Source organism: Xanthobacter autotrophicus, assembly GCF_005871085.1.
GTDB classification, from domain to species: domain Bacteria; phylum Pseudomonadota; class Alphaproteobacteria; order Rhizobiales; family Xanthobacteraceae; genus Xanthobacter; species Xanthobacter autotrophicus.
This window is the reverse complement of sequence record NZ_VAUP01000002.1, coordinates 56328-112269: the sequence shown is the minus strand read 5'-3', so window position 1 is coordinate 112269 and position 55942 is coordinate 56328. Positions and strand designations below refer to the sequence as shown.

Sequence of the window (55942 nt, the reverse complement as noted above, 5' to 3'; positions counted from 1 at the left end):
GCCCGTCTCGGGGCGGGCGGGCTGTTGTCCGACATTGCCGTCCGGCCCCATCCCAGGGCGGAGGGCGATGCGGGGCAGGGCTTCGCCGCCGTCATCCTCGCCGCCGGGCGCAGCGCGCGCATGGGGCAGGGCATCAACAAGCTGATGGAGGAAGTGGGCGGCGTGCCGGTGATCCGCCGGGTGGTCGAGGCGGCGCTGGCCTCGCGGGCGCGGCCGGTCATCGTCGTGACCGGGCATGAGCGCGGGCGTATTGCTGCCGCGCTCGACGGCCTCGACGTGAGCTTCGCGCACAATCCCGATCACGCGAGCGGCATGGCCTCGTCGCTGCGGGCCGGCATCTCCGCCGTGCCTGAGACGGCGGCGGGGGCGCTGGTGGTGCTCGGCGACATGCCGCTCCTTGGCGCGGATGTTATCGACCGGCTGATCTCCGCCCATGCGCCCGACGAGGGGCGGCTCATCTGCGTTCCGGTGGAGGACGGGCAGCGGGGCCATCCCGTGCTGTGGTCGCGGCGCTATTTCGCCGATCTCGGCGCGCTGGAGGGCGACGTGGGCGCGCGGCACATCCTCGCCGCCAACCAGGATGCGGTGGCGGAAGTGGCCATCACCGGCGCCGGCGCCTTTCTCGATGTGGATACGCCGCAGCTCCTCGCCCAGGCGCGGGCGGCCTTGCGCGACGAGCAGGTGGTCAGAACGGAGCCGGTATGAGGTGGGTGGCGCCGATGTCCAGGCGCTCGCACATCCATTGCGCCAGCCGCAGGCGGTGGCAGCCCTCCACGTGCCGCTCGTAGCACAGCAGGCAGATGCGCCGGCCCTTGGCGAGGGACGTCAGTTCCTCAAGCGCGGCCTGCGCCGGAGCGGTGGCGAGGTGGGCGTCGTAGATGCGCATGAGGGCGTCATGGTCGCCGCCGCGCGCGGCGAGCCGGCCCTCCTTGGGGGTGCCCAGCGCCCGCAGATGCACATAGGCGACGCCATGCTCGGCGATGCCCGCCGCCAACGCCGTCTTGGAAAAGCCCGGCCGTCGGGAGGCCGCCACCGCCCGCACGTCCACCAGAAGCTCGACCTTGGCCTCGTCCAGCGCGGCCTGGAAGGCGGATGGCGTGCTCTGCTCGTAGCCGATGGAGAAGAGGTGTGTCGTGCTCATGGGATAATCATGCCTTCAGCCGGGGACGGCGTCACGCGCTCCGCATCCGCCCCGGACATCGTGCCCCTCCGGCGGTAACAACGGGGGACTTTGCCCCGTCGCGCCCACGTGGCCATGGACTTCAATTCAGGACGTGAGAAATTGACACACCGCTGGTGCGGAATGGGAACCACTGATGCGTCAGGAGGTTCTCTCGGCGCCGGCTGCACAGAACGTGTGCCCGAAGCACCGCGACCGCCGTTGGGAGATGATGATGCGTTTGTTCCGCTGCGCCGTTTGCGACCAGCTTCTCTACTTCGAGAACCGCCGCTGCGAGAAGTGCGGCCATGAACTCGGCTATATCCCCGAAGCCAACGAGATCACCCCCCTCGAAGCGGATGGCGACGCCTACCGTTCGGTCGGTCATCAGGAGGCACGTTTCAAGTTCTGCGCCAATGCGGCCCACGATGCTTGCAACTGGCTGCTTCCGGCAGATCAGGAAGAGGAATATTGCCTCGCCTGCCGCCACAATCGCACGGTTCCGGACCTGACGGTTCCGGAAAACCTGCGCAAATGGCGCAAGATGGAAGTGGCGAAGCATCGGCTGGTCTATTCGCTGTTGCGCCTCAACCTTCCGCTGGAAAACAACCAGGACCGCGAGGGTGGCCTGTGCTTCGATTTTCTCGCCGATACGCCGGATGACCAGACGCCGAACGTGATGACCGGGCATGACGAGGGGCTGATCACCATCGCCCTCGTCGAGGCGGACGATGCGGAGCGAGAGCAGCGCAAGAACGTGCTGGGCGAGTTGTACCGCACCGTGCTCGGGCATTTCCGCCATGAGGTGGGCCATTACTACTGGAACCGACTGGTGCGTGATGCCGGTCGGCTCAATGCGTTTCGCGCGGTGTTCGGAGATGAGACCGCCGATTACGGGGAGGCGCTGAAAGCCTATTACGCTTCTACCCCACCGGCCGACTGGCAGATGAATTTTGTCTCGGCCTACGCTACCGCACATCCGTGGGAAGACTTTGCGGAGACCTTCAAGCATTACATCCACATCGTGGATACGCTGGAGATGGCGGCGGCATTCGGTGTCGAGGTGCATCCGGGCCTCGACAACACCGGTGAGCTGGGCGCCCAGGTGGATTTCAATCCCTATCAGGCCTGCCCGGTGCAGCAGATGGTGGATTCCTGGCTACCAATCGCCTTCGCGCTCAACAATCTCAACCGCTGCCTCGGCATGTCGGATGCCTATCCGTTCATCCTCGGTCCCGGCGTGATCGCGAAGCTGGGCTTCATCCATAACCTCGCGCACCGCCAGGTGGCGGCCGACCCGGTGGCCGACCCGGTGACCGACCCGGCCGCGCCTGTTCCGGAGGATATGGAGATCCCGAAGGGGCGTGGCGAGAACCCCGAGGATGCGCCCGAGGGCAAGCCAGAGTCGGCTGCGGCCTGAGCCATCTGATCGCGCAATCGGTAGCCAGGCGGACGGCCGGACAGCGGTCCGCCTGATGAGAAGAAAGGGCGAGCTTGCCGGAGCCCGGTGCGCTCGCCCTTTCAGTTTACGGCACAGGCGGAGCGCGGCCTATTCGGCCGCCTTCGGCCCCTTGCTGGCGGCTTTCGTCGTCTTCTTCGCGGCGGGCTTCTTGGCGGCGGATTTGGCCGCCGGCTTTTTCGCCGCCGGCTTTGCGGTCGTTTTGGCCGGAGCATCCTCTCCGGATGCGGCCGCCTTGGAGGCCGTCTTGCGGGGCGCCTTCGCCTTTGAGGGCGACAGGGCCGCCTTGGCGTCGATGAGCGTCACCGCTTCGGCGAGGGTGAGGGCTTCCGGGTCCACGGACTTGGGCAGGGTGGCGTTGACCTTGCCGTGGTTCACATAAGGCCCGAAGCGCCCCGGCCGCACCGTGATCGGCCCGCCGTGGGTGGGGTGATCGCCCAGGGTGCGCCCCGGCGTCGCCGCCCCGCGACCGCCGCGGCCCTTGGACTGCTTCTCGGCGATCAGTACCACCGCCCGGTTGAGGCCAATGGCGAGAATGTCGTCGCCGTCCTCGATGTTGGCGTAGGTGCGCCCGTGCTGCACATAGGGACCATAGCGCCCGATGCCCGCGAGGATGGGCTCGCCGTCCTCAGGATGCTTGCCCACCTCGCGCGGCAGGGCCAGTAGCTTCAGCGCGGTTTCCAGGTCCACGTCCGCCGGGGCAAGGCCCTTGGGCAGGGAGGAGCGCTTGGGCTTCTCCCCGTCCTTGCCCTCGCCGAGCTGGAGATAGGTGCCGAAGCGCCCGGCGCGGATGGTCACTTCCTCGCCGCTCTCCGGGTCGATGCCCAGCTCGCGCTTGCCATCGCCCTCTGGGGCGCCATCGCCGGTGAGGGGGCGGGTGTGGCGGCACTCGGGATAGTTGGAGCAGCCGATGAAGGCGCCGAACTTGCCCATCTTCAGCGACAACCGTCCGTTGCCGCAGGTGGGGCACAGGCGCGGGTCGGTGCCATCTTCCGTGGGCGGGAAGATGTGGGCGGTGAGCATCTCGTCCAAGGCGTCGAGCACCTGGGAGACACGCAGGTCCTTGGTGGCCTCCACGGCGGTGTGGAAGTCCTGCCAGAAGGCGCGCAGCACGTCCTTCCAGTCGAGTTCGGCGGCGGAGACCTCGTCCAGCTTCTCTTCGAGATCGGCGGTGAAGTCGTATTCCACGTAGCGCTTGAAGAAGCTTTCGAGGAAGGCGGTGACCAGCCGGCCCTTGTCCTCGGGCACCAGGCGTTTCTTCTCAAGCTTCACATATTCGCGGTCGCGAAGCACCGCGAGCACGGCGGCATAGGTGGAGGGGCGGCCGATGCCCAACTCCTCCATGCGCTTCACCAGCGAGGCTTCCGAATAGCGCGGCGGCGGCTCGGTGAAGTGCTGGTCGGTGAGGATGTCGCGCCGGTCGAGCTTCTCGTTGGCGCTCATGGCCGGCAGGCGGCGGCTCTCCTCGTCGTCGTCCTCGTCGTCCTTGCCCTCGCGGTAGAGGGTGAGGAAGCCGTCGAACTTCACCACGGTGCCGGTGGCGGTGAGGTCGAGGGTGCGCGCCCCGGCTTTCGCCTCGATGTCGGCGGTGGTGCGCTCCAGCTCCGCCGATTCCATCTGGCTCGCCACGGTGCGGATCCAGATGAGTTCGTAGAGCTTGGCCTGCTCGGCATCGAGATGGCGCGCCACCTCGCGCGGATGGCGGGAGGGATCGGTGGGGCGGATGGCCTCGTGGGCCTCCTGGGCGTTCTTGGCCTTGGTGGTGTATTTGCGCGGCACGCCGGGCAGATACTTGGGGCCAAACTGCTTGCCGATGGCGCTGCGGGTGGCGGCCACCGCCTCGGGCGCCATGTCCACGCCGTCGGTTCGCATGTAGGTGATGAGACCCACCGTCTCGCCGCCCACGTCCACGCCCTCGTAGAGGCGCTGGGCGATCTGCATGGTGCGGGCGGGGGCGAGGCCCAGCTTCCGGCTCGCCTCCTGCTGCAGGGTGGAGGTGGTGAAGGGCGGCTGCGGATGGCGCCGCATGGGCTTGGCCTCCACCGAGCGCACGCGGAAATCCGCCGCCTCCAGCGCGGCGCGGAAGGCCTTCGCCTCCTCGGCCGTGCCTACGGAGAGGCGGGTGATCTTCTTGCCGTCGGCGCCCGAAAGGCGGGCCTCGAACTCCTCGGCGCGGGGCGTCGCGAGTTTGGCGAGGATGGACCAGTATTCCTTACGGACGAAGGTCTCGATCTCACGCTCACGCTCGCAGACCAAGCGCAGCGCCACCGACTGCACTCGCCCGGCGGACCGTGCGCCCGGCAGCTTGCGCCACAGCACGGGGGAGAGGGTGAAGCCCACCAGATAGTCCAGCGCGCGACGGGCGAGATAGGCGTCCACCAGTGCCACGTCGATGGCCCGGGGCGCCTTCATGGCGTCCAGCACGGCCTGCTTGGTGATGGCGTTGAAGACGACGCGCTCGACCTTCTGGCCCTTGAGCGCCTTCTTCTGCTTCAGCACCTCCAGCACGTGCCAGGAGATGGCTTCGCCCTCGCGATCCGGGTCGGTGGCGAGGATGAGGCCGTCGGCCCCCTTCACCGCGGCTGCGATCTCGTTCAGCCGCTTCTGCGCCTTGGGGTCCACTTCCCACAGCATGCGGAAGTCCGCATCCGGGTCGACGGAGCCGTCCTTGGAGGGCAGGTCGCGCACGTGGCCGTAGGAGGCGATCACCTCGTAGCCGGGACCGAGATATTTGTTGATCGTCTTCGCCTTAGCCGGCGATTCGACGATGACGACCTGCATGACGGACCGTGTCTTTCATAGGGCCGCCGCCCCAGTGCGCGGCCTCAATTGGATTGGCTTCGCCGGCGAAACGACCCGCGTTCGCGCATCGTTTTCCGCCGTGGGACTGCCGGCTTCCACATCGCGATCCTGATCCCCGCCGGCCGGATCGCGACACCGGGAAGCGGCCGCAACATGGGGAGCGGAACGGCGCGTGTCAAATTCTGCCCCCGCCGTGATGCGGTGTCCCCATCCGGAGAGTTTACAACCTAGAGTATGTTTTAATATGAAAATCAATCTATAAGACGTGAAGGACTATCCGTTATGCCGATGGACGGGCCATGACCGACGTGTCCTCCTCTCGCCCTTGGGGCGACCCCGCCTCTACGGCCGCCTATATCGCTACCATCACGACGGAATTGTCCCGTCTTGCGGAAAACCATGGCTTCACGACGCTGGCCTATATTCTCGAAATGGCGCGCCTCGAAGCCAAGAGTCTGGCCGACGATCCGCTCGCCGGGTCGGAAAGAGGGGCCTCGCCTCGTGGTGGCGGGACCTGACGCCCGAGGGGCATGATGTATCGAGAATAGATCTATTTGAGCGCCACGCGCCCCGTGCCCGGCCGGTCCAGCCGGCCGGCGAGATCGAGTTCCAGCAGTACGATCTGCACCTCCGCAGCGCTGCAGCCGGACAGGCGCACGAGATCGTCGATGAGGGTCGGGGCCGGACTGAGCAGGCCGATGATGCGCGCGCGGGCATCTTCCCCCGGCAGGGGTGGCTCCATGGTCGGGCCCTCCGCCTCGATGGCATCGTGTCCCCGCCGTCCGGCCATGGGGGTGAGGACGTCGATGACGTCGGCCGCTTCGGTGACCAGGGTGGCGCCCTGTTTCAGCAGGCGGTTGGTGCCGCCGGCACGCGGGTCGAGGGGGGAGCCGGGAACGGCGAACACCTCGCGTCCCTGTTCTCCGGCGAGCCGTGCGGTGATCAGCGATCCCGAGCGCTCGGCCGCCTCCACCACCACCACGCCCAGCGCCATACCCGACACCAGCCGGTTGCGGCGGGGGAAATCGCGGGCCCGCGGCTCCCAGTTGACCGGCATTTCGGAGACGATGGCGCCGGTCGCGGCCACTTTCTCGATGAGGCCCAGGTTTTCCGGCGGATAGGGGCGGGCAAGGCCACCGGCGAACACGCCCACCGTGCCGCCGTCGAGGCTCGCCTCATGGGCCGAAGCGTCGATGCCACGGGCCAGGCCCGAGACCACCACCCAGCCGGCGCCCGCCAGATCCCGCGCGAGTCGCGCGGCGAAGGAGCGGCCGGCGGCGGAGGCGTTGCGGGCGCCCACAATGGCCACCATGGGCCGTTGCAGCACCTCGCCGCGCCCTCTCACACAGATCAGCGGCGGGGCGTCGTCGAGTTGGCGCAGGGCGATGGGATAGTCCGCCTCGCCGGTGGCCACCAGCCGGGCGCCCAAGCGGGCGAGGGCGGCCATTTCCGCTTCGGCCTCCACCTTGTCGGGCATGCGCGGCGGCAGCAGCCGGCCGCCACGCCGGGCGAGGGTCGGCAGGGCTTCCAGCGCCGCGGCCGCGCCGCCGAACTGGTTGATGAGGGCGCGGAAGGTGCGCGGCCCCACATTCTCGGTGCGGATGAGGCGCAGCCAGTCCAGCCGCTGCTCCGACGAAAGCAGTTCGCCCGGTCCGGGGCCAACCGATGTCTTGCCCCGTGCCATGTGGCGCCCTAGCCCTTCGCGCCGATCTTGCCCTCGTTCCCCTCAAGGAGGCGGCGGATGTTGGCGTGGTGCTTGATCCACAGCAGGATGGCGAGGAGCGCCAGCAGGAGCGCCAGCCGGTCGTTCACGAGGGCTGCGGCGGCCGCGACAGTGGCCACCGAGGCGATAAGGGCGGCAAGCGAGGAATAGCGGGTGAAGTAGGCCGTCGCCAGCCACACCACTGCGAACACCAACGCCACCGGCCAGGCGAGGCCCAGCGTGACACCCAAGAAGGTGGCGACGCCCTTGCCGCCCTGAAACCGCAGCCACACCGGCGCGATATGGCCGAGAAAGGCACCGAAGGCCGCCGCCATGGCGGCCGGCGCCCCGAGGAAATGGCTGGCGATCAGCACCGCCACCGTACCCTTCAGGGCATCGAGCAGCAAGGTCGCGGCGGCGAGGTCCTTGCGGCCGGTGCGCAGCACGTTGGTGGCGCCGATATTGCCGGAGCCGATGGAGCGGATGTCGCGGGTGCCGGCGAGGCGGGTGAGCAGCAGCCCGAACGGGATCGAGCCGAGCAGGTAGCCCAACGCCAGCGCCAGGAAGAGCACCGGGGCGGACGACGGGGCATCAGGCATGAAGACCTCGGAGGCGGACCATGGAGCAAGAGCACTTTCGCGCGCAGTGGAGATCGGTAAGCCTGACGACGGCGTGTCGAAACAGGATGCCGACGCAGCGTCGCGAGTCGCGGTGAGCGACGCTGCGTGAGCCCATCAAACGTATTCGTACACGGTCGCCCCGGCAACGATGGTGCGCAGCACGCGCCCGTCGAGGCGGGCTTCGTCGAACGGCGTGTTGCGGCAGCGCGACTTGAGCATGGAAGGTTCCAGCACATAGGGCATGCCGGGGTCGAACACGATCACGTCCGCCGGCGCGCCGGGGCGCAGCGTGCCGGCATCGAGGCCCAGGATCGCCGCCGGGCGGGTAGAGAGGGCCGCCAGCAGGGTCACCAGATCCACCTGGTCCGAATGCACCAGGCGCAGGGCGGCGGACAGCAGGGTTTCAAGGCCGATGGCGCCAGGCTCCGCCTCGGAGAAGGGCAGGCGCTTGCCTTCCACGTCCTGCGGCAGATGGTCGGAGACCACCACGTCGATGAGGCCGGAGGCGATGGCGCGGATCAGTGCTTGGCGGTCGTCCTCCGCGCGCAGCGGCGGAGCGAGCCGGAAATAGGTGCGGTAGGCGCCGATATCCAGCTCGTTGAAAGACAGGTGGTTGATGGTGGCGGACGCCGTCACCGGCAGGCCAGCTTCCTTGGCGCGCTCCAGTACGGCGAGCGATTCGGCGCAGGTGAGCGCCGCCGCGTGGTAGCGCCCGCGTGCTCCGGCCACGAGGCGCACGTCGCGTTCCAGCACGATGGTTTCGGCAGCCTTGGGATTGCCGGAGAGGCCGAGACGGGCGGCAAACGCGCCCTCGTTCATGGCGCCCTGCGACATGCTCGCATCCTCGGTGTGGTGCACCAGCAGGGCGTCGAAATCGCGGGCGTAGGTCAGGGTCCGGCGCAGCACCTGGGCGCTCGCCACCGAGCGGTGGCCATCGGTGAAGGCGACGGCGCCGGCGGCCTGGAGCAGGCCGATCTCGGTCATCTCCTCGCCCCTGAGGCCCTTGGTGATGGCGGCCATGGGGTGCACCCGCACCACCGCCGTATCCCGCGCCCGGCGCAGGATGAAGTCGACGATGGCCGGGTCGTCCACCACCGGATCGGTGTTGGGCTGGCAGATGATGGTGGTGACGCCGCCGGCCGCAGCCGCGTGGCTGGCGGAGGCCAGCGTCTCGCGATGCTCGGCGCCGGGCTCGCCCACGAAGGCGCACATGTCCACAAGGCCGGGCGCCACCACCGCGCCCTTGCAGTCCACCACCTCGGCTCCGTCCGGCACGCCCGAGGCGGCGATGCCGAAGCCGGCATCCTTGATGACGCCATCGGCGAGATAGACATCGCCGTGGAAATCCGATCCCCGGGACGGGTCGATAACCCGCGCGTTGGCGAGCAAAAGCGGGCGCGGATCGCGGAAGATGAGGCGGCCGTCACGCATTGGGCAGCTTCCGGGCGAGGGTGTCGAGCACGGCCATGCGCACGGCGACGCCCATCTCCACCTGTTCGCGGATGAGGGAGCGGGGCCCGTCGGCCACCGCCGAATCGATTTCCACGCCCCGGTTCATGGGGCCGGGATGCATCACCAGCGCGTCGGGGGCGGCATGGCGCAGCTTGGCCTCGTCGAGGCCGAAATAATGGAAATATTCCTTCACCGAGGGGATGAAGGAGCCGGCCATGCGCTCGCGCTGGAGGCGCAGCATCATCACGATGTCCGCATCCCTGAGGCCCTCTTCCATGGTGCGGAACACCTCGACGCCGAGGCTCTCGATGCCCGCCGGCAGCAGAGTGGAGGGCGCCACCAGCCGCACCTTCGCGCCGAGGGTGTGGAGCAGGATGATGTTGGAGCGCGCCACCCGCGAATGCAGCACGTCGCCGCAGATGGCGACGGTGAGGCCGGCGATACGGCCCTTGTTGCGGCGGATGGTGAGGGCGTCCAGCAGCGCCTGGGTGGGGTGCTCGTGGGCGCCGTCGCCGGCATTCACCACGCAGCAGTCCACCTTGCGCGCCAGGAGCGCCACCGCGCCGGACGCATGATGCCGCACCACCAATATGTCGGGGTGCATGGCATTCAGCGTGATGGCGGTGTCGATCAGCGTCTCGCCCTTCTTCACGGAGGACGAGCCCACCGACATGTTCATCACATCCGCCCCGAGCCGCTTTCCGGCGATCTCGAAGGAAGACTGGGTGCGGGTGGAGGCCTCAAAGAACAGGTTGATCTGGGTGCGGCCGCGAAGCGTGGTGCGCTTCTTCTCGATCTGCCGGTTGAGTTCGACGAACTCCTCGGCAAGGTCGAGCAGACCTGTGATCTCGCTGGCGATGAGGCCTTCGATGCCGAGAAGATCCCGGCCGGAGAGGGTGAAGGCGGAAGCAGCATGCATGGCAAGCGGCAGGCATAGACGCACCCGGCCCGCCCGGCAAGGGAGCTGGACAACGGAAGCAGGGCAAGAGCCGGTCGCGTTTCGGCAGAAGCGGGTCGCCGCCTCACCCCGCCACCGCGCCGGGTCTTCAGGGATCGTTCACCATTCGAGCACAACTCTCCCCGGAAACACCCGCGCGGCGCCACACTTTGGGACGAAGTCGCGCCGAGCCTGAGATGGAACCGGGGGTGCCGGTTCCAGAGTTCATTGTCCTGGGTCCTTCAGGGCCTGCGACGTTTGGGAGTTGCTGTCATGTCTTCTCTCCTCCGGGCGAAGCTCGTGGCGCTGGCCGTGGCGGCTGCGGCCGTCACCGGCGCGGCGACGCCGGGCCAGGCCGCCGCCGTCGGCACGGGCGCGCTGGCGCTCGCGCCGGGCCAGGCCGCCTCCGTCACCGATGTCGGCTACTGGCATCGCGGCCGCTATTACAACGGCCCCTATCGCGGCTATGGCGGTCCCTATCGGGGCGGCTGCTGGAACTGCGGCGGCGGCAATGGCGCCGCGGTGGGCGCGGGCGTCGCCCTCGGTATCTTGGGCGCGGCAGCCATTGCCGGCGCCGCCTCGGCCCCGCCTCCGACCGTTTATTATGAAGAGCCGCCGCCGGTCTATTACGAGCCCGCGCCCCGCGTCTATCTGGAGCCGGCCCCCGAGCCGCGCCCGCGCAGCTGCTGGGTCACCACCGGTCCCGGCGGCTCCGGCTACTGGTCGCCCTGCTGAGGCAGCGCGGCTGGCGGCACGATTTAAAGGGCGGCTTCGGGTCGCCCTTTTGCTTTCCCCTCGCGTCGTGGCGCCGGCTGCTCAGGCCAGCAGTTTCGCCACCGTCACCACCAGCGGCAGCGTGATCGCGGCAGCGACGATCTGCAGGGTGAGGATTTCCGCCAGCAAGGGCGCGTCGCCGCCCATCTGGCGGGCCAGCACGTAGCCGTTGGGCGCGGAGGGAACCGCGGCGGTGATCGCCACCACTATCAGTTCCGTGCCCGAGAGGCCGAAGGCCAGCGCAAGCACAAGCGCGATGGCAGGCTTCACCAGCAGTTTGAGTGCAAGGCTCGCCAGCACGATGGGACGCGGCCGCGCCAGACGGTTCAGCAGCAGTCCGCCGCCCACCACCAGCAGCCCCAAAGCCAGGGATGCGCGCCCCAGCACGTCGCCGAATTCCAGCAGCACACCGGGGACGGGGAAGTGAGTGGCATTCAGCGCCGCCCCGGCCGCGCAGGCCCAGATATAGGGGTTGCGGGCAAGCTGTTCCGCCACATAGGCGAAGGTCGGCGGATGGCGGCCCGAGAAGCTCGCCAGCACCAGCACGCAGATCACGTTCACCACCGGGATCATGGCCACCAGTGCCAGCGCCGCGATGGTGATGCCTTCCGGGCCATAGAGCCCGCCCGCCACCGCCAGCACGATATAGGTGTTCCAGCGCACGGCCCCCTGAAACAGGGAGGTGAAGCCGGGCCCATCGGCCGACAAGGTCGCGATCAGCGGCCGGTGAACCAGCAGAATCAGGCCGGAGAGCACCACCACTGATCCGATGAGCGCCCCGCTGACCGCAAGCACGTTCACCTTGCTGAGGTCGGCCTTCACCGCCGAGACCACCAGCAGGGCCGGGAACAGCACGAAATAGGTGAGTTTTTCCAGCGCTGCCCAATGGGCGGGATCCTTCAGCAGGATCCGCCGCAGCACGGCGCCGAGCGCGATAACGAGGAAGACGGGCGCGAGCGCGCTGAAAATGAGGTCCATGGGCCGACGCATAGCGCGCCTGCCGTTTGGCGGCAGGCAATTAGTCCCTTCGCGTGGCACGCGGCCCGCCCGGGTCCCCACCTTTAGGCGGGCGGTTCGGGGAAATCCACTGTCCCGAAACGGGAAAAACGTGCCGCCGGACCAGAACGCTGGGGAACAGGCGGTGACCGAATCAGTTCAGCGGGCCGGTTTCGGATTCGTTCCCGGCCGGGCGGAGCACGTGGCGGGAGAGGAAGCCCAGCGCCCCTTCCAGGATGAAGGCGGCGGCGTGCTGGTCCACCACGGCGGCGCGGCGGGCGCGGCTCACGTCGGCGGAAATCAGCGCCCGCTCCACCGCTGCGGTGGACAGGCGCTCGTCCCACAAGGCGATGGGCAGCGCCGTGAGGCGTGCGAGATTGCGGGCGAAGGCGCGGCTCGCCTGCGCCCGGGGGCCTTCGGAGGCATCCATGTTCAGCGGCAGGCCGAGCACGAAGCCCACCGCCCGCCGTTCTGCCGCAAGAGCCAGCAGGCGCTGGGCATCGGCGGTGAACTTGGTGCGCTGCACCGTTTCCACCACGGTGGCCACCCGGCGATCGGGATCGCAGGAGGCGACGCCGATGGTCTTGGTGCCGAGATCGAGCCCGAGCAGCGTGCCGCGCGGCGGCAGCAACGGCGCGATGTCGGCCAGCGGCCCGATGGGGGCGGGGGAGGTGGGGTGCGTCATTGCGTATGGCTAGAGCATTTTGGGGCGGGGGTGAATGCGGATCGCGTGCCGCTTCAAGGGGACGGCCGCTTCAGGTCGAAACGTCGAGGCCCAGCTCGGCCGCGATGACGCCGAGCCGGCGGTCCCTGGTCCAAAGGCGGGTATCGGGCGTCAGGCGCACCGAGGCGAGGAGATGGGCATCCACTAAGCCAATGCCGCGACCGTGCAGGCTCGCAGCCTCGATCAGCCCGAGCACCTCCGCATCGTTCGCCACCATGGCGCTCGGCAGGTCCGCAAGGGCGGCCAATATGGTGTTGCGGTCGCGGAAATTTCCCAGCGCCAGTTCGCCGATGACGAAGGGATGGGTGAGAATCTCCCCGGCTTCGAGCCGTTCCGCGAGGCGCGTCTCGCCTGTGCGGAAATGATCGATCCAGATCGACGTATCGACGAGAATCATGCCTCGCCAGAGCGGCGACGGCGCACCGGTTCGAGTTGCGGCTCGCTTCCTCCGAGCCGAGCCAGGCGCCGCGCGCTTTCGCGAGCGATGAGTGCCTGCAGGGCTTCGCGGATCAATGCAGATTTTTCCGTCATGCCTGTCAGCGCCTGGGCCTTTGCGAGCAGATCGTCGTCGATGGCGAGGGTGGTCCGCATGGCAAAGGTGCTCCCGCAGGCTGCTTGAACATCAATCATAGCATCATCTGATGCGAAAATCCGTGCGCCTGCGGCAGTGCGCGCCTCCTCGCCCCAGCCCGCCTCTCGCCGCAAACCCTTCCACCGCGGCATACCCCTTGCTATAGCGGCGGTCAGCTTTTGGGAGCGTATCATGTCCGTCGATCAGGCGACCGTCCGCCGGGTGGCCCATCTTGCGCGCATTTCGGTGCGCGAGGACGAACTCGGCCATCTTCAGAGTGAGCTTAACGCCATCCTCGAATTCGTCGAGCAACTGGCCGATCTCGACGTGTCCGGCGTCGAGCCCCTGACCAGCGTGGTGCCCGTGGAACTGCCCATGCGCGCGGATGTGGTCACCGACGGCCACTGCCCCGAAAAGGTGCTCGCCAATGCCCCCGACGCCGAGGGCGGCTTCTTTACCGTGCCGAAGGTGGTGGAATGACCAAGCTCACACAGCTCACCCTCACCCAGGCGCGCGAAGGCCTCGCCCAGGGCGAGTTCACCTCCGTCGAGCTGACCGAGGCCTATCTGAAGGCCATGGAACAGGCCCGTCCCCTCAACGCCTATGTGCTGGAGACGCCCGAGATCGCCCTTGAGATGGCGAAGGAGAGCGACCGGCGCATCGCCGCGGGCGAGACCGGTCCGCTGGAGGGCATTCCCCTCGGCATCAAGGACATGTTCGCCACGCAGGGCGTGCGCACCACCGCCTGCGCCAAGATCCTCGATAATTTCATTCCCCAGTACGAATCCACCGTCACCTCCCACCTGTGGCGGGACGGGGCGGTGTTGCTGGGCAAGCTGAACAATGACGAGTTCGCCATGGGCTCGTCCAACGAGACCTCGGCGTTCGGCCCGGTGGTCTCGCCGTGGAGGCGGGACGGCGACGAGACCCCGCTGGTGCCCGGTGGCTCGTCCGGCGGCTCGGCGGCGGCGGTGGCGGCCTTCCTGTGCGCGGGGGCGACCGGCACCGACACCGGCGGCTCGATCCGCCAGCCGGCGGCCTTCACTGGCACCGTGGGCATCAAGCCCACCTATGGGCGTTGCTCGCGCTGGGGCATCGTGGCCTTCGCCTCGTCCCTCGACCAGGCTGGCCCGTTCGCCCGCACGGTGAATGACGCGGCGGTGCTGCTGAAGTCCATGGCCGGCTACGACCCCAAGGATTCCACCTGCGTCAACCGGCCGGTGCCGGATTATGAGGAGGCGGTGGGCGCTTCCATCAAGGGCAAGAAGATCGGCATTCCGCGCGAATACCGCATGGATGGCATGGCCGACGAGATCGACGCGCTCTGGCGCGAGGGTGCCCGCTTCCTGAAGGACGCGGGTGCGGAGATCGTCGACATCTCGCTGCCCCACACCCAATACGCCCTGCCGGCCTATTATATCGTGGCGCCGGCGGAGGCCTCCTCCAACCTCGCCCGCTATGACGGCGTGCGCTATGGCGAGCGGGTGCCGGGCCGCGACGTGGTGGAGATGTACGAGAACACCCGCGCCGCCGGCTTCGGCCCGGAGGTGCGCCGCCGCATCATGATCGGCACCTATGTGCTCTCGGCCGGCTATTACGATGCCTATTACCTGCGCGCGCAGAAGGTGCGCAGCCTGATCAAGCGCGACTTCGATCAGGTGTTCGCCCAGGGCGTGGACGCGGTGCTCACCCCGGCGACCCCTTCGCCCGCCTTCGGCATCGGCGAGAAGCTGAAGGCCGATCCGGTGGAGATGTATCTCAACGACGTGTTCACCGTGACGGTGAACATGGCCGGCCTGCCCGGCATCGCCGTCCCCGCCGGCCTTTCGGCGGACGGGCTGCCCCTCGGCCTCCAGCTCATCGGCCGCCCGTTCGAGGAGGAGACCCTGTTCTCCCTCGCCGAGGTGATCGAGGAAGCGGCCGGCCGCTTCCCGGTCGACAAGCAGTGGTGGCGCGGCTGAGGTCAGCCGGGCTTGCGTGACACCCGCACCAAGTGCGGGTGTCTATCCCAGCCGCTTCTTGATGGAGCGGCTCAGGCGGCGGACGGTGCCGTCCCACTCCGCCTTCAGGGTGGTGTGGCCGCCGCGCAGCGCCCGCCAGCGCCCCACAAGGGACTTGGACAGGAACTTGGCAAGTCCGCTCTCCGCCGCCTGCCGGGAGGCAGCGCCACCCGGCTCAAGACGGGTCAGGGAGGCGATGATGGTGTCGACCGCCGAGGCCGCCTTGTCGTAGGGCCGGATGGCGGCGAGGCCATCGTAGCGCCGGGGCGCGCCCAGCCGCTCGAACGGGCGCTGCACTGTATCGTCCGGGCCGGTGGCGCCCATGTAGCAGGCGGTGATGGCGTCCAGGCTGTCGAGCCTGAGGCCGGGATTGGCCCGCAGGAGCGCCATGGCGCCCATTGGGCCGAGCGCCGTGGTGGCGGGATCGTAATCCGGCCGGGTGCGCCAGCGGCAATAGGCCACCAGCGTCTTGGACACGATCTGGTCGTGGCTGCGCACCGGGAAATGGGCGAGGGCGACCGACTGCAACTGATGCACCACCACCTTGCGCCGGAAGCAGAAGGCGGCGTGGTTGCCGTCCTCGATCTTCAGCTCTTCATTCGCGGCGACGCTCGCCGGCAGCATCACCTTGGCGCTGAATCCGGTGAGCTTCTGGGTACGGTCCGAGAAGAAGCTGAAGGGGTCGGAGGTTTCATCCAGCGGGCGGGGCAGGTAGTTCCACATCCTCAGGCCGCCGGCCTGGGAGTCCGGCAGGCTGGCCAGCTCCGCTTCGAGGCTGGCGCGGTCCGGCGTGGTCAGGAATTCGTCGCCGTCCAGCAGGAAGGCGAAATCCCACCGCTCCACGGCATAGGCGCGTTGCAGCAGGCCCTTGGTGCGCGCCGCCTGGAAATAAGCGGCCTCCTGCGGGCCGTCGAACACGCTCACCGCCAGCCCTTCCGCCGCGAGGGCGTCGAGGATGGCGCGGGTGCCGTCGCGGCTGTGGTCGTCCTCGATGAAGAGGTGGTCGACCACCGCGAGATTGTGCCGCACGAACGCCTCGATCACGTCCGCCTCATCGCGGACGATGGCGACGGCGGCGAGCCGCAGGCCCTTCGGCGCGGAGGGGGAGGGCGATGAGACGCCGGATGTCGACACGGTCATGGATGGGAGGCGATGGGGTTCTCGTTCGCGCCTGCTATAGCACCGGCCGCGCGGCGAGGCGAGGCGGCAAAGCACGGCCTCTAAACTTAAGCAAAGAGAATGGGTTACGCGATCAGATTGCGGTGCAGTCTGATCGGCGCGTGCTCCAGCGTTGCGCGCACTCCCCGTTGGGGAGTAGTGAGTTTAAGAGAAACGCACGTCGAAACGCTGATCGCCCGCGCGCCGACGCGGCGGCTAGTCCCGGGACCTTTCATGACCTTACATGTTCGCCCTACCGATACGAAGAAGCTCATTTCCGGCGCCACCGGCGATTGGGAAGTGGTGATCGGCCTGGAGGTGCATGCCCAGGTGGCCTCCAACGCCAAGCTGTTCTCCGGCGCCTCCACCGCCTTCGGCGGCCCGCCCAATGACCATGTGTCGCTGGTGGACGCGGCCATGCCCGGCATGCTGCCGGTCATCAACCAGGAATGCGTGGCCCAGGCGGTGCGCACCGGCCTCGGCCTGAAGGCGCAGATCCACCTGACCTCGGTGTTCGACCGGAAGAACTACTTCTACCCGGACCTTCCGCAGGGCTACCAGATCAGCCAGTACAAGCAGCCCGTGGTGGGCGAGGGCGAGGTTATCGTGGACCTGCCCGACGGGGAGAGCATTCCCGTCGGCATCGAGCGCCTGCACCTGGAGCAGGACGCCGGTAAGTCCATCCACGACCTGTCGCCCACCCAGTCTTTCGTGGACCTCAACCGCTCCGGCGTGGCGCTGATGGAGATCGTCTCCCGCCCCGACCTGCGCTCGGCGGAGGAGGCGAAGGCCTATGTGACCAAGCTGCGCACCATCCTGCGCTATCTCGGCACCTGCGACGGCGATATGGAGAAGGGCAATCTGCGGGCGGACGTGAACGTCTCCGTGCGCCGCCCCGGCGAACCCTTCGGCACCCGCTGCGAGATCAAGAACGTCAATTCCATCCGCTTCATCGGCCAGGCCATCGAGACCGAGGCGCGGCGGCAGATCGAGATCCTGGAGGATGGCGGCTCCATCTCCCAGGAGACTCGCCTGTTCGACCCCACCAAGGGCGAGACGCGCTCCATGCGTTCGAAGGAAGAGGCGCACGACTACCGCTACTTCCCCGATCCGGACCTGCTGCCGCTGGTGCTGAAGCCCGAATGGGTGGAGGACCTCAAGGCCAAGCTGCCCGAGCTGCCGGACGAGAAGAAGGCCCGCTTCATCGCCGATTACGGCCTCAGCCCCTATGATGCCGGCGTGCTGGTGGCTGAGCGTGAGACCGCCGCCTATTTCGAGCAGGTGGTGGACGGCGGCGGCGTCAAGCGCGACGGCAAGGCGGCGGCGAACTTCGTCATCAACGAGCTGTTCGGCCGCCTGAACAAGGAGGGCAAGGATGTCACCTCCTCGCCCGTCAGCCCGCAGCAGATCGGCGCCATCCTCGACCTGATCGCGGAAGGCACCATCTCGTCCAAGATCGCCAAGGACCTGTTCGAGATCATCTTCACCGAGGGTGGCGACCCGCGCGTCGTGGTGGAAGCCCGAGGCCTGAAGCAGGTGACCGACCTCGGCGCCATCGAGAAGGTGGTGGACGAGATCATCGCCAAGAACCCGGACAAGGTGGCGCAGGTGCTGGCCAAGCCCACCATGCTGGGCTGGTTCGTGGGCCAGGCCATGAAGGCTTCCGGCGGCAAGGCCAACCCGCAGGCCCTCAACGATATCCTGAAGGCCAAGCTCGGGATCTGAGAGACCCGGGGCCCAATTCCGAAACCACGCAATGCCCGGCTTCGCGCCGGGCATTGTCGTTCTGGCTGTGCCTCAATCGAGAAATGTGTGACCGGGTGCCCCCTCTCCACCCCCCGCAGGTTGGAGAGGGGAAGAATCCGCCCCGTCCTCACTCCGCCGCGCGAGCCAGAGGCCGCTCGATCTCCCGCACAAGGCTGTCGCTGGAGATATCGGAGATGGCGCGGGCGCCGGTGAGGGTCATGGCCACCCGCATCTCCTTGGCGATGATGTCGAGCAGGTTTTCCACCCCCGCGCCGCCGGCCGCCGCCAGCGCATACACGAAGGCGCGGCCGAGCAGCACGCCATCGGCGCCCTGGGCCAGCATGCGCACCACGTCGAGCCCCGAGCGGATGCCGGAATCGGCCAGAAGCGTCATCTCGCCCTTCACCGCATCGGCGATGGCCGGCATGGCGCGGGCGGAGGAGAGCACGCCGTCGAGCTGGCGCCCACCGTGGTTGGACACGATGATGCCGTCGGCGCCGAAGCGCACGGCGTCGCGGGCGTCCTCCGGATCAAGGATGCCCTTGATGATCATGGGGCCCTTCCAGAACTCGCGGATCCATTCCAGATCCTTCCAGCCGATGGACGGATCGAAATTGTTGCCGAGCCAGCCCACGTAATCCTCAAGGCTGGTCTTCTCCTTGCGATAGGCGGAGACGTTGCCGAGGTCGTGCGGGGTGCCCATCAGGCCCACGTCATAGGCCCAGAAGGGGTGCAGCACGGCTTGCACCATGCGCCGGAACGCGGCGTTGGGCCCGGACATGCCCGAATGGGCGTCGCGATAGCGCGCGCCGGGCACCGGCATGTCCACCGTGAAGACCAGGGTGCGGATTCCCACCGCCCAGGCGCGCTCCAGCGCGTTCTGCATGAAGCCGCGGTCCTTCAGCACGTAGAGCTGGAACCAGATGGGCTTGGCCACCTGGCTCTGCACCTCCTCGATGGAGCAGACCGAGACGGTGGAGAGGGTGAAGGGAATGCCCTTCTTGGTGGCCGCCCGCGCCGCCTGCACTTCGCCGCGCCGGGCATACATGCCGGTGAGGCCTACGGGCGCGAGGCCTACGGGCATGGAGAGGGGCTGGTCGAACAGGGTGGTGGAAAGGTCCACCTCGCCCACGCTCTTCAGCACGCGCTGGCGCAGGGCGAGATCGGAAAGGTCCTCCACGTTCCGGCGCAGGGTGGCTTCGGCATAGGCGCCGCCGTCGATATAGTGGAACAGGAACGGCGGCAGGCGGCGGCGGGCGGCTTCCCGGTAGTCGGAGGACGACGAGATGATCATGATCTTGCTTCCTTCTGTATCGCCGCCCGGGAAAGGGCGCGCACGGAGCGTCGCTCGCGCGCCGCGGCATCTTCGATGAGCCGCAGGCTGTCCTCCACGAAATCGAGATGGCGCAGCGCAGCGTTGCGCGCGTCGTCGGCGCGACCCTCCATGATCGCCTCGAAGATCAGCCGATGCTGGTCTTCCAGCGCGTGCGCCGTGCGCGGCAGGCGGTAGAGCTTTTCGAGGCTGGCGGAAATGGAGTGCTGCAAAAGGTCGAACAACCCTGCCATCACCTGGCGCAGGACCGCATTGTGGGAGGCTTCGGCCACCGCCATGTGGAATGCGGCATCAGCGCGGGCCTGGGTCACCTCGTCCGCGCCCTCGGCCTTGATGAGCCGCTCGAAGGCGGCGGTGAGCCGCGCCCGGTCCTCGTCGCCGGCGCGCAGGGCCGCGCAATAGGCGGTGTCGCCATCCAGCGACTTGCGGATCTCCATCACGTCCTGCCAGTAGCCCGGCTCCATGCGGGCGAGCGACGACAGCGGGGAAAGTGCCTTGTCCAGAGGAGAGCCGGCCAGAGGCGAGGCGGCCGACGGGGCGGGCGCGGCCACGAAGGTGCCGCCGCCCTGGCGCGCGGTGAGGATGCCACGACTGACAAGCTGCTGGATGGCCTCGCGCAGCCGGGAGCGAGACACGCCGAAATCGACGGCGAGCTTGCGTTCCGACGGCAGGCGCGCACCGGCCTCAAGTCCGCCTTCGAGGATCAAGGCCTCGATCTCGTCCGACAGCTTTCGCACCCCGCCCCTCCCGGCCAATAACCTGGTACCTACGGAGCCATTTTCTGGCGCCATTGCCGGGGTAAATGGTCTGACCAATTTAATCCACACGACACGCACTTGCTTGATTTTAGCGGGGAGATAAAGCAAATTATAATGAAGTCAACGGTAGAAATGGTCCGACCAATTTTGCGTCGTGTTCGGACTCAAGGTTCCCCGAGGCGTGACCATCGACACGCGAACGGCAGGATCTGCCCATTTTGCATACGGTGAGGAGGCTCGCCGGCGGCGGGCGGCGTGATGGCGGACTTCAAGTTCGCAAGTCTCGGAACGAACAAATCTCGCCCGCAAAGGGTGCCGGTTCAATGTCCGGGATGCGCGCTCGGCGCGTGTGAGGTGAAAACAGGGGCGCGGCTTTCAGAGCTTCAGTGCCGTCCGTCGCCTGTTCTGGCGCATGGGTCGATTCACTGGAAAGCGCACTCCCGATCTGCACCAGACTTGGCGTGATCGGGAGTGGGTTCCAGTGCGGTCTGGCCGTCGCGGCGTGCTTGAATTCAGGTGTTCTTGGTTTCAGGTGCTCTTGGCTTCAGGCGTCGCGCGTGAACGGCGGCGGCGCGACGGGCATCGCAAAGGGCGGCTGCTCAGCCTGGGTGGCGCTCAGAAGCCGCTGCTGGACAAGCTCGGCCACCTCCAGCATCTCGCCGCTCCAGGCAAGGGCGGATTGCTGAAGGAAGGCCGCCTCGCGCGAGACCGCGGCCGAGGGGTTCTGCTCCTTGGCGAGATCATTCAGAAGCTGGATCTGCTCCTGCATCTGGCGTCCCACGAACTGCTGCACATGGGCGGACGCGGCCATCGGACAGTCCAGGAACAGGTTTTTCCAGACCGCGAAAGGCCAGGCTACAGGCGGCGAGCCGGTGCTGAGGGCACGCGCCAAGCCCTGAAAAACGGCGTGATCATTCATGTCTATGTCTCCCGTCGGGCGTTGGCCCCCCGATCTGTCTGCGATCCGGGCCGGACGCAGAACTCCCCTCCAAGGCCAGTATCAAGGCACGGGTGCCGACTGAGCCTTGCGCAAGGTCAAATGCCTTGCGAACGCGATGCGCGAAAATCACCCTATCAATGGGTGCCCTTATGTGGAGGGTGATTCCATCATCGCATTCTTTCGTCTCCATCCAACCGGAGCGGCGGACGAAGGTGCGATGGTCAACGCATCGTGATGGTCCATTCGGGCCCAACGATGTACGAGACCGCAAGGTCCGGGGAGAGAGATGCATGTCCCAGTTGCCGCACGGCTTCCGTCAGATCCGCATGGAGCTTGCCCGTGAGAAGGGCCATCCTGATGGCTTGCGCAATTTCGGCTACAGCTTCGTGGCGCCCTTAAACGAGGCGGGGCGTATTGATCCCGCCTTGTGGGCCAAGCACCGCGAGGCGTGCCGCGTGGTCCGGTTCCGCCCCGACGAGGCGGATGAGGTAGGCCATTTGGTGCGCCGTCCCGGCGGAAGCTGGGCCTTCCGCTATGATATTCACGGCACGGAAGACGACGAGGCCGGCTATCGCTTCGGCGACGAGCGTTTCGAGGTGGGTGAGTATATTTCCGTCCGGGAAGACGACGAGATGCACACCTTCCGCGTGGTCTCGGCCGAGCAGGTGTGAGGCGCCGGCGGCCCGCCATCCATCTGGGCGGGCCATTTTCACGCAAAGGCCGGGGGCGAGCCTGCGGTCAGCCGGCGTCGAGTAGTTTCGGCGCGCGGCCCTGTTCGAGCAGCAGGTCGCTTTCGTCCTTCAGGTCCACACCGGTGATCCGGCGCCGGAGCGCTTCGCGGATGTGCCAGGCGAGCTTGAAGGCGGCGTCGGCGAAGCTCAGGCCATCGGGGCGCACGTTTGAGATGCAGTTGCGCTCAGCATCGGTGCGGCCGACCTGCGGATCGAAGGTAAGGTAGAGGCCGAGGCTGTCGGGCGAGGACAGGCCCGGCCGCTCCCCCACCAGCAGCACGCAGGCCCGCGCCTTCAGCAGTGCGCCCACCTCGTCCCCCAGAGCCACCCGCGCGCCGGAGGCGATGACCACGGGCGAAAGGCGCCAGCCCTGCTGGGCGATGAAGGGCTTGAAGGCGGCAAGAAAGGGCTTCGTCTGGGCATGGATGGCGGCGGAGGAGAGCCCGTCCGCCACCACCAGCGCCAGATCTACCGGATCGCCCGCCGCCGCCGCCAGCGTGGCACGGCTCTCATCCGACAGGCGACGGCCGAGGTCCGGGCGGCGCAGATAGATGTCCCGCGCTGGCGCCGCGCTGGACACCCGCAGGGTGGCAAAGCCGAGGCTCTCCACTTCGGCAGCAACGCCATCCGCATCGAACGGCGTATGCACCGCGTCGCGGGCCTGGGCGTGGGCCAGGGCGAAGCGCAGCACCTCGTCCGTGGGCAGGCTGGCCCCAGTGCGGCCGAGGGCGATGCGCGCCGGGGTGTGGCGGGAGAAGGCCGCCCAGGGATCACGCGCGATCATGCCGCGCGCCCGGCCACGTAGCCCAGGAGCGGATGGCGCGCATCAGCGGGCAGCAGGCGGCCGCCGGGGGCGGTGATGTCCATGCGCTCCAGCCACGCCTCGAACTCCGGCGCGCGCTTCAGCCCCAGCAGTTCGCGGATGTAGAGCGCATCGTGGAAGGAGGTGGACTGATAGTTCAGCATCACGTCATCCGCGCCGGGAATGCCCATGATGTAAGTGACGCCTGCCGCGCCCAGCAGGGTGAGCAGGGTGTCCATGTCGTCCTGGTCGGCTTCGGCGTGGTTGGTGTAGCAGACATCCACCCCCAGCGGCACGCCGAGCAGCTTGCCGCAGAAATGATCTTCCAAGCCGGCGCGGATGATCTGCTTGCCGTCATAAAGATATTCCGGCCCGATGAAGCCGACCACAGTGTTCACCAGCAGTGGGTTGAAGGCGCGGGCCACCCCATAGGCGCGGGCTTCCAGCGTTTGCTGGTCGACGCCGTGATGTTCGCCGGCGGAGAGGGCCGAGCCCTGGCCGGTCTCGAAATACATGGCGTTCTGGCCCACCGTGCCGCGCTTCAGCGCGCGGGCGGCGTCGGCGCCCTCGGCGAGCACCTTGAGGTCGATGCCGAAGGAGCGGTTGGCCCCTTGGGTCCCGGCGATGGACTGGAACACCAGGTCCACCGGCGCGCCGCGCTCCATCAGGCCGATGGAGGTGGTCACGTGGGTCAGCACGCAGCTCTGGGTGGGGATCTCGAAGCGGGTGATGACCTCGTCCATCAGCTTCAGCAGGCGGTCGATGACGGGCAGGCTGTCGGAGGCGGGATTAATGCCGATCACCGCGTCGCCGCAGCCATAGAGCAGGCCGTCGAGGATGGCGGCGGAGACGCCAGCGGCATCGTCCGTGGGGTGGTTGGGCTGGAGGCGCACGGCCATGGTGCCGGGCAGGCCGATGGTGTTGCGGAAGCGCGTGACCACCCGGCACTTCTTCGCCACGAGGATGAGGTCCTGGTTGCGCATGATCTTGGAGACGGCGGCCACCATCTCCGGGGTCAGGCCCGGTGCCAGGTCGCAGAGGACCTGCGACGTTGCCTCATGGGACAGCAGGAAATCGCGGAAATCGCCTACCGTCATGGCAGACACTGGGGCGAAGGCGGCGCCATCGTGGCTGTCGAGGATGAGGCGGGTGACCTCGTCGGTCTCGTAGGGCACGAGCGCTTCGGAGAGGAACGCCTTCAGCGGCACCTCGGCAAGGCACATCTTGGCGGCCACGTTCTCCTCGGCCGTGGCAGCCGCGATGCCGGCGAGCATGTCGCCGGAGCGCGGCGGCGTCGCCTTGGCCATCAGCTCCTTCAGGTCCGCGAAGACGAAGGATTTCGCGCCGATGCGATGCACGTAAGCCATGGCGGTCTCCACGCTCTGTCCGGGGCAGGGACCTCTTCTCCTGCAACAAATATGCCTCAGGGGAAACTGATCCGTCGGCTCGACGCGCTATTTCGGCACGCCGTTGATGACGAAGAGCGCGTTGAGGAACTGGTCCGGCGGGAACTTGCCGAAGCTCTTGGCATAGATGTCGCGGATGCGCTCGGTGCGGTAGAGATCCGCCAGCGTGGCATCCACCACCAGGCGGAACGCCTGGTCGCCGCGCGGCAAGGCGAGGGCGTAGGTCTCGAAGGTGAAATACTGGTCGGAGAGGCTGAGACGGTTGCCGGCCGGGCTGTTGGCGATCAGGTAGTTGAGGATGCCACGATCGCCGAAATAGGCGTCGAGCTTGCCGTCGGCGAGCTGCTTTAGTCCATCAGGATGGTCGGTGACGGTGACGATGTCGGCGGCGATGCGCATCTGGCCGAGGGTGGAGCGCAGGGTCTCCTCGGTGGTGGTGCCGCGCAGCACGCCCACCTTCTTGCCCTTGAGGTCCTCCAGCCCCTTCACCGGCGCGCCGCGGGTGACGACGCCAGCCCCGTCGAGGAAGGTGGGCAGGGAGAAATCCACCAGCGCCCGCCGCGACATGGTCATGGAGGAAGGCTCGCACAGGATGTCGATGCGGCCGTCGCGTACCGCCTCGAAGCGGTCCTCGGCGGTGACCTTCACATATTCCACCTTCAGGGCCGGCAGCTTCAGCGTCCGCTTCACGCCGTCCGCCACCTCGCGGCACAGGTCCACGATATAGCCGGAGGGCTGGCCGTTGGCGGCAGCGTAGGAATAGGGTGGGGCGAACTGGCGGTAGCCGATGCGGAAGGCTTCGCCGCCCGCCACCCGGTCCAGGGTCTGGGCGCCTGCGGGAGCCGCAACGGCGGCGAGGATCGCCAGCGCCGCGAGGGCCGACCACACGCCGCGTGCCGGGCTGCTTCCACCGGCTGATTGACCGCTTCTTGTCGTCATGCCCATTCCCCACGCTCCCGCCCGCAAGCTCTCGCCTGCAGGCTCCCACCCGCGGCGCGATCTTGCCGTGTGCGGCGCGTCCCGCCAAGGGCTGCGTCGCCGGCGCGACACGATGCAACCGATCAGCCCACGCACAAGCGGGCACTGCGCGAGCGTGGCTCGGCGAGAAACCGTGCGGCTGCGTCACCAAGGCTGCCTTGCCGGAGCGAAAGGCGGCTTGGTCGACGCCGCGACTTATTATATCTCATGGAATATAGGTTAGGCGCCGCCTCACGTTTTGGCGGCAGCATTGTCCGGGGGATTTTTCCATGAACGGATTGCTCAATCGGCGCACGCTTCTCGGTGCGCTCGCAGGCTCCGCCGGGGCCCTCGCCCTGCCGCCGCTGCCGGCGTTGGCGGCCCCGGCGCAGGGGCTCGAAATTCTTGGCGCGCCCAATGGCTCCACCATCGTGCTGCTGCGCCTCATCCAGTCCGGCGCGCTCGATCAGGTGGCGCCCGGCGCGTCGTTCCGCCTGTGGCGCGACACGGACGAGTTGCGCGCCGCCATCGTCTCCGGGCGCAGCAGCCTGTTCACCACGCCCACCCATGTGCCGGCGAACCTTGCCAATCGCGGCCTGCCGCTGAAGCTGTTCGCCATCCTGTCCATGGGCCACCTGTTCGTGGTCTCGGGGGACGAAAGCATCAAGTCGTTCAAGGACCTCGCGGGGAAGTCGCTGGTCGGTTTCTTCAAGAACGACATGCCCGACCTCGTCTTCCGCTCCATTGCCAAGGGCTATGGCATGGACCCGGACAAGGACATGACCATCACCTATGTGCGCACCCCCATGGAGGCGGCGCAGATGCTGGCCGCCGGGCGCGCCACCACCGCCATCCTCTCCGAGCCGCCGGCCACCGCGGCCATCATGATGGCGAAGAAGGAGGGCCGCGTCCTCAACCGCGCCATCAGCCTGCAGGAGGACTGGAAGGCGCAGCACAAGGGCCTAGGCCTGCCCATGGCCGGCATCGCCGTGCACGAGCGCCTGATCGAGCAGAGCCCGGAGCTGATCGCGGCGCTCGGCGCCGGCCTGCCCGGTGCCCGCGACTGGGTGATGGCCAATAAGCCGGAGGCGGGCCAGCTCGCCGAGCAAAAGATGGATGTGAAGGCCCACATGTTCGCCAACGCCCTCGACCACTTCAACGTGGTGGCGGAGCCGGCGGCGAAGCAGAAGGCCGGCCTCATCGCCTTTTACGAAACGTTGCTCGCCTTCGAGCCCGATGCGCTGGCCGGCAAGCTGCCGCCCGACAGCTTTTATATGAATTTCTGAGGCCCCCATGGCCCGCCCCGGCTTTCGCGGAACCGCCGCGCGTGCTGCGTGGACGGCGGCGGGCCTTGGCCTCCTCGCCCTCGCGTGGCAATGGGGCGCCACCGCGTTCGGCCCCTTCGTGCTGCCGAGCCTCCAGGACACTTGGCAGGCCATGCTTCACCTGGTGGTAAGCGGGGTCGCCGGCCCGGCACTCCTTGCCACCCTTGTCCACGCCCTCGGCGGGTGCCTTGCGGGCGGCGCGGTTGGGCTGGTGCTGGGCATTGCCGGTGGGTTGGTGTTGCCGGTGGGGGCCATGTCCCGCCCGGTGTTCACGGCGCTGCTGGGCACGCCGCCCATCGCCTGGGTGGTGCTGGCGCTGCTGTGGTTCGGCCCCGGCGGCGCGGCGGCGGGCTTCACCGTGGCGATCACCGCCGCGCCCATCCTCTTCCTCGCCGCGCTGGAGGGGGTCGCCAGTCGCGATCCGGCCCTCACCGAAATGGCGCTGCTCTATCGCGCGCCGCCGTTCCAGCGCCTCACAGATCTTGTGCTGCCGGCGCTGGCCGACTTCCTGTTGCCGGCGCTGGCCACGGCGCTCGCCTTCTCCTTCAAGGTGGCGGTGATGGCGGAAGTGCTCAGCGGTGCCGATGGAGTCGGGGGCGGCCTTGCCACCGCGCGCGCCCATTTCGATCTCGCTGCCACCATGGCGTGGATCGTGCTCGCGGTTGTCGTGCTGCTGGTGGCCGATGCCCTGCTGCTGGCGCCCCTGCGCGGCTGGCGGGCTTCGCGCGCCGGCCGCGCCGGCGTCCCGTCGGAGGCCTGAACATGCTGGCGCTTGAGGGGCTGCATCTTGCGTTCGGCAGTGTGCCGGTGCTGGCTGGCATTGATCTCACGGTGAAGCCCGGTGAACTGGTGGTGCTGCTCGGTCCCTCCGGCTGCGGCAAGACCAGCCTGCTGCGCCTCGCCGCCGGTGTCGAGGCAGTACAGGGCGGGCGCGTGGCCAACCGCTTTGCGCGCACCGCCATGGTGTTCCAGGATCCCCGGCTCATGCCGTGGGCTGACGCGCGCGACAACGCCGCCTTCGGCCTCAAGGCGCTTGGGATGGCGAGGGCGGAGCGCCGGGCGACGGCCGAGGTGATCCTGCGGCGCCTTGGCCTGAGCATCGCCGATTTCGGCAAGCGGCCGGCGCAGCTCTCCGGCGGCATGCAGCAGCGCGTCGCCATCGCCCGCGCCTTCGCGCTGAGGCCGGACCTGGTGCTGATGGACGAGCCCTTCTCCGCCCTCGACGTGGGCCTGCGCGGCGATCTTCAGGCCCTGCTGCGGGCCGAGGTGGAAGGGGCGGGGGCGGCGGCCCTCTTCGTCACCCACGACATCACCGAGGCGGTGCGCCTCGCCGATCGCATCGTCGTGCTGTCCCCCCGTCCGGCACGGGTGGTGGCCGATCTCCCGCAGCAGCCCATCCGCACCGATGCGGCCCCCGGAGCGGTGTTCGAGGCTGCCGCCGCCCTCCTGAGGCGGCCCGAGGTGGCGGCGGCGCTCGCCGCGCCGGTGACGACCGGCGCTCCCTTGAGAAACGATCCGGCCACGTTCCAAAGCCTTGGCATGCCCGCTCCGGCGCGCTGAAGCCGGCTCCTATCCCCGAACGGGATCGGAGGCGGCAGCCCGGCGTACCCGCTCGGCGAAGCGGGCGACGGCGTCCTGCTCCAGCGTTCGCTGGATGGCCTTCGCCGCCACCACCCCGTCCGCCATGGAGGTGGCACAGCACGGATGCATGCGCTGGGCGATCTCGCCGATGGCGTAGAGGTCGGGAATGGATGTCTCGCAATCCGCGCTCGTCTCGACGAAGCCGCGCGGGTCGCGGGCAAGGTCGAGGTGCCGGGCATAGGGCAGGTAGGGCTCCCAGCCGTACAGCACCACGATGCGGTCGAAACGCCGGCCCGCCACTTCGGGGATTTCGGGCGCCACCGGATAGGTGCCGATGCGCACGTCCGCCGGGGGCACCTTTTCCAGGAACTCCCGCCGGGCGCGGATGGTGCGGGCGTAGAGGGTGATGCGGTCCGCCCCGCGCTTGCGCACGAAGATGTAGTTCTCGAAGGCATTGTCGCCGCCGCCGAGGATGGCGACGGACTGCCGCTCGAAAGCCGCGTTGAACATGGTGCGGCCGGGACCGATGATCACCTCGTGGGATTCCGTGAAGCCGCCCTTCACCGGCCGGACCCCCGAGGCCAGCACGCAGGCGCGCCCGAGCAGCGTCTCGCCGCCCGCGGTGGTGATGCGGAAGCCGCCCTCCACCACCTCCAGCGCGGTGACGGATTCGCCGAGGCGGCAGACGATGTCGTGCTCCATCACGTGGCGATGGATGTCGGCGGCGACCTCGAACCCGGTCTTGTCGCGGACCGGGGCCATCCATTTGTTCGGATAGGGATTATCGTTCTGCAGGCCGCCCAAAACCTGCCTTCGCTCGATGATGCAGGGGCGGAAGCCGAGCATCTTCAGCCACAGGGCGCATGACGCTCCCGCTGGCCCCCCGCCGATGATCACCGCGTCGAACATGGGCTCCCGCCGCCGTCGTTACCGTCATTCCGGATACGAAAGCTTATGCGAGGTGGATCGCTGCGGCTAGCCAGGGGGCCACCCGGCGGGGGCCGGTGAACCACCCCCGCCGGGCCAAGCGCTTGACGGAGTGGGATGAGGCACCCCGGCCAGCGCATCTCTCACTGAAGATCAATGAGGATCTTCAGTTCGGTTCCGGCGGGGCTGAGCAGGGCCTCGAAGCCGTTTTCCACCACCTCGTCGAGGCGGATGCGGCGGGTCACCACCTTCTCCGCCGGCAGGATGCCGCTGCCGATGAGGGCGGCGACACGCGGCCACATCAGCGTCGAGTAGCACCACGAGCCGCGCACATCGATGTCCTTGAAGGTGATGGTGAATCCATCCACGGCGGGCTTGCCCACATGGAGGCCCACCTGCACCACCACGCCTTGCCGGCGCACCGCCTCGATGCAGGTGCCAAGCGCCGCCTCGGCGCCCACGCATTCCAGCGCCACGTCCACGCCCACGCCGCCCTCGGTCTGGTCGCGGATGGCCTCCGGCACCTTGTCCGAGCGGGGGTTCAGGGTGATGACATCGGGCAGGATCTGCCGCGCCATCGCGAGGCGGTTATCATTGGTATCGCTAAGGAAAATCCGGGTCGCGCCGGCCGCCCGCGCCGCCAGCACCTGCAATTGGCCGATGGGGCCGGCGCCGGTGACGAGGACGCTGTCGCCGGGCTTCACGCCGCCGCGCTCGGCCGCATAGACGGTGACTGCGGTGGGCTCGATGAGGGCGGCCTGCGCGTCGCTGACGCTGTCGGGCACCCGGAACACGTTGTAATCATTGACAAGCGAGTATTCCGCCATGCCGCCCCACGGCCAGGCGAGGCCGATGATGGCGAGGCTCTCGCTCAATTGGTAGAGGCCGCGCTGGCCGAAATAATCATCCCTCGGGGACACCATGGGCTGCACCGAGACGCGGTCGCCAACCGCCACGTTGGTGACCGAAGATCCAACAGCCACAACGGTTCCACCGTACTCATGGCCGAGGATCTGGGGGGCCTTGGCGCCGGTGTAGGGGTGGGGCTGGGTGGGGATGAAGATGGGTCCTGCGGCATATTCGTGCAGATCGGTGCCGCAGATGCCACAAAACCTATTTTTGACAAGGACTTGGCGCGGACCCGGCTGGTCGGGAGGGGCGGGGATATCTTCGACGCGCACGTCGCGGCGGGCGTGGAAACGGGCGGCCTTCATGGGCGTTTCTCCTTCATTTATCGTTGGTTAGGGCGTCGTAGGCGGCCAGGGCCTTGCCGGCGTAGACGGCGGCGGGGCCGCCGCCCATCTCGATGGCGACGGCCAGCGTCTCGGCCAGCTCCTCGCGGCTGGCGCCATGGCTCTTGGCATTGGAAACATGGAATAAAATGCAATCGCCGCAGCCCTTGTGGACGGCGATGGCCAGCGCCATCAGCTCCTTGACCCTGGTCGAAAGGTTCCCGGACTTCGACGCCTCCGACATCAGGTTGCGGAACGCGCCCATGGCCTGCGGCAAGGCTTTGCCGAGGGTGGCAAACCGAAGGTTCATGGACTTCAGCTCGTTCGATATCGACTGCTCGCTCATCGTTTCTCTCCCGCTCAGGTGAAGACCATGCCGCCGTCCACCAGCAGGGACTGGCCGGTCATGAAGTCGGAGGCGGAAGAGGCGAGGAAGCGCGCCACCCCCACGAGGTCGGCCGGGGTGGAGGGCCGGCCCAGCACGGCGCCGGCGGCGAAGGTGTCGAACGCCTCGTTGTCGTGGCTGGTGAGGCCGCTGTCGCGGAAGCCCTTGTCGATGGTCTTCCACATGTCGGTAGCGACCACGCCGGGGCAGAAGGCGTTGACGGTGATCTGCTCCTTGCCGAAGGCGCGGGCCGCCGCCTGGGTCAGGGCCACCACGGCGAACTTGCTGGCGCAATAATGGGCCAGCGGCTCATAGCCCTGCTTGGCGGCGATGGAGGCGGTGTTGACGATCTTGCCGCCGCCCCCCTGCGCCTTGAACGTCTTGATGGCCTCCTGCATGCCGATGAGCACGCCGAGGGCGTTCACGTCGGTGACGAAGCGCCAGTCTTCTTCCGTGATGTCGAGGAAAGGCCGGGTCTGCGCGACGCCGGCATTGTTGAACAGCACGTCGAGCCGGCCATGGGCGGCCACGGCCTGGTCGATGAGGGCGCGCACCTGGGCCCGCTGCCGCACGTCCACCGCAACCGCGATGGCGGTGCCTCCGGCGGCTGTGATTTCCCCCGCCACGGTGCGGGCGGCCGCCTCGGAGAGGTCGGCCACGGTGATGCGGCCGCCGTCCGCCGCGAGCGCCTTTGCGATGGCGGCGCCGATGCCGCCGGCCGCGCCGGTGATGACGATGCTCTTGTCCTTCAGGCTGGGCATGGTTCCTCCTTGTTTATGATTGGCCGCGCTCGGTCCTTTGGGCCGCCCGGTGGGGCGGTCCGGCCTGCGGCGGCGCGGGATGCCGGGTTGGTCAGCGGCCGATGTGGTCGAGCAGCAGCTCGTTGACCTTGTTCGCCTTTTCCATCTGCACCATGTGCCCGGCCTCGCCGAGCACTTCCGCCCTGGCCCGGTCCCCGAGAGCCTCGGCATGGGCGGGGGGGATCACCTTGTCGCTGGCGCCAAAGACCACCAGCACCGGCACCTCCGCCGCCTTCATCTGGTCGGCAAGGATTTCGTTCTGGCGGCTGGCGGGGAACAGGTTTTCCGAGAGCGCCCGCAAGGCGTCATCCACCCCGTCGATGCGCTTGTACTTCAGGATGTCTTCCACCAGCTGGCGGGTGACCGTGCCGGGATCATGGAAGAGCTGTTCCAGCACCGGCTTCATGTCGCGGCGGGACGATCCGGCGACGAAGCCGTCCGTATAGCCGCTGTTGATCTCGGCCCCGAGCCCGGCCGAGCCGATGAGGCCGAGGGAGGCGACCCGCGCCGGCTGGTCCAGCGCGGTGCGCATGGCCACGGCCCCGCCCATGGAATGGCCGACCAAGTGGGCGGTCTCGACCCCGGTCTGGTCCATGAAGGCGAGCACGGCACCCGACAGCCAGCCAAGGCTTGCCTCGCCTATGGCCTTGTCCGATTGTCCGTGGCCCGGCAGGTCGAGGGCATAGACCGTGGCGGAGCCGGCCAAGGCGTCGATATTGAACAGCCAGTTGTCGAGGTCGCCGCCGAAGCCGTGGATGAGCACCACCGCACGGGCGCCATCGCCGCGCCTGGCATAGCGCAGGCGGCCGAAGGAGGTGTCGGCGAACTCGTATTTCGGCCCGCTCTCCTCCGCCGCGCCGTCCTCCTCGGCGGGGGCGGCATAACCGGCGACGAAGGCGTCGATCTCGTCGTCACTCACCTCCTCGTCGGCGATGACGCCGATGAGGGCTTTCACCGGATAGACGGTATCGCGGGCGCCGATGGCCCGGCGCAGGATGCCGGCATCGCCCGCTTCCACCACGCCGGCGATCTTGTCGGTCTCCACCTCGAGGATTTCATCGCCGACGGAGATCTTCGTGCCGGGCGGCTTGAGCCAGCCCGTGACCTTGCCCTCCGACATGGACAGGCCCCACTTGGGCATGACGATGGGCTTGATGCGGGTGTCCAGCATGGGGGTTCCTCAAAGGGTTTTTGGGAGACGGATGGGGCGTCTCACGGGTTTCGGTTTCGGTGGATGCGGCGGGGCGGAGTGGGGCACGTGCGCGCCAGCGAGAGCCGGCGGAACCCTCTCCCGCTTGCGGGGGAGGGCAGGGAGGGGGCAGGCCCCCTCCGCATGTCCGCCCGGTGGTGCTTTGTCCCCGGCGCTTTGCCCCCACCCCAACCCTCCCCCGCAGGCGGGAGAGGGGGCGGGCCGGCGTGGGGTGGAGGGGTCCGGTCTCCGCTTATGAGAGCCGGAGAACCCTCTCCCGCCCGAAGCCGGATGTTTCCGGCTTGGGTCCTTAGGAGCTGAACTCGGCAACAGCCGAGTTCAGGCGGGGGAGGGCAGGGAGGGGGCAGGCCCTCTCTGCTTTCCCGCCGGTGGTGTTCTGCCCCGGCGCCTCTGCCCCCACCCCAACCCTCCCCCGCAAGCGGGAGAGGGGGTCGTCTTGTGTGAGGTGGAGGCGCAGCCCCTCACGCCGCCAAAGCGTGCGGGACCGTCCTCAGCACCGCGCCGGCGATGGCTTCGGCGGTGGGGATGTAGAGGTCCTCCAGCGTGGGTGAGAACGGCACCGGCGTGTGCGGCGCCGTCACCATCTGCGGGGCGGCTTTCAGCGCGCCGAAGGCCTGCTGCGCCACGTAGGCGGCAACGTCGGTGGCGATGGAGCAGCGGGGATGGGCCTCGTCCACCACCACCAGGCGGCCGGTGTTCTCCACGCTCTCGATCACCGTGTCCCAGTCGATGGGCGAGAGGGTGCGCAGGTCGATCACCTCCGCCTCGATGCCGTGCTGGCGCGAGAGGGCGGCGGCCGCATCCATGGCGCGGTGGACGGTGAGGCCGTAGCTGACGATGGTCACGTCCTTGCCGTCGCGCACCACATTGGCCTCGCCGAACGGGATGGCATAGGCCTCCGTGGGCACGTCCACCTCATGGCCGTACAGGTTCTTGTGCTCGCAGAAGATCACCGGATCGTCGTCGCGGATGGACTGGATCAGCAGGCCCTTGGCGTCATAGGCATTGGAGGGGCACACCACCTTCAGCCCCGGCACATGGGTGAACATGGGGGTGAGCATCTGCGAATGCTGGGCGGCGGCGCGAAAGCCTGCCCCCACCATGGCGCGGATGACCACCGGGGTCGTCGCCTTGCCGCCGAACATGTAGCGGAACTTCGCCGCCTGGTTCAGGATCTGGTCGAAGCACACGCCCATGAAATCGAGGAACATGAGTTCCGCCACCGGGCGCATGCCGCAGGCCGCCGCGCCCACCGCCGCGCCGATATAGGCGCTCTCCGACAAAGGCGTGTCCAGCAGGCGGTTGCCGTGCTTGGCATAAAGCCCCTTGGTGACGCCGAGCACGCCGCCCCAGGCATCCTTTTCCCCCGGCGCGCCGGAGCCGCCGACGATATCCTCGCCGAGCAGGATGACGCTGGGGTCGCGGCGCATCTCAAGATCAAGGGCTTCATTGATGGCCATCTTGAAGCTCAACTTGCGAGCCATGGTGTTTCCTTCCGGATTATCTTGATTGATCAGTAGGAGACGTAGACGTCGCTGAGCAGGTCGCGCGCCGCGGGCAAGGGCGCCGCCTTGGCGGAGGTGACCGCGTCGTCGATGAGGCTCGCCACCTCCCGGTCGAGGAGGGCGATCTCGGCCTCGCTCACCACGCCGGCGGCGGTGACGCGATCGGCGAAGATCTTCAGGCAATCGCGGTTGGCGCGGTTGAACTCGTTCTCGCCCTTGGCCTTGTAGGTCTGGCTGTCGCCCTCGAAATGGCCGAAGAAACGGCTCATCTTGCATTCCAGCACCGCCGGGCCGCCGCCCCCCCGCGCCTTGGCGATGAGGTCGCCGGCCGCCTTGTGCACGGCGAAGAAATCGGTGCCGTCCACGCTCACCGCCGGCAGGCCGAAGCCGGTCGCGCGGTCCACGTAAGAGTCCACCGCCGTGGCGTAGGTGACGGAGGTGGCCTCCGCATAGCCGTTGTTCTCGATGACGAAGATCACCGGCAGGTTCCAGATGGCGGCAAGGTTCATGCTCTCCAGCACCGTGCCCTGATTGGCCGCGCCATCGCCGAAGAAGGTGATGCCGACGCCGCCGTCGCCGCGGAACTTGGCCGCGAGCCCGGCGCCGCAGATCAAAGGCGCGCCGGCGCCGAGGATGCCGTTGGCGCCCATCATGCCTTTGGAGAGGTCGGCGATGTGCATGGAGCCGCCCTTGCCGCGGCAGGAGCCGGTCTCCTTGCCGTAGATCTCGGCCATCATCTCCCCCACGTCCACGCCCTTGGCGATGCAGTGGCCGTGGCCGCGATGGGTGGAGGCGATGCGGTCGATGTCGGTGAGGTGCATCATGACGCCGGTGGCGCAGGCCTCCTCGCCGGCATACAGGTGCACGAAGCCGGGGATGTCGCCCTTGGCGAACTCCACATGCAGCCGCTCCTCGAAATCGCGGATGGTGCGCATGGTGCGATAGGCTTCGAGGAGCTGGTCCTTCGGCAGCGGGATGGGATTGTTGGACAAAGCGCTTGGCGTCGGTTCAGGCATGCTCGTCTCCTCCTGAGGGACGGGGAGGGCGGGTGGTCCCGGCTCACACCGGGATTTCCGGTGCGGGAGCGTGATCGGGCGTCCTCTCCGTTGATTTTGCTTTGGCTCGTTGTTTTTGCTTTCGATGGACTTGAGCAAGCGGCGGGCCAAGTGCGAGAATTTCTGAAAAAGCTTGGCATGGCTTGCGTATTGCATTGCAACATCGGCGCGCCACTGCTGCGCGCATGCCACAGGGTGTAGCGGCGAATGCCACAGGTGTTGCAGCCTCAACTTGGCCTTGGATCGCCTGCGCTGCGGCACGACTTGAAGGAGCCCGCGCCGGCGCACGTCCCGCCCCCTTGCCGCCGCCGCCGATCAGGGCGAGACTTCCGGCAAAAGGAACGGTCTGGGAGGATCGTCATGAAGCTGGAGCAGGCCGCGCACATCGATGAGCTGGTGCGCGCGGCGAGCGGGCAGGGTTCGCGCCGCGATGCCATCATCGAGGCGTCGTGGCGGCGCTGCGTCACCGAGCACAACCTCGACCCGGTGGTGCTGCGCGACCCGTGCATCGTCACCCATGCCCGCCTGCGCGAGCATCAGGAGGCCATGGACGAGTTCCTGCACACCGCGCGCTTCGGGGTGGAGACGCTCTATCGCGAGGTGGCGGGGCTCGGCTACGTGCTGCTGCTCACCGATGCCAAGGGCATCACGGTGGATTTCATCGGCGATCCCACCTTCGACAGCAACCTCATGCGCGCCGGCCTCTATCTCGGCGCCGACTGGAACGAGCCCAACGCCGGCACCTGCGCGGTGGGCACCTGCATCGCCACCGGCGAGGCGCTGGTGGTGCACCAGTCCGACCATTTCGACGCCACCCACATCCCGCTCACCTGCACGGCGGCCCCGGTGTTCGATCCCAGCGGCGCGCTGGCGGCGGTGCTGGACATCTCGGCGCTGCATTCGCCGCAGCCCAAGGAGAGCCAGTATCTGGCGCTCCAGTTCGTCAAATCCGTCGCCCACAAGATCGAGACGGCGCACCTGCTCAACCGCTTCCGCCGCGAATGGATCGTGAAGCTCGCCCCCTCGCCGGAATTCGCCGACGTGGACCCGGCCTATGTGCTGGCGGTGGACGGATCGGGCCGCATCCTCGGCTTCAACAACCGCACCCGCCAGCTGATGCTGCGCGAGCTGGAATGCCGCCCCGCTTTGGCCGACGGGCGTCCGCTGGCGGGGCGGCCCCTGTCCGAATTCTTCGATCTCCAGGTGGACGACCTGCCGCGCCTCATGCCGTCGCGGCCGGCGTCGCAGCGCATGGTGCGCCTCGCGCTTTCCGGCACGCCCCTGTTCGCGCAGGCCCAGCAGCCGCCGGCGCGGATCGCCTCACCCTCGCCCCTCGCCCCCGCGCCGGCCCTGCCCAAGCCTTTGGAGTCCCTCACCCGTGGCGATGGCGCCATGCTGGAGGTGGCGGCGCGGGCGGCCAAGCTCGTCAACACCCAGATGAGCCTGCTCATCTGCGGCGAGACCGGCACCGGCAAGGAGCATCTGGCCAAGGCCATCCATGCCGCCAGCGGGCGCGCCGGCAAGCCGTTCGTGCCGGTGAACTGCGCGGCGCTGCCGGAGACGCTGATCGAGGGCGAATTGTTCGGCTACGAGCCGGGCGCCTTCACCGGCGCCGCCGCCAAGGGCAAGCGCGGCCTCGTCATGGAGGCGGACGGCGGCACGCTGTTCCTCGACGAGATCGGCGACATGCCCCTCACCCTCCAGACCCGTCTTTTGCGGGTGCTGGCCGAGCGCGAGGTGACGCCCATCGGCCGCACCCGTCCGGTGCCGGTGAACATCCGCGTCATCGCCGCCACCCACCGCGATCTCATCGCCGAGGTAAAGGCGGGGCGGTTCCGCGAGGATCTGTATTTCCGCCTCAGCGGCGGCGTGCTCACTTTGCCGGCCCTGCGCCAGCGGGCGGATCTGGACTGGCTGGTGGCGCGCTTTCTGGCCGAGCGGGGCGGGGTGCTGCGGGTGCCGTTCGAGCTTTCGGGAGAGGCGCGGGCGGCGCTCCATGCCTATGCCTGGCCCGGCAACATCCGCGAGCTGGCCAATGCGCTGGACTATGCCTGCGCCGTGGCGGGCGACGCCGTCATCGCCTGGGACGACCTGCCCGACCGCATTCGCCACGCGGCGCCGGCCCCGGCTGACGGGGCACCTGTCGCGGCCCTTTCCGGCCCGACGGCACTTGGTGGGACGGGATCAGGCGGGACGGGCGCGGACGAGCGCGGCGCCTTGCTGGCGCTCCTCACTGCCCATCACTGGAACGTCTCGGCGGTGGCCCGCGCCCTCGCGGTGGACCGCACCACCATCCACCGCCGCATGCGGCGCCTCGGCATCACATCGCCACGGCATGGGGGCGAGGGGCTGAACTGAGGGTAGTCCGGAGCATCAGAACGGACGGTTTTGCCTGGCGCGGTCTGCTCCCTCTCCCGCCCGAACTCGGCTGTTGCCGAGTTCGGTACCAAAGAGCGAAGCCGGAAATATCCGGCTTCATGCGGGGGAGGGGTGGGGAGGGGGCTGCCGTCTTCGTCCCCACTCCGCTCTGATTGCGGAGAGGTCCTGCCCCCTCCCCCCAAGCGGGAGAGTGTTCCCACCGCACCCTGTCGCACCTTTTCACTCCGCAGCCGTGAGGCCGAGCCGCTTCATGCGGTCGGAGAGGGTCTTGCGGGGGATGTTGAGGGCCTGTGCCGCCGCCGAGATGCGCTGACCCGAGGCTTTCAGCGCATCCTCGATGACGAGGCGTTCCACCCGGTCCAAAAGCTCGTTGAGGCCGGGGGGCGCGGCCCCGCCGCCGGCGAAATCGGGGGCGAGGAAGCCCAGCATGTGGCGCTCGGCGGCGTTCTTCAATTCGCGCACATTGCCCGGCCAGTCGGCGAGCATGAGCGAGCGGCGCAGGGATGGGGGAACCTCCGTCACCGGTCGCTGGTACTTCACGGCCGCCTGCACCACAAACAGCTCGAACAGCAGGGGAATGTCCTCCCGCCGCTCGCGCAGGGGCGGCAGCACCAGCTTCACCACGTCGAGGCGAAAGCACAAATCCTTGCGGAAGCGGCCGGCATCGGCGAGGGCGGAAAGGTCCTCCTTGGTGGCGGCGATCACGCGCAGGTCCACCGGCACGGCGGTGTTGGAGCCAAGCCGCTCGATCCTGCGATCCTGCAGCACGCGGAGCAGCTTCACCTGCATGGCGAGCGGCATGCTCTCCACCTCGTCGAGGAAGAGGGTGCCGCCCGAGGCATGCTCGATCTTGCCGATGCGCTTCTTGCCCGCGCCGGTGAAGGCGCCGGCCTCATGGCCGAACATCTCGCTCTCGAACATGCTTTCGGGGATGGCGCCGCAATTGACCGCCACGAAGGGCTTGTCGCGCCGCGATCCGCCCTCGTGGAGGGCGCGGGCCACCTGCTCCTTGCCGGCACCGGTCTCGCCCAGCACCAGCACGTCGGCAGTGGTGGAGGCGAGCTGAGCCACATCGTCCCGCAGCCGGCGGATGGCGGGGGACTGACCGACGAGGCAGCGCTCGATGGCGTCGCCCGCCTCGCCCCGGTCCAGAGCCATGCGCAGGCGGCGGTTCTCCATCACGAGGGCGCGCTTGTCGAGGGCGCGGCGCACCACCTCCACGAAGGCGTCGGAGACGAACGGCTTCTCGATGAAATCATAGGCGCCCTCGCGCATGGCGCTCACCGCCATGGCCACGTCGCCATGGCCGGTGATGAGCACCACCGGCAATTCGGGATCGCGCCGGCGCACGTCTGCCAGCAGCTCGAGGCCGTCGCGCACCGGCATGCGCACGTCGCTCACCACCACGCCGGGAAAGTCGCGGCCGATGGCGGGCAGGGCGGCATCCACGCTGTCGAAGGTCTCGACCGCGATGCCGGCCAGTTCCAGCGTCTGCTCGATGGTGATGCGGATCATCTCCTCGTCGTCCACCAGCACCACGCGGGGCCGGGCGGCCGGGTGCGGGGGGGCGGAAGACTGCGGGGACTTGAGGGCGCGCTCAGCACACATGGCGCATCCTTTCCGGCTGGGGCGGGGCGGCGTCCACGCTCTCCGCCGCCTCCATGACGAGATCGAAGCCGAGCCCGCCGCCTATCCGCGCGCGGGCGGTGAGGGTGGCGCCGAACTCGCGGGCGATGGCGAGCGAGATGGGCAGGCCCAGCCCCAGCCCTTCGCCCGCCGGCTTGGTGGTGAAGAAGGGATCGAAGATCCGCGCGAGGGTGGCCTCCGGCAAGCCGGGGCCGTTGTCCTCCACGCTGAGGATGATGCGGGCGCCCTCGCGCCGGGTGGACAGGCCCACCCAGGCGCCCGGCCGGCCCTTCACCGCGTCCAGCGCGTTGCCGACGAGGTTCACCACCACCTGGCTGAGGCGGATGGGCTCGAACCGCACGGTTGCGGCCGCCGCGTCGAGATTGGTTTCGACGCCGATGCCGGCCACGCGGATACGCGGGGCGAGGATAGCGAGGCTTTCGGCCACCGCCGCCGACACGTCCACCGGCAGCGTCTCGCTGCCGGACTTGCGGGCGAAGGCGCGCAACTGGCCGGTGATCTTGCCGAGCCGGTCCACCATGGCGGTGATGCGGCCGAGATTGGCCTGCGCCTCCCCCTCGCGGCCCTGCTCCAGCAGCTTGCCCGCATTGTCGGCGAGGCCGCGCAAAGCGGTGAGGGGCTGGTTCAGCTCGTGGGTGATGCCGGCGGCCATCTGGCCGAGGGTGGCCATCTTGGCGGCCTGCACCAGCTCGTCCTGCGCGGCGCGCAGCTCCGCCTCGGCGCGGCGGCGCTCCTCGATCTCGCCGGCGAGCTGGCCGTTGGCGGTGGTGAGGTCGGCGGTCCGGGCCTCCACCTTCGCTTCCAGCTCGCGCTGGGCGGCCTCCAGCGCCGCGCGGGCGGCAAGGCTCTCGCGGGCGCGCCGCAGGTGCTGCCACCAGTAGAGGCCGATGAGGCCCAGCACGCCGAAGCCCAGCGTCACGCCCACGCGGGCGGTGCGCCCGGCCAGCTCCAGCGGGGCGGCATCGGCGAACAGCAGCAGGTGCCATCCATAGGGGACGAGCGCCTTGTCGTCGGCGATGACACGGCCGCGGGGCGCCACGTCCGAGGCGGCGATGAGCGGCACGCCGCCCACCGTCTCCACCGTGCCGAGATTGAGCTGCGGATAGGCCGGGCGGCCATATTGGCGGGTCTGTTCCATCTCCTGCGCGGTGGCGGCGTCGATGGGGCGGGTGGCGTGGAACTTGAACCGGGGATCGGAGGCGAGGAAGACGATGCCATGGTCGTCGGTCACCAGCACCCGGTCGGCGGCCTCCTGCCACACCGCCTCCAGCGCGTCCAGATTGACCTTGGTGGCCACCACCCCGCGCACGATGCCGTCGATCATCACCGGCGCGGTGATGAAATAGCCGGGCACGCCGGTCAGCGTCCCGATGGCATAGAAGCGGCCGGTGTGGCCCGCCATGGCCTCGGTGAAATAGGGGCGATAGCTGAAGTCCACCCCCACATAGGTCTCCCGCGTGTTCCAGTTGGAAGAGGCGATGGTCATGCCCGAGGGGTCGATGAGATAGAGCACGCTGGCGCCGGCGGCGCGGTTCAGGGTTTCCAGATAGGCGTTGACGGTGGCGATCAGCTTCGGGTCGTCCGGCTGGATGAGGGCGCGCCGAACGTTCATGTCGAGGGCGGCGGCGGCGGGCAGATAGCCGAACCGCTCGATGGCGCCTTCGAGACTCTGGGCATAGATCTCGCCACGATGGCGGGCCTCGCTGGCCAGCCGCTCGCCGACGCGGGCCTCCGCCATCTCACCGGCCTTCACCACGGCGAACAGCGCCGCCGCGCCGACAAGGGCGAGGAGCACGGCGCGCGCTGCGGTGGCGAGATCGGGGCGCATGGTCCTGGTCCGTCGGCTCCCTGGCCCCGCGGTTGCTGGCCGCCTTGCGTGGGCCCTGTCATTGGCCGGCGCCCGAGGGGGCGGACGCCGGCGGATGCTGGTCCCGGCTCAGTCGGTGGTCAAGCCTTTGAGTTCCACCTCCTCGAAGCGGTGCTGCTCGGCGGTGACGAGGGCGCCCAGCTCGCGCTTCAGCTCGTTGAAGGCGGGCGAGGCGCTGTCGCGCGGGCGCGGCAGCTCCACCTTGATGTCCCGCTTGATGGTGCCCGGCCGGTAGGTGAGCACGACGATGCGGTCGGCGAGATAGATGGATTCCTCGATGGAATGGGTGACGAACACGATGGTCTTGCCGGTGGCCGACCAGATGCGGATCAGCTCGTCCTGAAGCGAGCGGCGGGTGAGGGCGTCGAGCGCGCCGAACGGCTCGTCCATCAGCATCACCGGGCTGTCGAGGGCGAGCACGCGGGCGATGGCCACGCGCTGGCGCATGCCGCCGGACAGGTCCTTGGGGAAGCGGTCGCGGAACTCGGTGAGCTTCAGCATGGCCAAAAGCTCGGCCACGCGGGCGTCGATGTCGGCGCGCTTCATGCCCTTGATCTCAAGACCGAAGGCGATGTTCGCGGCCACGCTCATCCACGGGAAGAGCGCGTATTCCTGAAACACCATGCCCCGGTCGGGACCGGGGGCGCTCACCTTGCGCTTCTCCACCGCGATGGTGCCCTTGGTGGGAGCGGAGAAGCCGGCGATGGCGTTGAGCAGGGTGGACTTGCCGCAGCCCGAGGGGCCGAGCAGGCACACGAACTCGCCGCGATTGATGGTGAGGTCGATGTCTTTCAGGGCGACGATCTCGCCGCCGGGCACGACGAAGCGCTTGTCCACGCCTTCGATGACGATGTGGGGCGAGGCGGGAGCGACAATGGGCTCGATGAGCATGGCGTGATCGCTGATGGCTTCGACGGAGGCAGGCTGCAGGGACATGGCGTTCCTCACGATTCCAGGCCGCGATGCCAGCGCAGCAGGTGGTTGTTGAGGCGGCTCACCGCCATGTCGATGCCAAGGCCGAGGATGCCGATGGTGAACATTCCGGCGATGATCTTGTCGGACCAGAAGTATTCGCGCGCCTCCAGGATGCGGAAGCCGAGGCCGTTGTTGACCGCGATCATCTCGGCCACGATCACCACGATGAAGGCGGTGCCGATGCCGATGCGCGCGCCCGACAGGATGTAGGGCGTCGCCGCCGGCAGGATCACCCGCCGGAAGATGGTGAGGCGGCTTGCCCCCAGGCTCCGGGCGGCGCGGATATAGATGCCGTCCACGTGCCGCACGCCGGCGATGGTGTTCATCAGCACCGGGAAGAAGGCGCCGATGGCGATGAGGAACACCGCCGGCGCATTGCCGAGGCCGAACCACAAGATGGACAACGGGATGTAGGCGATGGGCGGGATGGGCCGCAGCACCTGCATGAGCGGGTTGATGTGGCGGTAGATGGCGTCGCTCGATCCCATGAACAGGCCGAGCGGCAGGGCAAGCCCTGCCCCCACGAAGAAGCCGAGGGCGACGCGGGTGAGGGAGCCGATGGAATCCTGGATCATCTCGCCGGAGAACAGCCAGGCGAGATAGGAGCCGGCGGCCGGGTCATAGGCTTCCATGGGGGCGAGATAGGCCCACCAGCGCACGGCCACGGCGGCCGGGGAGGGCAGGACCATGGGGTTCACCAGCCCCAGGGTGCAGGCGAGCTGCCACAGGAGGAGGGCGACGACGGGCACGGCAAGGCCCTCCGCCACGGATTTCAGGCGGGACGTATGCATGGCGATGCCCTCAGTTGATGCCGGCGGACGACTTGGCGGCGTCGAGCAGGTCGAGCTTCACCCAGTCCTCGGCCTTGGCGGGGGACGACATCTTGCCGATGCCGTACTTGGCCATCACGTCCGTGGTCTTCTGGATGTGGTCGGCGGTGATCGACAGCGTGTAGGGCGAGTTGGCGAGGGCTTCCTGGAATTCCTCCGCCGTCAGCTGGCCCTTGAACACGTCCTGGGTCACGAATTTCTCGGCCGCCTTGGGATCGTCCATGAAGGTCTTCTGCGCCTTCACGAAGCAGGCCATGAACTTCTTCGCGGCCTCGGGGCTGCCCTTGTAGAACTTCTCGCTCATCACCAGGGTGCGCACCGGCGCGCCGATGGGGGTGTCGTAGGGCTTCAGCATCTCGGCACCGAAGCCGCGGGCGATGGCCTGGGCCGATTGCGGCTCGGTCTGCATGATGGCGTCCACCTGCTTCTGCAGCAGCGCCTGGTTGAGGTCGGGATAGCCGAGGTAAATGATGGTGAGGTCCTTGGGCGTGAGGCCGACCTTGCCCATCTCGGCGGCCAGCAGCACTTCCTGGATGGAGCCGCGGGTGACGCCCACCTTCTTGCCCTTCAGGTCCGCCACCGTCTTGATGCCGCTGTCGGGCACCGCCAGAAGGCGGGCGCCGCCGCTGGCGAAGCCGCCGACGATGTAGATCTGCGCGCCGTTGCCCCGGCCGGAAATGGCGGCCTCGGAGGCGGTGGCGCCTACGTCCAACTCGCCGGCGAGGATGGCCTGCATCACGTCCGGGCCCTTGGCGAAGATCTTCAGGTCCACCGTGATGCCGCAGCTGGAGGCGATCTCCTTAATGTAGGAGACGCCGGCGAAATGGGCGAGCTTGAGGTTGCCGACGCGGATCACTTCCTGCGCCGAGGCGGGCAGGGCGCCGAACGCCAGCACCGCCGAGGCGGCGACAAGGGCGGCCAGGCGGGTGGCCCGCTGGAAGGTCCGGCGGGTGGGCGCGGTCGAGCGGACAGGCGAGGTCAAGCGAAGAGATGTCGGCAAGGCGCTTCTCCCGGTGGGAGCCGGCTCTGGCGGCCGGCTGGATGGATGACACCCTCCCTTTGCAGAGCGCATGCCAGCCATGCGTGGTCGTCAACTCTTCAGTCAAGACATTGTTATTGAATAAAAAAACTGTAGGTGCAAACGCGGCTCTTGCGGTCGAGGGCGGCGGATTTCCGCCGCTGGCCGCGCCGGTGCGGCGGTTCTCCGCCGGCGAGGGCAGGGGGCTGCGGACCGGCTGTGCGCGAAGCGCCGCCCCGCCGGACGAAGATACCGGCCACGCTGCCACCGAAATCGCCATAGGTTGCACTGGTGCAACGGCGCCAATTGGCTTAAACGATTCAGGCCTAACCGGCGAAAAGCCGGATCGAACCAATAAAGCCCCAAGGTCGGGCTACCAGGGAGTGAAACATGCGAGTGAGCGGAATGATTGCGGCGGTCGCCGCAAGCATCGCCATGGCCGGCGTCTCCATCGCAGGCGTCGCCGTGGCAGCGGAACCCATCAAGATCGGCCTGAGCGGGCCCTTCACAGGCGGCTCGTCCTCCATGGGCGTGAGCATGCGCGACGGCGTGAAGCTCGCGGTGACGGAGATCAACAAGTCCGGCGGCGTGCTGGGCCGCCAGCTGGTGCTGGTGGAGCGCGACGACGAGGCCAAGAACGAGGTGGGCGTGCAGATCGCCCAGGAACTCATCAACAAGGAGGGGGTGGTCGCCACCCTCGGCTATATCAATACCGGCGTGGCCCTGGCCTCGCAGCGCTTCTACCAGGAAGCGGAAATCCCGGTGATCAACAACGTGGCCACCGGCACGGTCATCTCCAAGCAGTTCCTGCCGCCGGACAATAAATCCAACTACATCTTCCGCACCTCTGCCAACGACGCCATCCAGAGCGTGATGATTGCCGACGAGGCGGTCAAAAGGCAGGGCTTCAAGAAGCCGGCCATCCTGGCGGACTCGACCAATTATGGCCAGCTCGGCCGCGCCGATCTTGAAAAGGCGCTGGCCGCCCTGAACGTGAAGCCGGTGGCCACCGAGAAGTTCAATATCGGCGACACCGACATGACCGCGCAGCTGCTGCGCGCCAAGGAAGCCGGCGCCGACGTGATCCTCACCTACGCCATCGGCCCCGAGCTGGCGCAGATCGCCAACGGCATGGCCAAGCTCGGCTGGAAGGTGCCCATGATCGGCTCCTGGACCCTGTCCATGGCCAGCTTCATCGACACCGCCGGCCCCAATGGCGACGGCGCCCTGATGCCCCAGACCTTCATCCAGCTGCCTGATACCCCCAAGCGCAAGGCCTTCATCGAGGCCTATCAGGCGGCCTACAAGATCGACCGCATGCCGTCCCCCGTGTCGGCCGCGCAGGGCTATGATTCCGTGTTTCTGCTCGCCGCCGCCATCACCCAGGCGGGCTCCACCGACGGTCGCAAGATCCGCGAAGCGCTGGAAAACCTGAACACCAAGGTGGAAGGCGTGGTCACCATTTACGACCGCCCCTTCAGCGCCACCGACCATGAGGCCATCACCGGCAACATCCCGGTGTTCGGCCTGGTGAAGGGCGGCCGCGTGGTTGCCGCCCATCCCGAGGACATCGCCGGCGACAAGGCGGTCCGGGTGAAGCCCAAGAACTGAGCGTGATCGGTCGCATCTGATCGGCCGGCGGCGGTTTCGCCGGCCGGCGACGAGAAGCCCGCCCGGTGCGCTCGCGCGTGCCGGTCGGCGGCCCTTCCCGCCCCGAAGGGGCCCTTCCGCGCGGGGCGCGGGGACTCGCGCTCTGGGAATTGCGCTTCGGAGACCCTTGATGAACATCCTCTCGCAGCTCATCGTCAGCGGCATCGCCGTGGGCATGATCTACGGCGTCATCGCCTTCAGCTACCAGCTCACCTTCGCCACCTCCAAGACGCTGAATTTCGGCCAGGGCGAAGCCCTGATGCTGGGTGCGCTGGTGGGGCTCACCACGGTGAACTTCCTCATCGGCCAGGCGCTGGGCACCCCGCTCGCCTATTTGCTGATGCTGCCCGTGGTGTTCGCCTTCGGCCTCGCCCAGGGGGCGCTGGTGGAATATCTCGGCGTGCGCCCGGCGGTGAAGGCCAATTCCGAGGCCGGGTGGATCATGGCCACCATCGCGCTGGGCATCATCTTCCGCAATCTTGCGGAGAACATCTGGGGCCGCGACGCCCTGCGCTTTCCCTCGCCCTTGCCGGAAGCGTCCCTCAACATCCTCGGGGTGCGCATCCAGCCCATGGAAATCGCCATCGTGGTGGGCGCGCTGGTGATCATGCTGGCGGTGGAGGTGTTCAACCGCCGCTCCATCTTCGGCAAGGCGGTGGTGGCCACCGCCAATGATCGCGACGCCGCCGGCCTGATGGGCATCGACACGCGGCGCGTCATCACCTTCTCCTATGCGCTCTCCTCCATGACGGCGGCCTTCGCCGGGGTGCTCATCGCCCCCGTCACCCTCACCGGCGCCACCATGGGCGCGGTGCTGGGGCTCAAGGCCTTCGCGGTGGCCATCATCGGCGGCCTGTCGAGCGGCATGGGCGTGATCGTGGGCGGGCTCATCCTCGGCATCACCGAGACCCTCACCGGCTATTACATCTCCACCGGCTACAAGGACGTGCCGGGCCTCGTGCTCCTGCTGCTCGTGCTGTCGCTGAAACCCTCGGGCCTGTTCGGCCGCGCCACCATCAAGAAGGTGTGAGGCCATGCTGGCGCGACGCATCCTCTCTACCGGCTTCCCGATCCTCGGCCTCGCCGCGCTGGCGGTGCTGCCGTTCGCGGTGACGAGCCCTTATTACCTGCACCTCACCATCACCATCGCCATCTACGCCATCCTCCTTCTGGGGCTGGACGTGGTGTTCGGCTATACGGGCGAGGTCTCCATCGGCCATGCCGCGCTGTTCGGCATCGGCGCCTATACGGCCGGGTGCCTGGCCATGCATTTCGGCGTCGGCTTCTGGCCGGCGCTGCCGCTCGCCATCATCGTCACGGCCCTGTTCGGCATCATTCTGGCGCTGCCGGCGCTGCGGGTCACCGGGCCCTATCTCGCCATGGTGACACTGGCCTTCGGCACCATCGTGCAGATCCTCATCAACGAGATGACGGACCTCACCAACGGCCCCCTCGGCATCAAGCTGACCACGCCCCTGTTCCTCGACCTGCGCTGGCTCGGCGACACCATCCCGCTGTTCGACATGTCGCTGAAGCGCATGAAGGAGGTGGAGTATTTCTATATCGCCGCGGTGGCGCTGGTGCTCACCCTGCTGGTGATCAATCGCATCCTCGCCTCGCACCTCGGCCGGGCCTTCGAGGCGCTGCGCGACAGCCCCATCGCCTCCGACTGCATGGGCGTGAGCGTCTACAAGCACAAGGTGATCGCCTTCGTGGTGTCGGCGGGCTTCGCCGGGCTCGCCGGGGCGCTGTTTGCCTATTCGGAGCAATATATCGCGCCGAACAATTTCGGCTTCGAGCTCTCCGTGCAGTTCCTGCTGGCGGTCACCGTGGGCGGGCGCAAGTCGCGCCTTGGCCCCATCATCGGCGCGGTGATCATCGTGTTCCTGCCCAACCTGCTCTCCGACATCGTGCTGTTCCGCTACATCGCCGGCACCATTGCGGTGATCGCGCTGATCGCGGGCGCGCGCAGCTTCATCCGCACTCCGGAGCACCGGGTGCAGACCGCCATTCCGGTGGTGTTGTGCCTCGCCTTCTTCGCCTTCTCGCTGCTCCTGGAGAAGATCACCGACTACAAGCTCGCCATCTTCGGCGTGATGATCCTGTTCGTGGTCTATTACCTGCCGGACGGCATCGTCGGCTTCCTCAAGAAGGCCGCCGCCCAGCTCTGGCCGAACCTCGTGAAGACCCATGCGGTCATCGAGGCGGAGGCCACCGCGCGGCCGGTCACCGCCACCGCCGCCGCCCGCGAGGGCGTGCTGCTCCACGTGGACGGGGTGGTGATGCAGTTCGGCGGCCTGAAAGCCCTCGACACCGTGAGCATCGAGGTGAAGCCGGGCACCATCCACGGGCTCATCGGCCCCAACGGGTCCGGCAAGAGCACCATGATGAACGTGCTCACCGGCATCTATGTGCCCACCGCGGGGTCGATCCGCTTCAAGGGCCAGGACATCGCCGGGCGCACCTCCTCCGACATCGCGGCGCAGGGCATCGCGCGCACCTTCCAGAACGTGCAGCTCTTCGCCGAGCTGACGCTGATCGAGAACGTGCTGGTGGGCCTCCACCACACCTATCGCGCCACCTTCGCCGAGGTCGCGCTGGGCCTGCCGCGCATCCGGCGGGAGGAGAAGGCGGCGCGCGAGCGGGCCATGAGCCTGCTCGCCTTCGTGGGCCTTGCCGACCTTGCCAACGAGGAGGCGCGCAACCTGCCCTACGGCAAGCAACGCCTCCTGGAAATCGCCCGCGCGCTGGCGCTGGACCCGGACCTGCTGCTGCTGGACGAGCCGGCGGCGGGCCTCACGGCGCCGGACATCAAGCATCTGGTGGAGATCATCCGCAAGGTGCGCGACGCCGGCGTCACCCTGGTGCTCATCGAGCACCACATGGATGTGGTCATGGGCCTGTGCGACACGGTCACGGTGCTGGATTTCGGCCAGAAGATCGCGGAAGGCAAGCCGGCCGCGGTGCAGGCCGACCCGCGGGTGATCGAGGCCTATCTCGGCGGCGCCGCCGTCGCGGCGGAATAGGAGGGCGCCATGCTGGAAGTCACCGATCTCGTCGCCGGCTATGGCAAGGTGAAGGTGCTGCACGGCCTCAGCCTCACGGTTCAGGAAGGCCAGCTCGTCACCCTCATCGGCTCCAACGGCGCCGGCAAGACCACGACGCTGCGCGCCGTCTCCGGCATGATCGTGCCGGAATCCGGCTCGGTGCGCCTGGACGGGGAGGACCTCACCGGCCTGGCGGCCTTCAAGATCACCAAGAAGGGCCTTGCCCACTCGCCCGAGGGGCGGCGGGTGTTCCCCACCCAGAGCGTGCTCGACAATCTGCTGCTGGGCGCTTTCCCGCGCCTCACAGGGTCGCGGCCGCGCGGCGACGTGGAGGCCGATCTCGACCGCATGTTCGCTTTGTTCCCGCGCCTTGCGGAGCGGCGCAACCAGCTCGCCGGCACCCTCTCCGGCGGCGAGCAGCAGATGCTGGCCATGGCCCGCGCGCTGATGCTGAACCCGCGCGTGCTGCTGCTCGACGAGCCGTCCATGGGCCTTGCCCCGCGCCTGGTGGCGGAGGTGTTCGCCACCATCGCCCGGCTGAAGGAGCAGAAGACCACCATGCTGCTGGTGGAGCAGTTCGCCGCCGCAGCGCTGGAGGTGGCCGACTTCGGCTATGTGATGGAGAACGGCCGCCTCGCCGCCCACGGCCCCGCCGCCATGCTGAAGAACGACCCGGCGGTGCGCGCCGCCTATCTCGGCCACGCCCACTGAGGGACGCCCACTGAGGGGGGCGTTACCCGAACCGATCCGAACCGATCCGCGCGGGCGCGGATCGGCGTCGGCGCGCGATCGCCCGGCCCACAACGGCCCGGCCCACGAGTGCCCGGCCAATGTCCGGGCCGCTTCCCGCGCTGCCTCCGGCTCGTCGTCGCCTCTACGTGACCTGCCGCTTGGCCAGCTTGCGGGCGAGGGTGCGGCGGTGCATGCCGAGCCGGCGCGCGGTCTTGGAGACGTTGAAGTCCGTGTCCACGAGGGTCTCGTGGATGCGCTCCCATTCCAGCGTCTTGATGGAACTCGGGCGCACGCCGAGGGCAACGCCCGCGTCCCCGTCCAGCCGCTCGAATGCGGCCTCGATATCGTCGGCGTTGGACGGCTTGGCGAGATAGTGGCAGGCGCCGAGCTTGATGGCTTCCACCGCCGTGGCGATGCTGGCGAAGCCGGTGAGCACCACGATCCGCATCTCGGGATCGTGGCCGTGCAGCCGCTTGACGAAATCCAGCCCCGAAGCGCCGTAGAGTTTCAGGTCCACCACGGCGCAGGTGGGCTGAAGCTCGGTCAGCAGCGCGTCGAGTTCCACCGAGCGGGCGCAGCGGCCGACCTTGTAGCCGCGGCGCTCGAACGAGCGCTGGAGCGCGCGCGCGAAGGCCGCGTCGTCCTCCACCAGCAGCAGGCGCTTGTCAGGCCCCATCGGTCGCTCCCACCGCCAGCGCCGCGAGGGGCAGGCGCAGTTCCACCCGTGCCCCGCCCTCCGGCCGGTTGGCGGCGCCGATGGTCCCGCCGAGCTTGCGCAGCACGTTGACGGCGAGGAACAGCCCGAGGCCTCGGCCCGGTTCGTCCTTGTCCGACTGGTAGGGCTTGCCGAACTGGGCGAGGGCAACCTCGGAAAAGCCGGGCCCGGCATCGCTGACCCGCATCACCAGGTCGGCGTCCGATTGCTCGGCCGCGATGCCGATCCAGCCGGGCGAGGCCTCCAGCGCGTTGTCGAGAATGTTGACCAGCACCTGCTCGATGACGCTGTCGCAGACGATGTCGAAATCGGCTCCGGTCTCGTTCCGGTAATCGACCGACAGCGGATGCCGGCTGTCTTCCCAGCGCTCGACGATGTCGTCGATGAACACGGCGAGGGGCGCGCGCCGGGCATCCTCGCCGCGCGCCTCGCCGGCCGCGAGGAGGATATGGGAGACGATGGACTTGCAGCGCCCAAGGGCGGCCTGCATCTCCTCGATCTCCCCGTGGAGTTCGGCATTGTCGCGGAACTGGGGCATGTGCCGCCAGTCGTTGAGGATCACGGCGAGGGTGGAAAGCGGCGTTCCCAGTTCATGGGCCGCGCCCGAGGCGAGAAGGCCCATGCGCACGATGTGCGCTTCCTCGGCGGCGCGCTGGCGCAGCTCGGCAAGGTGGGCGTCGCGGCTGCGCAGGTTGGCGTTGATGCGCGTCACGAACAGCGCCACCAGCATCGACGCCAGAAGAAAGCACAGGAACATGCCCTGCAGGTGCAGGTCGAAGAAGGAGCCGCCGCCATGGAGCGCGTCATGGCCCTGGCCATGGGAGTGGCCGTGGCCCTGTCCGCCGAAGTCGATGGGCCGGAAGTAGCGCGTGAGCCAGATGAAGCAGGCGCTGGTGACGGCAACGATGATCCAGGTGGCGGCGGGCGCCAGCAGCACGGCAGCCAGGATCACCTGAAGCAGATAGAGCGAGATGAACGGATTGGTGGCACCGCCGCTGAGATAAAGCTGGATGGTGAGGGCCGCCACGTCCAGCAGCAGCTCCACGCACAGTTCCGTGTCGCTGATGGGTGTCTCGCCCATCGCACGAAACAGGCCGATGAGGTTGAGCCCGATCAGGAACAGGATCACCAGCCCCATCTCGGCAAGCGGCAGGGCCACACCAAGCCACACATGCACCGCCGCGATGGCGACCACCTGTCCGGCCACCGCGAGCCACCGCAGCGCGATGAGCAACAGCAGGTTCCTGCGATTGGCGTCGCTCTCGATCGCACTCTCGCCCATGACCAGGCCCATTTCGTCGCGTGCCTCTCCTGCGAGCGCCTCTGTCCGGATGGTCCGGCGCCGATCCAGCTCTAGAGCATATTTTACCAACGCCAGCCGCAAAATAGGCTGCGGCGATGTGGTCCAACGCGATTTCACACGCACGCAAGACGGCCGCACACGCCGGCTTCGTGCGTGATTGGTTTCCCCGGGGGGGGGGGACGAGGGGAGGGCGTCAGGCCGGATCCCCGCGCCCCGATCCCGCCGGTTCCTGGCGGCGCGATCCTCCGGCCGCGTCGGTGCTGCGGCACCGGCGGCAGACCCGCGCGGCCAATGCGCGGGCCAGCTCCCGCGCCAGATCCTTCAGGGCTTCGCGGGCCGGGTGGTCCTCACCGCCGCCGAGCGAGCCGGGGATCATTTGCCGCTCGCCCCGGCCGCAATGGTGGCCTGCCGGGGCGCCTCCTCCACCTGCCGCACATAGTCCTGCGTCTTGGCGCGGACCAGTTCGCGGTGCTCGCTCACCGCGGCCTCCCGGTACATGACCGGCCTGCTGCTGGTCTGGCTGTTCCGCCGCGGAGATCGCCGAAGGTTGGGCGCCCAAAGCATCGTGATGTCATAGGGAAAAAACGCGCCCCGCTGCCGCTCCATCTGGCGCACGGAGCGGATGGCGAAGACGCCGGTGCACAGGGCGACGGCGGCGCCGCCGACGAAGCGGAAGAGGTCCCCATTGCCGATCATCACCAGGATGCCGGTGAGAAGCAGGGCATTCACTACCGTCAGCCGGTGCGGCCTGGCTCGGAGCCAGTCCCCCAGCCGTGCGAAGGCATCGGCTATCTGTCCCATGGTGTTATCCGTCGTGCTGTGATCGCGGAAACCCCTGCTTAGGGGCACAGGTACCGGCGGCACGATTGGACAAACGGTCCAAGGAACGGCGCATAGGAACCGCAGACAAGAAGCGGCGAACACTGGGGCGGCGCACGGATCGCGCGCCGCCATCCTTCAGAATGCGTTTTCTTTCCTTGAGGCCAGGGGCGATTACCGCGTGACGGTCTCCATTTTCACGGATCCCGCTCCGGCCCGCTCACGCGCAAGATCGTCCATCAGCTCGTACCACATGGCGTTGAGCACCGCGAAGGCGGCGGCCAGCGGCAGGCCGAGCAGCCAGGCGAAGTACCACATGTTCCGGTCTCCTTCTTTCAGTAGGCGTGGCCGTTGCCATCGGCGATGGAGCGGGCATCCACCTTGCCCCACAGCACGTGGTAGACCCAGGTGGTGTAGGCGATGATGATCGGCACGAAGATCACCGTGGCCACCAGCATCACGAACAGGGTGAGATGGCTGGATGAGGCATCCCAAACGGTGAGGCTCGATCGCGGGTCGATGGACGACGGCAGGATGAAGGGGAACATGGACAGCCCCACCGTCGAGATGATGCCGAAGATGGCCAGGGCGCTCGATAGCAATGCGCCGATCTCCACCCGCGCCCTGAGGAAGGCGAGGCTGGCAAGCGCACCCGCGAGGCCCAGCGCAGGCCCCGCCAGCATCCAGGGATGGGCGGCATAGTTCGTGAACCAGGCGCGCGGGGCGATCTCCACCGCCTTGGCCAGCGGATTGGAGGGGCCGTCCGTCGCGATGGTCCCGACGATGCGGTAGCCGTTGACACCGAGGAACAGCCACACTCCGCCCAGCACGAACAGCGCGAGGGTGACGAGCGCCGCCACGCTGCCGATGGTCCGGGCCCGCGCGGCGACGGCACCCTCGGTCTTCAGCAGCAGCCAGCCGGCGCCGTGCATGGTCAGCATCGCCACCGAGAGCAGCCCGCACAGCAGGCCGAACGGATTGAGCAGTTCAAACAATGTGGTGCCATCGTAGAAGATGCGCAGGTCGTCGTTCAGGTGGAAGGCCACGCCCTGGAGCACGTTGCCCACGGCCACCCCCATCACCAGCGCCGGCACGAGGCCGCCCACGAACAGGGCCCAGTCCCAGGCCGACCGCCACGCCGCGCTGTCGCGCTTGGAGCGATACTTGAACCCCACCGGCCGCAGGATGAGCGCGAACAGGATGGCGAACATGGCGAGGTAGAAGCCCGAGAAGGACACCGCATAAAGCGGCGGCCAGGCCGCGAAGATGGCGCCGCCGCCGAGGATGAGCCACACTTGATTGCCCTCCCAAACCGGCCCCACGGCATTGATGACCACCCGGCGTTCCAGATCAGTCTTCGCCACGAAAGGCAGGAGGATGCCGGAGCCGAGATCGAACCCGTCCATGATGGCGAAGCCGATGAGCAGGACCCCCAAAAGCAGCCACCAGATGACGCGGAGCGTGTCGTAGTCGATGAGTGTGTTCAGGATCATGGCTCTACTCCGCGGCCACGAGGGATGAGGGGACGAGGTTGGTCTCCGGCGCGTCGTCCGGCTCCGGCCCCTTGCGGATGGCGCGCAGCATCAGCGCCATCTCGACGCCGAGGAGGACGGTGTAGATAACGACGAAGCCGGCGAGGGTGGTGAGCACCGTTGCCGCGCCGAGGCTGGAGACGGCGGCGGCCGTCGGCAGCACGCCCTCGATGCTCCAGGGCTGGCGTCCCACCTCGGCGACCACCCAGCCCAGCTCCGCCGCGATCCACGGCAGGGGGATGGCGAACACCGCCAGCCACAGCAACGGGCGGTAGCGATCCAGCAGCCGCCGCGCCGACAGCAGGAAGAAGGTGGCGGTGAAGGCGATGAAGAAGAAGCCCAGTCCCACCATGAAGCGGAACGACCAGAACAGGGTGGGCACGTTCGGCACCGTGTCGCGGGCGGCGCGGCGGATGTCGGCGTCGCTCGCCTTGCGCGGGTCGTCCAGATAGCGCTTCAGCAGCAGCGCGTAGCCCAGATCCCGGCCATTGTCCTCGAACGCCTGCCGGGCGGCCGGCGGGATCTTGGCGTCGCTGCCGGCGGCGCGGATCTGCTGGAGCGCGTCGAAGGCGATGATGCCGTTGCGGATGCGCCCCTCCGCGTGGGTCACCAGTTCATTGATGCCGGGGATCTGGGTGTTCAGCGAGCGGGTGGCGATGAGGCCGAGCATCCACGGCACGCGCACCGCGAAATGGGTCTCGCGGTCCTTCTCGCTTGGGAAGCCGAACAGGGTGAAGGCGGCGGGGGCCGGCTCCGTCTCCCACATGGCCTCCATGGCGGCGATCTTCATCTTCTGGTGCTCGGTGGTCAGGTAGCCGCTCTCGTCGCCGAGGACGACCACGGACAGGGAGGCGGCGAGCCCGAACGAGGCGGCCACCGTCATGGAGCGCTTGGCCAGCTCCACATGGCGGCCCTTCAGCAGGTACCAGGCCGAGACGCCGAGCACGAAGATGGAGGCGGTGACGTAGCCCGCCGAGACGGTGTGGACGAACTTCGCCTGCGCCACCGGATTGGTGACCACCGCGAAGAAGTCGGTGATCTCCATGCGCATGGTCTGCGGGTTGAAGGCGGACCCCACCGGGTTCTGCATCCAGCCGTTGGCGATGAGGATCCACAGCGCCGAGAAGTTGGAGCCGATGGCCACCGCCCAGGTGGTGATGAGGTGGCCGACCTTGGAGAGCTTGTCCCAGCCGAAGAAGAACAGGCCGACGAACGTCGCCTCGAGGAAGAAGGCCATCAGCCCTTCGATGGCCAGCGGCGCGCCGAAGATGTCGCCCACATAATGGCTGTAATAGCTCCAATTCATGCCGAACTGGAATTCCATGACGATGCCGGTGGCGACGCCGACGACGAAGTTGATGCCGAAAAGCGCGCCCCAGAACTTGGTCATCTGCCGCCAGATGATGCGGCCGGTCATGACATAGACCGTCTCCATCACCGCGAGGAGGACGGACAGGCCCAGCGTCAGGGGCACGAAGAGGAAGTGGTAGAGCGCCGTGACTGCAAATTGCAGCCTCGATAGGTCAAGGGTGTCGAGGTCCATGAGGTCTGCCGGAGCGAACCGGCCTCCTGTCGGAACATGCCGCGGTCGGCGGCTGGGCTGGGAAGACGCGCGCGGGCTGTGCGGGGCCGCGCCGTCGCGTGAAGGGGGAACCGGCGATCATGGGGCAGATCTCGGAAAGCGTTGCGTCACCGGTCGAGCAACGGCTCGTAGCGGCGATCGGTAAGGGTTTTCAGGAAGGCGACGAGGGCGTCGATGCGCCGGTCATCGAGGGCCGGGCCGAATTCCAGCTCGGTCCGCGAGAGCGTGTCCGGCACCTCTGGCGGGTCCCACGCGCGGCCGGTCTCGGGGTCGACCTGCCGGCTGGGGGATGAGAAATTATACTTGTTATAGAAGAAGATGACCGTGCGCAGGTCCTTGAACACGCCGTTGTGCATGTAGGGGCCGGTCACCGCCACATTGCGCAGGGTCGGCACCTTGAAGCGGCCGTCGAGGCGCTTGTCCTTCAGCTTGCGCGTGGCAAGCAGCCCATGGTCCACCGGGACATCGAGGGCCGGGTTTCGCGGCACGCCGATATTGTGGAACTGGGAGTTGGAGAAGGTTTCACCCGCCCCGTCCGACGACGAGATCTGGTGGCAGAGGTGGCAATTGGTGAACTGGTTGGAGAAAAACAGCACGCGGCCGAGTTCCTCCCGGTCCGTCAGCTTCAGCTCCCCGCGCAGGAACCGGTCGTATCTCGAATCGAACGGCGAGACCTCCGGGCTGCGCTCATAGGCGGCGAGCGCCTGCGTGAGGGCCGAAAAGGCGCGGTCATCGCTCTTGAACACATCCGCGCCGTAAAGCCTGTGGAACGCCTCCACATAGGCCGGCTTCTCCTTTA

The 55942-nt window shown here is 68.0% G+C and carries 52 protein-coding genes (2 of these 52 only partly in view); 16 read left to right on the top strand and 36 right to left on the bottom strand.

The annotated features are described in order from the left end of the window. Positions 1-705: the 3' portion of an NTP transferase domain-containing protein gene (locus FBQ73_RS00535; protein ID WP_138397579.1), read on the top strand. Its footprint begins 930 nt before the window's first position; only the last 705 of its 1635 coding nucleotides appear in the window; the start codon falls outside the window, past its left edge; the stop codon is at positions 703-705. On the opposite strand, the gene FBQ73_RS00530 is transcribed toward FBQ73_RS00535, so the two are convergent. Continuing rightward, positions 686-1141 (bottom strand): DUF488 domain-containing protein, encoded by a 456-nt coding sequence (locus FBQ73_RS00530; protein ID WP_138397578.1) that lies wholly within the window; start codon positions 1139-1141, stop codon positions 686-688. The genes FBQ73_RS00535 and FBQ73_RS00530 overlap by 20 nt on opposite strands. Positions 1142-1394: 253 nt before the next feature. On the opposite strand from FBQ73_RS00530, the gene FBQ73_RS00525 reads away from it, so the two are divergent. Next, positions 1395-2579 carry a zinc-binding metallopeptidase family protein gene (locus FBQ73_RS00525; protein WP_138397668.1) on the top strand — a complete coding sequence of 395 codons (1185 nt, stop codon included), beginning with the start codon at positions 1395-1397 and terminating at the stop codon, positions 2577-2579. A gap of 129 nt (positions 2580-2708) precedes the next feature. Here the strand turns inward: FBQ73_RS00525 and topA are convergent, their stop codons facing one another. Further along, positions 2709-5399, bottom strand: a complete 2691-nt coding sequence (gene topA, locus FBQ73_RS00520) for a type I DNA topoisomerase (RefSeq protein ID WP_138397577.1) — start codon at positions 5397-5399, stop codon at positions 2709-2711. Positions 5400-5719: 320 nt separating this feature from the next. Here topA and FBQ73_RS00515 point away from each other — a divergent pair, with 320 nt between their 5' ends. Continuing rightward, positions 5720-5938: a hypothetical protein gene (locus FBQ73_RS00515; protein WP_138397576.1), complete on the top strand. Its 219-nt coding sequence runs from the start codon at positions 5720-5722 to the stop codon at positions 5936-5938. A gap of 32 nt (positions 5939-5970) precedes the next feature. Here the strand turns inward: FBQ73_RS00515 and dprA are convergent, their stop codons facing one another. The 4 genes from dprA to FBQ73_RS00495 all read right to left on the bottom strand — a co-directional run bounded on the left by dprA (position 5971) and on the right by FBQ73_RS00495 (position 10113). After that, positions 5971-7104: a DNA-processing protein DprA gene (gene dprA / locus FBQ73_RS00510; RefSeq protein WP_138397575.1), complete on the bottom strand. Its 1134-nt coding sequence runs from the start codon at positions 7102-7104 to the stop codon at positions 5971-5973. Positions 7105-7112: 8 nt separating this feature from the next. Then, positions 7113-7721, bottom strand: a complete 609-nt coding sequence (gene plsY / locus FBQ73_RS00505; RefSeq protein WP_138397574.1) for a glycerol-3-phosphate 1-O-acyltransferase PlsY — start codon at positions 7719-7721, stop codon at positions 7113-7115. Positions 7722-7856: 135 nt separating this feature from the next. Beyond that, on the bottom strand, positions 7857-9173 hold the full coding sequence (locus tag FBQ73_RS00500) for a dihydroorotase (RefSeq protein ID WP_138397573.1): 1317 nt from the start codon (positions 9171-9173) through the stop codon (positions 7857-7859). After that, entirely contained in the window at positions 9166-10113 is a 948-nt protein-coding gene (locus FBQ73_RS00495; protein WP_138397572.1) for an aspartate carbamoyltransferase catalytic subunit, read from the bottom strand. Before FBQ73_RS00495 ends, FBQ73_RS00500 begins: the two co-directional genes overlap by 8 nt. A gap of 291 nt (positions 10114-10404) precedes the next feature. On the opposite strand from FBQ73_RS00495, the gene FBQ73_RS00490 reads away from it, so the two are divergent. Further along, complete coding sequence (locus FBQ73_RS00490) at positions 10405-10866, top strand: hypothetical protein (RefSeq protein ID WP_138397571.1); 462 nt, start codon at positions 10405-10407, stop codon at positions 10864-10866. Between the two features lie 81 nt (positions 10867-10947). Here FBQ73_RS00490 and FBQ73_RS00485 read toward each other — a convergent pair whose 3' ends face one another. From FBQ73_RS00485 to FBQ73_RS00470, 4 genes are all read right to left on the bottom strand, one after another. Continuing rightward, positions 10948-11883: an AEC family transporter gene (locus tag FBQ73_RS00485; protein WP_170218685.1), complete on the bottom strand. Its 936-nt coding sequence runs from the start codon at positions 11881-11883 to the stop codon at positions 10948-10950. Between the two features lie 172 nt (positions 11884-12055). Then, a complete protein-coding gene (ruvX, locus tag FBQ73_RS00480) occupies positions 12056-12586 on the bottom strand; it encodes a Holliday junction resolvase RuvX (RefSeq protein WP_138397569.1) in 531 nt (176 codons plus the stop codon). 70 nt (positions 12587-12656) lie between these two features. Continuing rightward, positions 12657-13022: a type II toxin-antitoxin system VapC family toxin gene (locus FBQ73_RS00475; RefSeq protein WP_138397568.1), complete on the bottom strand. Its 366-nt coding sequence runs from the start codon at positions 13020-13022 to the stop codon at positions 12657-12659. Then, positions 13019-13216, bottom strand: coding sequence for a type II toxin-antitoxin system VapB family antitoxin (locus tag FBQ73_RS00470; RefSeq protein WP_138397567.1), 198 nt, complete (start codon positions 13214-13216; stop codon positions 13019-13021). The genes FBQ73_RS00475 and FBQ73_RS00470 overlap by 4 nt, the downstream gene beginning before the upstream one ends. Before the next feature lie 172 nt (positions 13217-13388). On the opposite strand from FBQ73_RS00470, the gene gatC reads away from it, so the two are divergent. Further along, the gene (gatC, locus tag FBQ73_RS00465; RefSeq protein WP_138397566.1) at positions 13389-13676 is read left to right on the top strand and encodes an Asp-tRNA(Asn)/Glu-tRNA(Gln) amidotransferase subunit GatC; all 288 of its coding nucleotides are present in this window, start codon (positions 13389-13391) and stop codon (positions 13674-13676) included. Next, positions 13673-15157 carry an Asp-tRNA(Asn)/Glu-tRNA(Gln) amidotransferase subunit GatA gene (gene gatA, locus FBQ73_RS00460; protein WP_138397565.1) on the top strand — a complete coding sequence of 495 codons (1485 nt, stop codon included), beginning with the start codon at positions 13673-13675 and terminating at the stop codon, positions 15155-15157. The genes gatC and gatA overlap by 4 nt, the downstream gene beginning before the upstream one ends. Positions 15158-15199: 42 nt before the next feature. Here gatA and FBQ73_RS00455 read toward each other — a convergent pair whose 3' ends face one another. Continuing rightward, positions 15200-16336: a glycosyltransferase family 2 protein gene (locus tag FBQ73_RS00455; protein WP_138397564.1), complete on the bottom strand. Its 1137-nt coding sequence runs from the start codon at positions 16334-16336 to the stop codon at positions 15200-15202. A gap of 252 nt (positions 16337-16588) precedes the next feature. Between FBQ73_RS00455 and gatB the strand changes: the two genes are divergently transcribed. Continuing rightward, positions 16589-18079, top strand: coding sequence for an Asp-tRNA(Asn)/Glu-tRNA(Gln) amidotransferase subunit GatB (gatB, locus tag FBQ73_RS00450; protein WP_138397563.1), 1491 nt, complete (start codon positions 16589-16591; stop codon positions 18077-18079). Positions 18080-18227: 148 nt separating this feature from the next. Here gatB and lldD read toward each other — a convergent pair whose 3' ends face one another. From lldD to FBQ73_RS00435, 3 genes are all read right to left on the bottom strand, one after another. Then, on the bottom strand, positions 18228-19394 hold the full coding sequence (gene lldD / locus FBQ73_RS00445; protein WP_138397562.1) for an FMN-dependent L-lactate dehydrogenase LldD: 1167 nt from the start codon (positions 19392-19394) through the stop codon (positions 18228-18230). Continuing rightward, positions 19391-20170 carry an FCD domain-containing protein gene (locus tag FBQ73_RS00440; protein WP_138397561.1) on the bottom strand — a complete coding sequence of 260 codons (780 nt, stop codon included), beginning with the start codon at positions 20168-20170 and terminating at the stop codon, positions 19391-19393. The genes lldD and FBQ73_RS00440 overlap by 4 nt, the downstream gene beginning before the upstream one ends. 565 nt (positions 20171-20735) lie before the next feature. Next, positions 20736-21110: a hypothetical protein gene (locus FBQ73_RS00435; protein ID WP_138397560.1), complete on the bottom strand. Its 375-nt coding sequence runs from the start codon at positions 21108-21110 to the stop codon at positions 20736-20738. A gap of 311 nt (positions 21111-21421) precedes the next feature. Between FBQ73_RS00435 and FBQ73_RS00430 the strand changes: the two genes are divergently transcribed. After that, positions 21422-21802 carry a hypothetical protein gene (locus FBQ73_RS00430; protein ID WP_138397559.1) on the top strand — a complete coding sequence of 127 codons (381 nt, stop codon included), beginning with the start codon at positions 21422-21424 and terminating at the stop codon, positions 21800-21802. A 67-nt stretch (positions 21803-21869) separates the two neighbouring features. Here the strand turns inward: FBQ73_RS00430 and eutC are convergent, their stop codons facing one another. The 3 genes from eutC to FBQ73_RS00415 form a co-directional block, all read right to left on the bottom strand. After that, a complete protein-coding gene (gene eutC / locus FBQ73_RS00425; protein ID WP_138397558.1) occupies positions 21870-22646 on the bottom strand; it encodes an ethanolamine ammonia-lyase subunit EutC in 777 nt (258 codons plus the stop codon). Further along, positions 22643-24031: an ethanolamine ammonia-lyase subunit EutB gene (locus tag FBQ73_RS00420; protein WP_138397557.1), complete on the bottom strand. Its 1389-nt coding sequence runs from the start codon at positions 24029-24031 to the stop codon at positions 22643-22645. Before FBQ73_RS00420 ends, eutC begins: the two co-directional genes overlap by 4 nt. A gap of 87 nt (positions 24032-24118) precedes the next feature. Beyond that, on the bottom strand, positions 24119-25009 hold the full coding sequence (locus FBQ73_RS00415; RefSeq protein ID WP_170218684.1) for an amino acid ABC transporter substrate-binding protein: 891 nt from the start codon (positions 25007-25009) through the stop codon (positions 24119-24121). A 308-nt stretch (positions 25010-25317) separates the two neighbouring features. Here FBQ73_RS00415 and FBQ73_RS00410 point away from each other — a divergent pair, with 308 nt between their 5' ends. From FBQ73_RS00410 to FBQ73_RS00400, 3 genes are read left to right on the top strand one after another with little or no spacing between them, the layout of a single operon-like run. Continuing rightward, entirely contained in the window at positions 25318-26313 is a 996-nt protein-coding gene (locus FBQ73_RS00410) for an ABC transporter substrate-binding protein (protein WP_138397555.1), read from the top strand. A 7-nt stretch (positions 26314-26320) separates the two neighbouring features. Then, a complete protein-coding gene (locus FBQ73_RS00405; RefSeq protein ID WP_138397554.1) occupies positions 26321-27112 on the top strand; it encodes an ABC transporter permease in 792 nt (263 codons plus the stop codon). A 2-nt stretch (positions 27113-27114) separates the two neighbouring features. Continuing rightward, positions 27115-27912, top strand: coding sequence for an ABC transporter ATP-binding protein (locus FBQ73_RS00400; RefSeq protein WP_138397553.1), 798 nt, complete (start codon positions 27115-27117; stop codon positions 27910-27912). A 9-nt stretch (positions 27913-27921) separates the two neighbouring features. On the opposite strand, the gene FBQ73_RS00395 is transcribed toward FBQ73_RS00400, so the two are convergent. From FBQ73_RS00395 to FBQ73_RS00365, 7 genes are all read right to left on the bottom strand, one after another. After that, positions 27922-28842 carry an NAD(P)/FAD-dependent oxidoreductase gene (locus tag FBQ73_RS00395; protein WP_138397552.1) on the bottom strand — a complete coding sequence of 307 codons (921 nt, stop codon included), beginning with the start codon at positions 28840-28842 and terminating at the stop codon, positions 27922-27924. Between the two features lie 161 nt (positions 28843-29003). Then, positions 29004-30074: a 2,3-butanediol dehydrogenase gene (locus tag FBQ73_RS00390; protein ID WP_138397551.1), complete on the bottom strand. Its 1071-nt coding sequence runs from the start codon at positions 30072-30074 to the stop codon at positions 29004-29006. A gap of 13 nt (positions 30075-30087) precedes the next feature. Beyond that, entirely contained in the window at positions 30088-30438 is a 351-nt protein-coding gene (locus tag FBQ73_RS00385; protein ID WP_138397550.1) for a carboxymuconolactone decarboxylase family protein, read from the bottom strand. Positions 30439-30452: 14 nt separating this feature from the next. Further along, complete coding sequence (locus tag FBQ73_RS00380; protein WP_138397549.1) at positions 30453-31238, bottom strand: glucose 1-dehydrogenase; 786 nt, start codon at positions 31236-31238, stop codon at positions 30453-30455. 91 nt (positions 31239-31329) lie between these two features. After that, on the bottom strand, positions 31330-32448 hold the full coding sequence (locus FBQ73_RS00375) for an acetoin dehydrogenase dihydrolipoyllysine-residue acetyltransferase subunit (protein WP_210236625.1): 1119 nt from the start codon (positions 32446-32448) through the stop codon (positions 31330-31332). A 500-nt stretch (positions 32449-32948) separates the two neighbouring features. Next, positions 32949-33971 (bottom strand): alpha-ketoacid dehydrogenase subunit beta, encoded by a 1023-nt coding sequence (locus FBQ73_RS00370; RefSeq protein WP_138397548.1) that lies wholly within the window; start codon positions 33969-33971, stop codon positions 32949-32951. A 29-nt stretch (positions 33972-34000) separates the two neighbouring features. Further along, on the bottom strand, positions 34001-35008 hold the full coding sequence (locus FBQ73_RS00365) for a thiamine pyrophosphate-dependent dehydrogenase E1 component subunit alpha (protein WP_210236624.1): 1008 nt from the start codon (positions 35006-35008) through the stop codon (positions 34001-34003). 399 nt (positions 35009-35407) lie between these two features. On the opposite strand from FBQ73_RS00365, the gene FBQ73_RS00360 reads away from it, so the two are divergent. Beyond that, the gene (locus FBQ73_RS00360) at positions 35408-37405 is read left to right on the top strand and encodes a sigma-54-dependent Fis family transcriptional regulator (RefSeq protein ID WP_138397547.1); all 1998 of its coding nucleotides are present in this window, start codon (positions 35408-35410) and stop codon (positions 37403-37405) included. Between the two features lie 240 nt (positions 37406-37645). On the opposite strand, the gene FBQ73_RS00355 is transcribed toward FBQ73_RS00360, so the two are convergent. The 5 genes from FBQ73_RS00355 to FBQ73_RS00335 all read right to left on the bottom strand — a co-directional run bounded on the left by FBQ73_RS00355 (position 37646) and on the right by FBQ73_RS00335 (position 43667). Further along, positions 37646-39034, bottom strand: coding sequence for a sigma-54-dependent transcriptional regulator (locus FBQ73_RS00355; protein ID WP_138397546.1), 1389 nt, complete (start codon positions 39032-39034; stop codon positions 37646-37648). After that, a complete protein-coding gene (locus FBQ73_RS00350; RefSeq protein ID WP_138397545.1) occupies positions 39024-40901 on the bottom strand; it encodes a sensor histidine kinase in 1878 nt (625 codons plus the stop codon). The genes FBQ73_RS00355 and FBQ73_RS00350 overlap by 11 nt, the downstream gene beginning before the upstream one ends. Positions 40902-41009: 108 nt before the next feature. After that, positions 41010-41876 (bottom strand): ABC transporter ATP-binding protein, encoded by an 867-nt coding sequence (locus FBQ73_RS00345; protein WP_138397544.1) that lies wholly within the window; start codon positions 41874-41876, stop codon positions 41010-41012. Between the two features lie 8 nt (positions 41877-41884). Beyond that, positions 41885-42706, bottom strand: coding sequence for an ABC transporter permease (locus tag FBQ73_RS00340; RefSeq protein WP_138397543.1), 822 nt, complete (start codon positions 42704-42706; stop codon positions 41885-41887). 10 nt (positions 42707-42716) lie between these two features. Then, positions 42717-43667 (bottom strand): ABC transporter substrate-binding protein, encoded by a 951-nt coding sequence (locus FBQ73_RS00335; RefSeq protein ID WP_138397665.1) that lies wholly within the window; start codon positions 43665-43667, stop codon positions 42717-42719. A gap of 486 nt (positions 43668-44153) precedes the next feature. Here FBQ73_RS00335 and FBQ73_RS00330 point away from each other — a divergent pair, with 486 nt between their 5' ends. The 4 genes from FBQ73_RS00330 (at position 44154) to FBQ73_RS00315 (ending at position 49171) form a co-directional block, all read left to right on the top strand. Continuing rightward, positions 44154-45374, top strand: a complete 1221-nt coding sequence (locus FBQ73_RS00330; RefSeq protein WP_210236623.1) for an ABC transporter substrate-binding protein — start codon at positions 44154-44156, stop codon at positions 45372-45374. A 169-nt stretch (positions 45375-45543) separates the two neighbouring features. Then, positions 45544-46443: a branched-chain amino acid ABC transporter permease gene (locus FBQ73_RS00325; RefSeq protein ID WP_138397542.1), complete on the top strand. Its 900-nt coding sequence runs from the start codon at positions 45544-45546 to the stop codon at positions 46441-46443. A gap of 4 nt (positions 46444-46447) precedes the next feature. Next, positions 46448-48439, top strand: coding sequence for a branched-chain amino acid ABC transporter ATP-binding protein/permease (locus tag FBQ73_RS00320; protein WP_138397541.1), 1992 nt, complete (start codon positions 46448-46450; stop codon positions 48437-48439). 9 nt (positions 48440-48448) lie between these two features. After that, the gene (locus FBQ73_RS00315) at positions 48449-49171 is read left to right on the top strand and encodes an ABC transporter ATP-binding protein (RefSeq protein WP_138397540.1); all 723 of its coding nucleotides are present in this window, start codon (positions 48449-48451) and stop codon (positions 49169-49171) included. Positions 49172-49334: 163 nt separating this feature from the next. Here FBQ73_RS00315 and FBQ73_RS00310 read toward each other — a convergent pair whose 3' ends face one another. The 7 genes from FBQ73_RS00310 to FBQ73_RS00280 all read right to left on the bottom strand — a co-directional run. Continuing rightward, positions 49335-49868, bottom strand: a complete 534-nt coding sequence (locus tag FBQ73_RS00310) for a response regulator transcription factor (RefSeq protein WP_138397539.1) — start codon at positions 49866-49868, stop codon at positions 49335-49337. Then, a complete protein-coding gene (locus tag FBQ73_RS00305) occupies positions 49858-51201 on the bottom strand; it encodes an ATP-binding protein (protein WP_246089489.1) in 1344 nt (447 codons plus the stop codon). Before FBQ73_RS00305 ends, FBQ73_RS00310 begins: the two co-directional genes overlap by 11 nt. 381 nt (positions 51202-51582) lie before the next feature. Beyond that, the gene (locus FBQ73_RS00300) at positions 51583-52011 is read right to left on the bottom strand and encodes a hypothetical protein (RefSeq protein ID WP_138397537.1); all 429 of its coding nucleotides are present in this window, start codon (positions 52009-52011) and stop codon (positions 51583-51585) included. A gap of 192 nt (positions 52012-52203) precedes the next feature. Further along, positions 52204-52347 (bottom strand): cytochrome bd-I oxidase subunit CydX, encoded by a 144-nt coding sequence (cydX, locus tag FBQ73_RS00295; protein WP_138397536.1) that lies wholly within the window; start codon positions 52345-52347, stop codon positions 52204-52206. A gap of 17 nt (positions 52348-52364) precedes the next feature. Further along, a complete protein-coding gene (cydB, locus tag FBQ73_RS00290; RefSeq protein ID WP_138397535.1) occupies positions 52365-53522 on the bottom strand; it encodes a cytochrome d ubiquinol oxidase subunit II in 1158 nt (385 codons plus the stop codon). A gap of 4 nt (positions 53523-53526) precedes the next feature. Continuing rightward, positions 53527-55104 carry a cytochrome ubiquinol oxidase subunit I gene (locus FBQ73_RS00285; RefSeq protein ID WP_138397534.1) on the bottom strand — a complete coding sequence of 526 codons (1578 nt, stop codon included), beginning with the start codon at positions 55102-55104 and terminating at the stop codon, positions 53527-53529. A 146-nt stretch (positions 55105-55250) separates the two neighbouring features. Next, on the bottom strand, positions 55251-55942 hold the 3' portion of the coding sequence (locus FBQ73_RS00280; RefSeq protein ID WP_138397533.1) for a cytochrome-c peroxidase. The gene runs 499 nt beyond the window's last position; the window shows 692 of its 1191 coding nt (coding positions 500-1191); its start codon lies off the right edge, out of view; the stop codon is at positions 55251-55253.

Coding starts and splice junctions, on each gene's coding strand:
- FBQ73_RS00380 (WP_138397549.1), bottom strand. CDS start 31,238: ATGCCCAGCCTGAAGGACAAGAGCATCGTCATCACCGGCGCGGCCGGC.
- FBQ73_RS00515 (WP_138397576.1), top strand. CDS start 5,720: ATGACCGACGTGTCCTCCTCTCGCCCTTGGGGCGACCCCGCCTCTACG.
- cydB (WP_138397535.1), bottom strand. CDS start 53,522: ATGATCCTGAACACACTCATCGACTACGACACGCTCCGCGTCATCTGG.
- FBQ73_RS00420 (WP_138397557.1), bottom strand. CDS start 24,031: ATGGCTTACGTGCATCGCATCGGCGCGAAATCCTTCGTCTTCGCGGAC.
- FBQ73_RS00395 (WP_138397552.1), bottom strand. CDS start 28,842: ATGTTCGACGCGGTGATCATCGGCGGGGGGCCAGCGGGAGCGTCATGC.
- FBQ73_RS00325 (WP_138397542.1), top strand. CDS start 45,544: ATGAACATCCTCTCGCAGCTCATCGTCAGCGGCATCGCCGTGGGCATG.
- FBQ73_RS00310 (WP_138397539.1), bottom strand. CDS start 49,868: ATGGGGCCTGACAAGCGCCTGCTGCTGGTGGAGGACGACGCGGCCTTC.
- topA (WP_138397577.1), bottom strand. CDS start 5,399: ATGCAGGTCGTCATCGTCGAATCGCCGGCTAAGGCGAAGACGATCAAC.
- FBQ73_RS00385 (WP_138397550.1), bottom strand. CDS start 30,438: ATGAGCGAGCAGTCGATATCGAACGAGCTGAAGTCCATGAACCTTCGG.
- FBQ73_RS00320 (WP_138397541.1), top strand. CDS start 46,448: ATGCTGGCGCGACGCATCCTCTCTACCGGCTTCCCGATCCTCGGCCTC.
- FBQ73_RS00315 (WP_138397540.1), top strand. CDS start 48,449: ATGCTGGAAGTCACCGATCTCGTCGCCGGCTATGGCAAGGTGAAGGTG.
- FBQ73_RS00430 (WP_138397559.1), top strand. CDS start 21,422: ATGTCCCAGTTGCCGCACGGCTTCCGTCAGATCCGCATGGAGCTTGCC.
- FBQ73_RS00285 (WP_138397534.1), bottom strand. CDS start 55,104: ATGGACCTCGACACCCTTGACCTATCGAGGCTGCAATTTGCAGTCACG.
- FBQ73_RS00495 (WP_138397572.1), bottom strand. CDS start 10,113: ATGCATGCTGCTTCCGCCTTCACCCTCTCCGGCCGGGATCTTCTCGGC.
- FBQ73_RS00405 (WP_138397554.1), top strand. CDS start 26,321: ATGGCCCGCCCCGGCTTTCGCGGAACCGCCGCGCGTGCTGCGTGGACG.
- gatA (WP_138397565.1), top strand. CDS start 13,673: ATGACCAAGCTCACACAGCTCACCCTCACCCAGGCGCGCGAAGGCCTC.
- FBQ73_RS00370 (WP_138397548.1), bottom strand. CDS start 33,971: ATGGCTCGCAAGTTGAGCTTCAAGATGGCCATCAATGAAGCCCTTGAT.
- FBQ73_RS00375 (WP_210236625.1), bottom strand. CDS start 32,448: ATGCTGGACACCCGCATCAAGCCCATCGTCATGCCCAAGTGGGGCCTG.
- FBQ73_RS00490 (WP_138397571.1), top strand. CDS start 10,405: ATGTCTTCTCTCCTCCGGGCGAAGCTCGTGGCGCTGGCCGTGGCGGCT.
- FBQ73_RS00400 (WP_138397553.1), top strand. CDS start 27,115: ATGCTGGCGCTTGAGGGGCTGCATCTTGCGTTCGGCAGTGTGCCGGTG.
- FBQ73_RS00305 (WP_246089489.1), bottom strand. CDS start 51,201: ATGGGCCTGGTCATGGGCGAGAGTGCGATCGAGAGCGACGCCAATCGC.
- FBQ73_RS00410 (WP_138397555.1), top strand. CDS start 25,318: ATGAACGGATTGCTCAATCGGCGCACGCTTCTCGGTGCGCTCGCAGGC.
- lldD (WP_138397562.1), bottom strand. CDS start 19,394: ATGATCATCTCGTCGTCCTCCGACTACCGGGAAGCCGCCCGCCGCCGC.
- cydX (WP_138397536.1), bottom strand. CDS start 52,347: ATGTGGTACTTCGCCTGGCTGCTCGGCCTGCCGCTGGCCGCCGCCTTC.
- gatC (WP_138397566.1), top strand. CDS start 13,389: ATGTCCGTCGATCAGGCGACCGTCCGCCGGGTGGCCCATCTTGCGCGC.
- FBQ73_RS00390 (WP_138397551.1), bottom strand. CDS start 30,074: ATGAAGGCCGCCCGTTTCCACGCCCGCCGCGACGTGCGCGTCGAAGAT.
- FBQ73_RS00470 (WP_138397567.1), bottom strand. CDS start 13,216: ATGCGGACCACCCTCGCCATCGACGACGATCTGCTCGCAAAGGCCCAG.
- gatB (WP_138397563.1), top strand. CDS start 16,589: ATGACCTTACATGTTCGCCCTACCGATACGAAGAAGCTCATTTCCGGC.
- FBQ73_RS00360 (WP_138397547.1), top strand. CDS start 35,408: ATGAAGCTGGAGCAGGCCGCGCACATCGATGAGCTGGTGCGCGCGGCG.
- FBQ73_RS00435 (WP_138397560.1), bottom strand. CDS start 21,110: ATGAATGATCACGCCGTTTTTCAGGGCTTGGCGCGTGCCCTCAGCACC.
- FBQ73_RS00530 (WP_138397578.1), bottom strand. CDS start 1,141: ATGAGCACGACACACCTCTTCTCCATCGGCTACGAGCAGAGCACGCCA.
- plsY (WP_138397574.1), bottom strand. CDS start 7,721: ATGCCTGATGCCCCGTCGTCCGCCCCGGTGCTCTTCCTGGCGCTGGCG.
- eutC (WP_138397558.1), bottom strand. CDS start 22,646: ATGATCGCGCGTGATCCCTGGGCGGCCTTCTCCCGCCACACCCCGGCG.
- FBQ73_RS00355 (WP_138397546.1), bottom strand. CDS start 39,034: ATGTGTGCTGAGCGCGCCCTCAAGTCCCCGCAGTCTTCCGCCCCCCCG.
- FBQ73_RS00525 (WP_138397668.1), top strand. CDS start 1,395: ATGCGTTTGTTCCGCTGCGCCGTTTGCGACCAGCTTCTCTACTTCGAG.
- FBQ73_RS00300 (WP_138397537.1), bottom strand. CDS start 52,011: ATGGGACAGATAGCCGATGCCTTCGCACGGCTGGGGGACTGGCTCCGA.
- FBQ73_RS00330 (WP_210236623.1), top strand. CDS start 44,154: ATGCGAGTGAGCGGAATGATTGCGGCGGTCGCCGCAAGCATCGCCATG.
- FBQ73_RS00365 (WP_210236624.1), bottom strand. CDS start 35,008: ATGCCTGAACCGACGCCAAGCGCTTTGTCCAACAATCCCATCCCGCTG.
- FBQ73_RS00500 (WP_138397573.1), bottom strand. CDS start 9,173: ATGCGTGACGGCCGCCTCATCTTCCGCGATCCGCGCCCGCTTTTGCTC.
- FBQ73_RS00485 (WP_170218685.1), bottom strand. CDS start 11,883: ATGGACCTCATTTTCAGCGCGCTCGCGCCCGTCTTCCTCGTTATCGCG.
- FBQ73_RS00345 (WP_138397544.1), bottom strand. CDS start 41,876: ATGTCCCTGCAGCCTGCCTCCGTCGAAGCCATCAGCGATCACGCCATG.
- FBQ73_RS00475 (WP_138397568.1), bottom strand. CDS start 13,022: ATGATTCTCGTCGATACGTCGATCTGGATCGATCATTTCCGCACAGGC.
- FBQ73_RS00340 (WP_138397543.1), bottom strand. CDS start 42,706: ATGCATACGTCCCGCCTGAAATCCGTGGCGGAGGGCCTTGCCGTGCCC.
- FBQ73_RS00350 (WP_138397545.1), bottom strand. CDS start 40,901: ATGCGCCCCGATCTCGCCACCGCAGCGCGCGCCGTGCTCCTCGCCCTT.
- dprA (WP_138397575.1), bottom strand. CDS start 7,104: ATGGCACGGGGCAAGACATCGGTTGGCCCCGGACCGGGCGAACTGCTT.
- FBQ73_RS00455 (WP_138397564.1), bottom strand. CDS start 16,336: ATGACCGTGTCGACATCCGGCGTCTCATCGCCCTCCCCCTCCGCGCCG.
- ruvX (WP_138397569.1), bottom strand. CDS start 12,586: ATGACGCACCCCACCTCCCCCGCCCCCATCGGGCCGCTGGCCGACATC.
- FBQ73_RS00415 (WP_170218684.1), bottom strand. CDS start 25,009: ATGACGACAAGAAGCGGTCAATCAGCCGGTGGAAGCAGCCCGGCACGC.